Annotated in this window: 46 protein-coding genes and 1 tRNA gene (1 of these 47 only partly in view); 22 read left to right on the top strand and 25 right to left on the bottom strand. The window is 63.9% G+C overall.

All coding sequences use genetic code 11. From position 1 onward, the window contains the following. Positions 1-100 precede the first annotated feature (100 nt). Entirely contained in the window at positions 101-1627 is a 1527-nt protein-coding gene (locus ACX0GZ_RS13055) for an MFS transporter (RefSeq protein WP_458817124.1), read from the bottom strand. Between the two features lie 286 nt (positions 1628-1913). Between ACX0GZ_RS13055 and ACX0GZ_RS13050 the strand changes: the two genes are divergently transcribed. The 5 genes from ACX0GZ_RS13050 (at position 1914) to ACX0GZ_RS13030 (ending at position 6507) form a co-directional block, all read left to right on the top strand. Beyond that, entirely contained in the window at positions 1914-3431 is a 1518-nt protein-coding gene (locus ACX0GZ_RS13050; RefSeq protein ID WP_458817137.1) for an AMP-binding protein, read from the top strand. Next, entirely contained in the window at positions 3415-3954 is a 540-nt protein-coding gene (locus ACX0GZ_RS13045; protein ID WP_458817123.1) for a flavin reductase family protein, read from the top strand. The genes ACX0GZ_RS13050 and ACX0GZ_RS13045 overlap by 17 nt, the downstream gene beginning before the upstream one ends. Positions 3955-3999: 45 nt before the next feature. Then, positions 4000-4392 carry a VOC family protein gene (locus tag ACX0GZ_RS13040; protein ID WP_458817121.1) on the top strand — a complete coding sequence of 131 codons (393 nt, stop codon included), beginning with the start codon at positions 4000-4002 and terminating at the stop codon, positions 4390-4392. A gap of 132 nt (positions 4393-4524) precedes the next feature. Then, the gene (locus tag ACX0GZ_RS13035; RefSeq protein WP_458817119.1) at positions 4525-5709 is read left to right on the top strand and encodes an amidohydrolase family protein; all 1185 of its coding nucleotides are present in this window, start codon (positions 4525-4527) and stop codon (positions 5707-5709) included. Between the two features lie 177 nt (positions 5710-5886). Next, the gene (locus ACX0GZ_RS13030) at positions 5887-6507 is read left to right on the top strand and encodes a TetR/AcrR family transcriptional regulator (protein ID WP_458817117.1); all 621 of its coding nucleotides are present in this window, start codon (positions 5887-5889) and stop codon (positions 6505-6507) included. Here the strand turns inward: ACX0GZ_RS13030 and ACX0GZ_RS13025 are convergent. Further along, complete coding sequence (locus ACX0GZ_RS13025) at positions 6501-7088, bottom strand: TetR/AcrR family transcriptional regulator (protein WP_458817115.1); 588 nt, start codon at positions 7086-7088, stop codon at positions 6501-6503. The genes ACX0GZ_RS13030 and ACX0GZ_RS13025 overlap by 7 nt on opposite strands. Before the next feature lie 611 nt (positions 7089-7699). Between ACX0GZ_RS13025 and ACX0GZ_RS13020 the strand changes: the two genes are divergently transcribed. After that, a complete protein-coding gene (locus tag ACX0GZ_RS13020; protein ID WP_458817113.1) occupies positions 7700-10207 on the top strand; it encodes a TonB-dependent receptor in 2508 nt (835 codons plus the stop codon). A 127-nt stretch (positions 10208-10334) separates the two neighbouring features. Here ACX0GZ_RS13020 and ACX0GZ_RS13015 read toward each other — a convergent pair whose 3' ends face one another. The 4 genes from ACX0GZ_RS13015 to ACX0GZ_RS13000 form a co-directional block, all read right to left on the bottom strand. Next, positions 10335-12278 carry a site-specific integrase gene (locus ACX0GZ_RS13015; protein WP_458817111.1) on the bottom strand — a complete coding sequence of 648 codons (1944 nt, stop codon included), beginning with the start codon at positions 12276-12278 and terminating at the stop codon, positions 10335-10337. A 318-nt stretch (positions 12279-12596) separates the two neighbouring features. Next, positions 12597-12670, bottom strand: a tRNA-Gly gene (locus ACX0GZ_RS13010). 32 nt (positions 12671-12702) lie between these two features. After that, a complete protein-coding gene (locus ACX0GZ_RS13005; protein WP_458817109.1) occupies positions 12703-13761 on the bottom strand; it encodes a serine hydrolase domain-containing protein in 1059 nt (352 codons plus the stop codon). 142 nt (positions 13762-13903) lie between these two features. Then, the gene (locus tag ACX0GZ_RS13000) at positions 13904-14581 is read right to left on the bottom strand and encodes a type 1 glutamine amidotransferase domain-containing protein (RefSeq protein WP_458817107.1); all 678 of its coding nucleotides are present in this window, start codon (positions 14579-14581) and stop codon (positions 13904-13906) included. A gap of 243 nt (positions 14582-14824) precedes the next feature. Between ACX0GZ_RS13000 and ACX0GZ_RS12995 the strand changes: the two genes are divergently transcribed. The 8 genes from ACX0GZ_RS12995 to ACX0GZ_RS12960 all read left to right on the top strand — a co-directional run bounded on the left by ACX0GZ_RS12995 (position 14825) and on the right by ACX0GZ_RS12960 (position 22449). Next, on the top strand, positions 14825-15163 hold the full coding sequence (locus ACX0GZ_RS12995; RefSeq protein WP_458817105.1) for a P-II family nitrogen regulator: 339 nt from the start codon (positions 14825-14827) through the stop codon (positions 15161-15163). 95 nt (positions 15164-15258) lie between these two features. Further along, positions 15259-16671 (top strand): type I glutamate--ammonia ligase, encoded by a 1413-nt coding sequence (gene glnA, locus ACX0GZ_RS12990; protein ID WP_458817103.1) that lies wholly within the window; start codon positions 15259-15261, stop codon positions 16669-16671. Between the two features lie 225 nt (positions 16672-16896). Then, positions 16897-17505, top strand: coding sequence for a flavodoxin family protein (locus ACX0GZ_RS12985; protein ID WP_458817101.1), 609 nt, complete (start codon positions 16897-16899; stop codon positions 17503-17505). An 85-nt stretch (positions 17506-17590) separates the two neighbouring features. Then, positions 17591-19015, top strand: coding sequence for an aldehyde dehydrogenase family protein (locus ACX0GZ_RS12980; RefSeq protein ID WP_458817099.1), 1425 nt, complete (start codon positions 17591-17593; stop codon positions 19013-19015). A gap of 262 nt (positions 19016-19277) precedes the next feature. Continuing rightward, positions 19278-19763: a 5-(carboxyamino)imidazole ribonucleotide mutase gene (purE, locus tag ACX0GZ_RS12975; RefSeq protein WP_458817097.1), complete on the top strand. Its 486-nt coding sequence runs from the start codon at positions 19278-19280 to the stop codon at positions 19761-19763. After that, a complete protein-coding gene (locus ACX0GZ_RS12970; RefSeq protein WP_458817095.1) occupies positions 19760-20842 on the top strand; it encodes a 5-(carboxyamino)imidazole ribonucleotide synthase in 1083 nt (360 codons plus the stop codon). The genes purE and ACX0GZ_RS12970 overlap by 4 nt, the downstream gene beginning before the upstream one ends. 25 nt (positions 20843-20867) lie before the next feature. Further along, positions 20868-21710 carry an oxygen-dependent coproporphyrinogen oxidase gene (gene hemF, locus ACX0GZ_RS12965; RefSeq protein ID WP_458817093.1) on the top strand — a complete coding sequence of 281 codons (843 nt, stop codon included), beginning with the start codon at positions 20868-20870 and terminating at the stop codon, positions 21708-21710. 139 nt (positions 21711-21849) lie between these two features. Then, complete coding sequence (locus ACX0GZ_RS12960; protein WP_458817091.1) at positions 21850-22449, top strand: GNAT family N-acetyltransferase; 600 nt, start codon at positions 21850-21852, stop codon at positions 22447-22449. Here the strand turns inward: ACX0GZ_RS12960 and ACX0GZ_RS12955 are convergent. Both ACX0GZ_RS12955 and ACX0GZ_RS12950 read right to left on the bottom strand, forming a co-directional pair. Next, entirely contained in the window at positions 22413-23123 is a 711-nt protein-coding gene (locus ACX0GZ_RS12955; RefSeq protein WP_458817089.1) for a hypothetical protein, read from the bottom strand. The two genes, ACX0GZ_RS12960 and ACX0GZ_RS12955, sit on opposite strands and share 37 nt — an antisense overlap. Before the next feature lie 13 nt (positions 23124-23136). Further along, on the bottom strand, positions 23137-23976 hold the full coding sequence (locus ACX0GZ_RS12950; RefSeq protein WP_458817087.1) for a hypothetical protein: 840 nt from the start codon (positions 23974-23976) through the stop codon (positions 23137-23139). A gap of 64 nt (positions 23977-24040) precedes the next feature. Here ACX0GZ_RS12950 and lipB point away from each other — a divergent pair, with 64 nt between their 5' ends. The 3 genes from lipB to ACX0GZ_RS12935 all read left to right on the top strand — a co-directional run bounded on the left by lipB (position 24041) and on the right by ACX0GZ_RS12935 (position 25979). Further along, positions 24041-24712, top strand: coding sequence for a lipoyl(octanoyl) transferase LipB (lipB, locus tag ACX0GZ_RS12945; protein ID WP_458817085.1), 672 nt, complete (start codon positions 24041-24043; stop codon positions 24710-24712). A 99-nt stretch (positions 24713-24811) separates the two neighbouring features. Next, positions 24812-25084: a hypothetical protein gene (locus tag ACX0GZ_RS12940; RefSeq protein WP_458817084.1), complete on the top strand. Its 273-nt coding sequence runs from the start codon at positions 24812-24814 to the stop codon at positions 25082-25084. A gap of 223 nt (positions 25085-25307) precedes the next feature. Further along, positions 25308-25979, top strand: a complete 672-nt coding sequence (locus ACX0GZ_RS12935) for a hypothetical protein (protein WP_458817082.1) — start codon at positions 25308-25310, stop codon at positions 25977-25979. A gap of 191 nt (positions 25980-26170) precedes the next feature. On the opposite strand, the gene queE is transcribed toward ACX0GZ_RS12935, so the two are convergent. From queE to ACX0GZ_RS12900, 7 genes are all read right to left on the bottom strand, one after another. Next, positions 26171-26803, bottom strand: a complete 633-nt coding sequence (gene queE / locus ACX0GZ_RS12930) for a 7-carboxy-7-deazaguanine synthase (protein WP_458817080.1) — start codon at positions 26801-26803, stop codon at positions 26171-26173. Next, positions 26800-27489 carry a 7-cyano-7-deazaguanine synthase QueC gene (gene queC / locus ACX0GZ_RS12925; RefSeq protein ID WP_458817078.1) on the bottom strand — a complete coding sequence of 230 codons (690 nt, stop codon included), beginning with the start codon at positions 27487-27489 and terminating at the stop codon, positions 26800-26802. Before queC ends, queE begins: the two co-directional genes overlap by 4 nt. Before the next feature lie 172 nt (positions 27490-27661). Continuing rightward, positions 27662-28060: a DUF3617 domain-containing protein gene (locus ACX0GZ_RS12920; RefSeq protein ID WP_458817076.1), complete on the bottom strand. Its 399-nt coding sequence runs from the start codon at positions 28058-28060 to the stop codon at positions 27662-27664. A gap of 235 nt (positions 28061-28295) precedes the next feature. Next, positions 28296-29219, bottom strand: coding sequence for an Hsp33 family molecular chaperone HslO (gene hslO, locus ACX0GZ_RS12915; RefSeq protein ID WP_458817074.1), 924 nt, complete (start codon positions 29217-29219; stop codon positions 28296-28298). Positions 29220-29411: 192 nt separating this feature from the next. Then, complete coding sequence (argF, locus tag ACX0GZ_RS12910) at positions 29412-30335, bottom strand: ornithine carbamoyltransferase (RefSeq protein WP_458817072.1); 924 nt, start codon at positions 30333-30335, stop codon at positions 29412-29414. A 158-nt stretch (positions 30336-30493) separates the two neighbouring features. After that, the gene (locus tag ACX0GZ_RS12905) at positions 30494-31690 is read right to left on the bottom strand and encodes an acetylornithine transaminase (protein ID WP_458817070.1); all 1197 of its coding nucleotides are present in this window, start codon (positions 31688-31690) and stop codon (positions 30494-30496) included. A 132-nt stretch (positions 31691-31822) separates the two neighbouring features. Further along, positions 31823-32668: an ABC transporter permease gene (locus ACX0GZ_RS12900; protein WP_458817068.1), complete on the bottom strand. Its 846-nt coding sequence runs from the start codon at positions 32666-32668 to the stop codon at positions 31823-31825. 71 nt (positions 32669-32739) lie between these two features. Here ACX0GZ_RS12900 and ACX0GZ_RS12895 point away from each other — a divergent pair, with 71 nt between their 5' ends. The 3 genes from ACX0GZ_RS12895 (at position 32740) to ACX0GZ_RS12885 (ending at position 35814) form a co-directional block, all read left to right on the top strand. Continuing rightward, the gene (locus ACX0GZ_RS12895) at positions 32740-33462 is read left to right on the top strand and encodes a GcrA family cell cycle regulator (protein WP_458817066.1); all 723 of its coding nucleotides are present in this window, start codon (positions 32740-32742) and stop codon (positions 33460-33462) included. 274 nt (positions 33463-33736) lie between these two features. After that, complete coding sequence (locus ACX0GZ_RS12890; protein ID WP_458817064.1) at positions 33737-34165, top strand: TadE/TadG family type IV pilus assembly protein; 429 nt, start codon at positions 33737-33739, stop codon at positions 34163-34165. Beyond that, a complete protein-coding gene (locus ACX0GZ_RS12885; RefSeq protein ID WP_458817062.1) occupies positions 34162-35814 on the top strand; it encodes a pilus assembly protein TadG-related protein in 1653 nt (550 codons plus the stop codon). Before ACX0GZ_RS12890 ends, ACX0GZ_RS12885 begins: the two co-directional genes overlap by 4 nt. 107 nt (positions 35815-35921) lie before the next feature. On the opposite strand, the gene ACX0GZ_RS12880 is transcribed toward ACX0GZ_RS12885, so the two are convergent. Next, entirely contained in the window at positions 35922-36764 is an 843-nt protein-coding gene (locus ACX0GZ_RS12880; RefSeq protein WP_458817060.1) for an outer membrane protein, read from the bottom strand. Between the two features lie 166 nt (positions 36765-36930). Between ACX0GZ_RS12880 and parE the strand changes: the two genes are divergently transcribed. Both parE and ACX0GZ_RS12870 read left to right on the top strand, forming a co-directional pair. Next, complete coding sequence (gene parE / locus ACX0GZ_RS12875; protein WP_458817058.1) at positions 36931-38910, top strand: DNA topoisomerase IV subunit B; 1980 nt, start codon at positions 36931-36933, stop codon at positions 38908-38910. Positions 38911-38936: 26 nt separating this feature from the next. Then, complete coding sequence (locus ACX0GZ_RS12870) at positions 38937-40220, top strand: serine hydrolase (RefSeq protein ID WP_458817056.1); 1284 nt, start codon at positions 38937-38939, stop codon at positions 40218-40220. A gap of 90 nt (positions 40221-40310) precedes the next feature. Here the strand turns inward: ACX0GZ_RS12870 and ACX0GZ_RS12865 are convergent, their stop codons facing one another. The 9 genes from ACX0GZ_RS12865 to ACX0GZ_RS12825 all read right to left on the bottom strand — a co-directional run. Beyond that, the gene (locus ACX0GZ_RS12865; protein ID WP_458817054.1) at positions 40311-40859 is read right to left on the bottom strand and encodes a GNAT family N-acetyltransferase; all 549 of its coding nucleotides are present in this window, start codon (positions 40857-40859) and stop codon (positions 40311-40313) included. Further along, positions 40856-41650 (bottom strand): LysR family transcriptional regulator, encoded by a 795-nt coding sequence (locus ACX0GZ_RS12860; protein ID WP_458817052.1) that lies wholly within the window; start codon positions 41648-41650, stop codon positions 40856-40858. The genes ACX0GZ_RS12865 and ACX0GZ_RS12860 overlap by 4 nt, the downstream gene beginning before the upstream one ends. Before the next feature lie 121 nt (positions 41651-41771). Beyond that, the gene (apaG, locus tag ACX0GZ_RS12855) at positions 41772-42170 is read right to left on the bottom strand and encodes a Co2+/Mg2+ efflux protein ApaG (RefSeq protein WP_458817050.1); all 399 of its coding nucleotides are present in this window, start codon (positions 42168-42170) and stop codon (positions 41772-41774) included. A gap of 106 nt (positions 42171-42276) precedes the next feature. Further along, on the bottom strand, positions 42277-43485 hold the full coding sequence (locus tag ACX0GZ_RS12850) for a trans-sulfuration enzyme family protein (RefSeq protein WP_458817048.1): 1209 nt from the start codon (positions 43483-43485) through the stop codon (positions 42277-42279). A gap of 55 nt (positions 43486-43540) precedes the next feature. Beyond that, a complete protein-coding gene (gene leuB, locus ACX0GZ_RS12845; RefSeq protein ID WP_458817046.1) occupies positions 43541-44584 on the bottom strand; it encodes a 3-isopropylmalate dehydrogenase in 1044 nt (347 codons plus the stop codon). A gap of 163 nt (positions 44585-44747) precedes the next feature. Continuing rightward, positions 44748-45476 carry a DNA repair protein RecO gene (gene recO, locus ACX0GZ_RS12840; RefSeq protein WP_458817044.1) on the bottom strand — a complete coding sequence of 243 codons (729 nt, stop codon included), beginning with the start codon at positions 45474-45476 and terminating at the stop codon, positions 44748-44750. A 136-nt stretch (positions 45477-45612) separates the two neighbouring features. Then, on the bottom strand, positions 45613-46530 hold the full coding sequence (locus ACX0GZ_RS12835; protein ID WP_458817042.1) for a GNAT family N-acetyltransferase: 918 nt from the start codon (positions 46528-46530) through the stop codon (positions 45613-45615). After that, positions 46527-47480 carry a polysaccharide deacetylase family protein gene (locus tag ACX0GZ_RS12830; RefSeq protein WP_458817040.1) on the bottom strand — a complete coding sequence of 318 codons (954 nt, stop codon included), beginning with the start codon at positions 47478-47480 and terminating at the stop codon, positions 46527-46529. The genes ACX0GZ_RS12835 and ACX0GZ_RS12830 overlap by 4 nt, the downstream gene beginning before the upstream one ends. Positions 47481-47658: 178 nt before the next feature. Continuing rightward, a protein-coding gene (locus ACX0GZ_RS12825; protein ID WP_458817038.1) for a DUF1501 domain-containing protein crosses the window boundary here: on the bottom strand, positions 47659-48030 show its 3' end. The gene runs 783 nt beyond the window's last position; 372 of the gene's 1155 nt are visible here — the last part of the coding sequence; its start codon lies beyond the right edge, outside the window — the gene reads right to left on this strand; the stop codon is at positions 47659-47661.

Here is a 48030-nt window from a genome sequence, read left to right as displayed (position 1 = left end):
GAGCCGTCAGGCCGGTGTCAGCGTGATCGGCCGGTCGGCAAAGCGCCCGAATTGTCGCCATTCGGTTGCTCGGCGGGTGACAACAAAAGCGATCATTCGCTCAACGTGCAGGCGCGCCAGTTGCAGCATTGTCGGCTTCACGCGCCCTTGCCTCTGCTTCGCGTGCCTTCAATCGCGCCACGTTGGCCTCGTGGCTCTGGCGGGTGATCGGATAAAAAAGCAGAATTGCACAGCCGATAAGCCATAAGGAGGCAGAGGTCGGAATATAATGTGCAAGCAAACTTTGCATCATTTCGGGGGTGACCTCACCTTGGGCGGCGCGTGCCGGGAATTCGGCCCAGGTTAGGATCACGCCGCTCATCATCAGCCCGAGCGCTGTCGAGCATTGCTGCATGAAGCTGGCGGCGGCGAAGAAGATGCCGGCTTCGTGCCGTCCGGTGCGGACCGCATTGTCCTCAACCACGTCAGCGAGCATGGACGATGTGTTGATGAGCGAAATCGCGATTAGGGCGCCGTTTAGTGCACCGATTATGAACATCACTGGTAACAGCATGGGATCGCCAGCCGTCAGAAAAAGTCCGAAATAGGAAAGGATGAGCGGGGAAAGACTGACACTGACGCCCGCAATGGCAAAGATCATCGAACTGGCACGCTTGCCAAGCCAGTTGGACACTTTCGGGGCAAGAGGGGCGGCAATGGTCGCTGCCAACAGGCTATCGACCGTCAGCAGCGCAAGTTCCTTTGCACCAAAGCCGAACAGATACGTCTGAAAGAACAGCGCCGTCGCCGCGAACAGCCCGATGGCCGTGAATTTGAGCACGCCGAAGCCGAAGATCGCGAGAAAAGCACGGTTCCGGATCGCGCCAAACATCTCGCGCAGATGCACCCCTGCCGTTGCGCGGGTGGCTCGCTTCTCAGCTTGTCGCAGGTAGGGGATGCGCTTGTGCGTGCCCAGCCCACAGACCAGCATGGACACAAGGATCAGTGCAGACCCGAGCAGTGCGAAGCCGGTATAGCTATCCGGATTGAGCTGGCCTCGCGGATATTCGGGCGTCGCCGCGAAAAAGACCAGCAGGCAGAAAGCGCTGAAGCCATATTGGCCAACGTAGAGGAACCAGTAGCGCAGCGAAAACAGCTTTGTACGCTCGGTATAGTCATCCGTCAGTTCGGCAGTCATTGCCTGCGTCGTGATCTCGAACGTGCTGATCGCCACCCGCGTCAACATCGCGGTCACGAAAATCCAGATGCCCGATTGCATATCGCTGAAACCGGAAGGGGGGAACCAGACTAGCGCGAAGAACACGGCGGTCGGTAGAATCGATCCGTAGATGAAAGGGTGACGACGCCCCCAGCGGCTGCGGAAATGGTCGGACCAGCGGCCAAGAAAGGGATCGAATACGGCGTCGATCAGCAAGGTCAACGCAATGGCAGTTGACACGACCGCAGCTGATACTCCCAGCACCTGATTGAAATAGAACATCAAATAAGCAGAAAAAGCGACATTCTTGACCCCGTTCGCAACCGCACCGGTGCCATAGGCTAGGCGCGTCGCGCGCGTGAGCGGCGGTAACGCCGATGACCGTGCGGCAGCGACGGCGGAAACAACTGCGTCTTCGGGTTGCTTCACGTTCTTCCCTCTCTCGCTTCGGACACCTGATCCGGCATGACTAAATCGCGACCCGTTGACCGGTCCTGCGCTGCCTAATCCACGTGACCGAAGCCGGTCACCGCCGATTTGCAAAGTGGACGCTAGACATTAATGGTGCGTATATCAACACGGTTCCGACACGGAACCATCAGGGTGAGGGTATGGGACGGTGACCGAAGCCAGCACGGCCGATAAGCGCGTAAATGATCCGGCGATCGATCCCGAATCGGTGAGTGTGGACTATGGCGCGCTTGCCGCCCAGGGCATGTTGTTTTCCCATTGGGCAGGCCGACATCCCCACCGTCCGGCGATACTATCACGTCGTGGAAACCGCAGTTTTTCTGAACTAAATGCCAATGCGAACCGCCTATTGAGGCGACTGCGCCACGCTGGTCTGGCGCCGGGATCGGCTGTCGCGGTTGTGCTTGGCAATGTACCACAATTTATCGAAGCCTATCTTGCCTGCCAACGCGGCGGGCTTCGTTTTACGCCGGTAAACTGGCATTTGTCGCCGGCCGAAGTCGCCTATATTCTGACGGATTGCAAAGCCGATGCCTGGATCGTTCAGCATGATCTTGGTGCGCTTGTAGGTGAATGCGATTCGACCAATGTCGGTTGCAGGCTGGCCGTCGGCGGCACGATCGACGGGTTCGAGGATTATGCGGACGCCATCGGGCAAGGAGATGGCAGCGATCCGCATGCGCCGGTGCTGGGGCGCACTATGTTGTATACATCGGGCACGACGGGGCAGCCAAAGGGCGTACTGCGCACGACAAGCTGGAAGATGCTCCCCCAGCGCGAAGGGACGATCAGCGGCTATCGCGATGGCGACGTGGTGCTGTTGTGCGGCCCAGCCTATCATGCTGGGCCGTTGAGTTTCGACATCGCTTTTCCGCTGGCATCGGGCGTGACCATCCTGATGATGGAGAAATTCAATCCCGCGCAGGCGCTGGCGCTGATCGAACAGCATCGCGTGACCCATAGCCATATGGTCGCGACGATGTTCCAGCGACTGCTTGCCCTGCCGAACGACGTGCGTGCGCGCGCCGATACATCCAGCGTGCGACTGATCACCCACGGCGCTGCGCCGACGCCCGTCGAGGTGAAGCGCGCAATGATCGAATGGTGGGGGCCGGTCCTGTTCGAATATTACGGCGCGACCGAAGCCAGCCCGAATATTGGAATCCGGTCGCAGGACTGGCTGGAAAAGCCGGGAAGCGTCGGTCGCGTGCCGCCGGGGGGCGGCACCGTAATACTTGATGATACGGACACCCCATGCGGTCCAGGCGAGGTGGGCCGAATATGCTTTCGCGTTCCGGCCGGGCAGAGCGTCGAGTATTTCAACGCGCCCGAGAAGAATGCCGATGTTTTCGCGCGCGAATATTTCACCGTTGGCGATCTGGGATATGTCGATAGCGACGGGTTCCTGTTTTTGACCGGACGATCGGCGGAAACGATCATCTCCGGCGGCGTGAACATCTATCCGCAGGAAATCGACCATATATTCCTGGTTCATCCTGCCGTGCGGCAAAGTGCGACCATCGGTGTGCCGAATGAGGAATGGGGCGAGGAGGTGCGCGGTGTGATCGCGCTTTCCGCCGGTTATCGACCGTCGGACACGTTGGCCGCCGAGCTGATCGATTTCGCGAGCCGGTCGCTGGCCCGATACAAATTGCCGCGCCGCATCGACTTTGTGAACGAGGTGCCGGTTTCCGAAGCCGGCAAGGTCCTTCGTGGGCAGGTACGCGCGGGTTACTGGAGCGGACATGACCGGGCGATCTGAGGGACAGGCCATCGCCGATGCGATCGTCCCGGTGCATGATCCTGCATTTCGCGAGGCGATGGCCCGGCTCGCGGCGACGGTGCATATCGTCACCACCGCCTATGCAGGCCAGCGTCACGGCATGACAATGACGGCCATTTGCTCGCTCAGCCTCGATCCTTTGTCGATCGTGCTGTGCGTCAACCGCTCGGCAGCGTCGCATGATGCGTTGCGCGCTGCCGGGGCGCTGTCGGTTAACATGCTTGGCAAGGGTCAGGCGGGAATGGCGGCGCGCTTTTCAGGCGCACTCGGTTATCGCCGGGAGGCGCGGTTCGATGGCGCGGAGTGGCAGGACAATCCCGGATATGGGCCGATGCTGACCAGCGCACTTGCGCGGCTCGATTGCCGGATCGCTCTTGTCGAGCCCTTTGGCACGCACAGCATTCTGGCCTGCCACGTCGATCGCGTCGTTCTGGGCCTTGCACGACCGGCATTGATCTATGCCGATCGTCGATACGCTACCGTCGCCACGGAGGACGCCTGACGTCCGTCGCGGCCCCGTAAGATCCACTGATACCGGAGAGATGTTATGCCTGGTTCCGCCTTGTCCTTCGTTAAGATATTCGTCGCCGATCTCGATCGATCCTCGGCATTCTATTCGCGCGCTTTCGGCCTGTTTACGGGGCAACATGTGGCGACACCTGAGTTCGACGAATGTATTCTCCGTCCCGCGGATGGAAATGGCGGCAGCCTGGTCCTGTGTCAGAGGAAAGATGGACGCGACCTGTCCCACGGCAATGCCAACGGCCCGATCGGGTTCATCGTCGATGCGGTCGATGGCGTTCATGACGCGGTGATCCACGCTGGCGGGGTCAGTCGCATGAAGCCTGTCGATTTCGGAGCGGCCCGTGTCGCCTTTGTCCGCGATCCCGACGGGCACGCCATTGAACTGCTCGCGCCACAGGGTGCCAACAGAACCTGACCAACAAACCATCATGTTTCCATTATGTGCCCTTCGATGCCGCACACTAGGTTTTAAGAAATTGACTCCACGTAGTCCTGTTACGTATATGTCTATCTGACAAACGCACCATATAAACTGAGGAGCTTGGATATGACCTATGCCAATGGCCGCATCATCCACGATGCCGACAGTCACACGATGGAAACCGGCGAGTGGCTGGCACCCTATCTTGACGACGACATGCGTGAATCGCTGGGCGCTCTGTACGGCGATGCGGAGGTCGGCAAGCGCATCCTGTCGATCATCGACAAGTCAAAGGCCCGCAAGGCGGATCCTACGCTGGACGCCGAGGCGCGCGAAAACATCATTTCCGGGGCCAAGGGCTGGGCCGGTTATGGTGCGTTCGATACCGAAGAGCGTGTGAATGCTCTCGACTGGCTGGGCTTTGGGTCGCAACTCGTGTTTCCGACATTCGGCCTAGGCCTAGTCCGTCGCGCGAAGGACGAAGACACGCTGTACAAGGCGGCGGAGGCGCTCAACAATGCGCAGGCCGATTTCTGCGATGCCGACCCACGACTAATTTTTGTGGCGTTTATCCCGCTCGACAATCCGGATCGTGCAATGGAGGCGCTCGACAAGGCGCTGGAGCGCGGTGCAGGCGCCGTATTGCTGCCCTCGAACGCGCCCGCTAATGTGCGGTCGCCCGGGCATAACGTTTATGACGCATTCTGGGGGCGGCTGGTCGAACGGGATATCCCATTCACGCTTCACATCGGACCCGGCACCCTGTCGCAGCCCAAAGCCTATCATGACAATGGTCGCGAGCGTGCGCCCGACCTGCACGGCGGTGGGGAAAACCTGCGCTTCGCCGATTATCCCTGCCTGGGCTATGCGCCACAGATGTTCCTGACCGCGCTGGTCTATGACGGGGTGTTTCAGCGGTTCCCGACGCTTCGCGGCGCGGTGGTCGAATGCGGGGCGGGGTGGGTGCCGGAATGGCTGCGCCAGCTCGATGGTGGATACCGGTCGTTCAAGAAAACCGATCCCTATCTGCAGGCGATGGACATGCGCCCGTCGGAATATATTCGCCGTGCGGTGAAGTTTACGCCGTTCCCATCGGAAGATGTCGGGCGGATGATCCGTGACGCGGGCGCAGAGCTGTTCCTTTTTTCCAGTGACTATCCCCATCCCGAGGGCACTAAGGACCCGATCGGTAAGTTCGAGGCGACGATGGAAGATATTGATGAGGGCGCCAAGGACGCTTTTTATCGCCGCAACTACGAGCAGTTGATGAACATCAACGACAATGGCGCACTGGTTGTTGCCGCCGAATAGCGACGGCGCGAACGGGCTGGCTTGCTTGCTCAGCAAGGGAGCAGGCTAGCCCGTTCGACCCGGTCAAACGAACCTCCTCTCCGAGGCATCTGCGGTTCCGGTTCGTCCGGAGCCGCTTTTTTTGTTTGCTGATTGTGCGGTTGCCAGCTGAGATGCGCTTGCCTAGCAAGTTCGACGATGGCGGACGGACAAGAGGCGGATGGCGCACAGCGCCGCAAACGGTCGAAAGACCGGATTGCCCAGATCATCGATCTGGCAGAGCGACAGATTGTCGAGACGGGCGCGCTGCCGCTGTCCATCAATCTAATTGCCGAGGAAATGGGAGCCAGCCGGGCGCTGGTCTATGCCTATTTCTCCGACCAAAACGCGCTGGTCGACGCCGTGGTCGATCGCGCGATCGATCGTCTGCGGGATGCGGGGTTGGACAAAGCGATTTCTGCAGGTAGCGGGACCGACCGTGCGCTGGCCGCAGCCGCGATCTATTACGATCACATCGTCGCCATTGGCCCGGTGCTGCATCACGTGTTTCGCGATGCGCCGCGATCGGTGCGTTTGTCAGCGAAGACATCGCGTTATCGTGGGCGGCTGCTCCACGCGCTCGCCGGGGCGCTGAGGCGTGAACTGGATTTGCCGGTGCGCGAGGCGATCCTGATGGTCGAGATGTTGTTGGCGATACCCGAAGAGCTGGCGCGGCTGGTGCGGCGTGGTGAGTTGTCAGATTCAGACGGTGCGGTGACGTGCCGACGGCTTTTGCTGGCCGGTATCGATTCGCTGCGTCCCGCGGCCCAGCTTCAATAGGCGCGATTGGGGGCATCACCCTCGTTACTTCTGGCGCCTGCCAGCACTACCGAGAGACACAGCCGCTCGATGGTCGCAAGGTCGCCCCGTCCCGATGCGATCAGGCCGCCTGCGCGAAAGCATATCGCGGTCAGCGCAGCTGTCGATGCATTGGCAACGGACCGTTCCATTGCGAACCGGTCCGATAGTGAGCGCAGGATCGGTTCGCGTGCGCTGACCGCTGCCTGAGCACGCTCGGCACGAAGGCCGTCGCGGATTTCCGGTGTGCGGAGGAGTAGTTGGACCAACGGTCCGCGCTGGGCTGCCTGATGTAGATAATGGGCAGTAGAAATAGCGATGCTGGCGATCCGGTCAGTGCCGCGAGTGACGATCGATTGCCGCTTGTTCTCGACCGCCGAGATTTCTCGGCGCGCCAGATCTAGCAACAGGTCTATGCGACCGGGAAAGCAATTATGGGCCTGCGCCTCGCTGATCCCGACATCGCGGGCCAACCGCTTTAACGTAACCTCGCCCACGCCTGCGGCGAGTGCCACCTGGGCCGCCCGATCAAGCAACTGGGTCCGCCGATCTGCGATCGACATACGCGACCGCGGCCTGCGTGCCGCAGTTCGGTCGCCACCGAAAACAATGCGGTCGTCCGCGCCAGGTGGCAGCGGTGGCAGTGGAGCGGTTTCGACACGCTGAGTGGTTGGGCGCGTCCAATGACCGCGCGGCGGGCGGGGAATGGCCAGCCGGTCGCAAATCTTCGCGATACCATTCGCGCTCAGCCCGAATCGTTCGGCGACGGCGGCCAGCGGCTCGTTCCATACCAGCGAATGGAGATCACGTCGCGATATGTCGGTGGAGGACGGCATAGAGTGAGTGGATAGCCCTAGCGATGAAGAAGCGCACCCTAGCGCCTCGCAAGATTACATACACCCACCAATGGCCCCTTGGGGGGCATTAATGCTCAAGCGGCATACCAGATAATCAAAACACTAATAGTTCGTATGAAAATTGTCTTGACCCTGGCGTCGAAAACGTCATCCTAAGATTGAAGCATCGCACAAGATCGGTGACTGGGAGGATGACAATGCGGGCAATTCGCGACGCGCTGCGTGCAGGGACGGCTTGCGCCATGATTATGGCTGCACCCCAAGTGATGGCCCAGGTTGGCATCGAAAATTCCGATGTTGCGGAAGATGAGCCAACGATGCGTGAGGCGACTGGGCCGCAAGAAATCATTGTGACGGCGACCCGCCGGGCCGAATCCCTTAGCGACGTGCCGATCGCCATTTCTGCAGTGGACGATACCATGTTGCGCAACTCCGGCGCGAATGACATTCGTCAGCTAAATCAGCTTGCGCCCTCGCTACTAGTTTCCTCTACTGGTTCTGAAGCCAACACCTCTGCCCGTATCCGTGGGGTCGGAACGGTCGGCGACAATGCAGGCCTCGAAAGCTCGGTCGCGATATTCGTGGACGGCGTTTATCGCTCGCGCACGGGCGTCGGCATGAACGAACTGGGCGAGGTCGAACGGGTTGAGGTACTGCGCGGTCCGCAGGGCACGTTGTTCGGTCGCAACGCTTCGGCAGGCCTGATCCATGTGATTACTAAAGCACCAGAATTCAGTTTCCGTGGCTATGGTTATGCGACCTATGGCAATTACGATTATGTCCGCGCCGAAGCCGGTGTCACGGGTCCAATCAGCGACACGATCGCCGCCAAATTGGAAGGCGTGTATGAACGCCGCGACGGTTTCTACACCGACCTGACCTCTGGAGACCGGGTCAATACGCGGGATCGGTTTTTGGTGCGCGGCCAGTTGCTGTTGGAGCCGTCGAGCGATTTGTCGCTACGCTTGATCGGGGACTATTCGGAGCGCGACGAATCCTGTTGTGCAGCGGTCTATGCCACCGATGCGGTCGCACCGGGAAATTCTGCATCGCTGAACCCTGCGAATAATTCGCTGGTCGGCATTCTCGCCCAACTCGCGCCGGGTGGTTATAATGCGCTCTACCCTTCGATCGACGATCCTTTCGAACGCCGGATTTCGATATCTCCTGGGCGCGGCTATGGCGGCAAGACCAAGGATTATGGCGGATCGCTTGAGGTGAATTGGACACCCGGCGATATCAGCCTGACATCGCTGACGGCTTACCGCGAATATTCCAATGCCCAAGGCGCCGACGCTGATTATAGTCTTATCGACCTGCTGGAGATTTCGCCGGGCGGGCCAGGTCGCCTGTTTTATACATTCTCGCAGGAACTGCGCGCGCAAGGATCGGCGTTCGGCGACCGTGTGGATTGGCTGGTCGGTGGATATTTCTCGCGCGAAATTCTCAATACGGGGTCAGGGCTGAAATTCGGCAGCCAATATGGCCAGTTTTCGGCCTGCCGCGTCGTATCTGCGATCAACGCCGGGCTGGTTTCGGCGGGGGCGCCCGGATGTCTTACGGCGGGCGGGCGCGCAGCATTGGGCGGAAACGCGGCCCCGACCGTGCAGGCCCTGGATCTGCTCAGTCAGGTGAACAATGTCGGCGATGAGGGGACCCGATATCGTCAAGAAAGCGAAAGCCTGGCCGCGTTCACGCACAACATCGTTCATATGACAGATACGGTCGATCTGACGGTTGGATTGCGCTACACACGCGAGCGTAAGGATTTGAGCGCCGATTTCGAAAATTCCAACATCTTCTGCCCGCAAATCCGAGCACTGGTACCAGCAAGCTCCGGGATACTGACGCTAGGCTGTCTAGGTAATTCGTCGACCGAACTCAACGGCCTAAACATCGCCAATGATTTTTCGGAAAGCGAACTGACGGGAACTGCGGTGCTTTCGTGGAAGCCGACGCCCGACCTCCTCGTCTATGGCAGCTATTCGCGCGGTTATAAGGCGGGCGGCTACAACCTCGATCGGGGTGCGCTCGGTTCACCAAATACCACTAGGCAGGAAAGCGATGTTTCCCGGCTGCGGTTCGATTCAGAACAAGTCAACGCGTACGAACTGGGGATCAAATATTCGATTCCGGAATTTACCCTGTCGGTTGCCGGGTTCCGGTCGGAATTCAGCAATTTTCAGCTCAATACCTTTGACGGCACCACCTATATCGTGGCGACGATCAATGGCTGTGGCACCGATCTGGGTGGTGCCGACCGCGATACCGACCCCGCTACCGGTGCCTGTGCACCAGGCGATGTGCGCGCAGGAGTCATCGCGCAAGGGATCGAAATCGAAAGCGCGCTGCGCCCCGCCCGCAATCTCAGCATTGGTCTGGGGCTGACCTATGCGGATACCCGCTATGCCGACAATTTGGTAGGCGATGGCGAGGGCAGTGCGCTAAGTCCGTCGCTTCGCCGACTCCCGGGCGAACGGCTGTCCAACGCGCCTGAATTCGCAGTGACGAGTTCACTAAGCTGGACGCCGCCGATCGGATCGAGCGGGCTGTCGGGATTGTTCTTCGTCAATGCGCGGACCACCGGCGATTACAACACTGGATCGACGCTGGGCGACAACAAGATTCAGGACGGATACACGGTGGTCAATGCCCGTGTCGGAGTACGTGGACCCGATCAGCGCTGGGCGGTCGAATTGTGGGCGCAGAACCTGCTCGACACCGATTATGCACAGGTGATTTTCGACAGCGCGTTTCAAAACACCTTCTCGGCCTATCTGGCCGAACCGCGCACCTACGGCGTGACGTTGCGGAGCAGGTTTTGAGGGCAAGTTAAGCGATAGCAGGAACAGGTCTCTCGCTTCGGCTGTCCGACCGTCCGCTTTGTTCACGCCCGCGCATAGAACCTGCCGTTCAGCAACCGGCCCATAACCCGTCGCTGGCGGACAGGGCCTAAGCACAAAACTTGTGCTTGGCATTCCTACCGGGTGCTGAGCCGACACGAGACCGATCTTTCAATGGCAAAAGACGAAGGGTATCGGTCCCTCGAATGTGAGCAGTCACGTTGGGCATCTGCTTCACCATGATGTCCAACCGCTCCTGAAGTTCGACCACCTCCCCTAAGGCCAACGACCGCCGATCGTAATTTCGACGTCCGGTGCCTTTCTGTGCGTGCCCCATATGCTTGTCCAAGATCGATTGACTGACCTCCGGGGATGCCAAAACCGAATTGTTATAGGTCCTCTGTGAGTGAAAATCGGCCTTTTTGCCTGACGCGGTTTCTGGCAGCGGCATGACCGAATGAGTAGCGTCGACCAGAAAGCACCATGCGATTGCGTAAAAGCGCCTGCCTCCGATTGACGGCGCCTTTTGACCGCGTTCGGTACCAGCTACTGCCCCATCGCAGTAAAGTTCCGGGAAAATCATATCATGACCTTCCGCGGCCATTGCTGCAACATAGTCTTCCAGACCCAGTCGGAGCAGTTCCGGGTGAAGTGGCATTACCCGGTTGCGGGATTTGCGCTTCAAACCCGCCTTGTTGATCCCGTCTTTGCTTCGGGTCATGTTCGCTTGAACAAGCACATACGGAACGCTGCCGTCGAAATTAAAATCGACAATTTCGAATCCAGCACCTTCTTCACGCGCAACCCCCATGTACGTGCCGAATAACGGAAGCCAATAAGCAGCATCCTGATAGACCGCGGACCGATGGTTCGGCTTCAGCCGAGCAAGAGGGCCTCCCCCACCCTGCCACAGCGGCAATGAATACATCGCTCGAAGATGATCGGGGGTCCACGGGACACGACTTGGATTTTGATCGTCGACCTCGATCTTGATCCACTCGGACAGGAAATCCATAACCAGTCCGTTGTTATATCGCGATCTCCAATGGCCTTTGGATAAGGTCGTCGATACCTTTCCGAAAAAACTCAGATCCCTATTGATGGTTCTGTCACTGCGTTTCGTTTCTGCGGTAAACGCAGGAATGATTGCATCGGCGTACGGGGTGGCCATGGCTCCAAACTTGTGGAGCTTACCGAACCTAAAATCTTTCGGAATGTTCGCCATAGCAGTAACGTAGGCTTGAATGTCGCTTGGTTCGTAGTCACTCATCGCTTTGTCACCCGTAATCCAAGCGAACGTTTCGAGCATACGGCGTCGTTGGCCATTGTCCGGCTTGTATCGATTCTTCAGAACCGTCTGCGCCAGTACGTTATCAATTTGCTCGCTGAAACGGACGGGGGTAGATACCGCAAATAGTTCTTGCGACCGTTCATTCGAAATGGACGGCTGCCCGGCAAAATTCGCCGATATAGCCCCCGCTGAATTCTGTTCCACGGGACGCGTCGTGAAAGCATCATTTGCTTCGATCGGAACAATGCGGCGTGCCTGTTGCACCAAATCATCGTCTAGCAGGAAGTGCGCAGGAACATCGCGGTCTGCGAACAGCGGATGACTCAGCAAGCCAGCACGACGCTGAGCCTCAATGCGCCCGTCCAACGATATCTTACGCGCTTCGGAAAGCGTGCCGGCGTTGACTGGTGCCTTCAACTCCTCGAGCAACGCCTTTGCATCGCCACGACTGACCGTCATCGGCGTTACATAAAGCGTGATCGTCTTGATCAGCAACGCTCTATCTGCGGCGCTCCAACTGCTGTCCATGACAGCTTCAATATCGCCCCGGCACAAAACTGCGGCATTGTGCTCAAGACTTGCCGCCACGGAGTAGGCTGCAATCAAAATTTTGCGATGGCGCCTATCGACAGCCAAATCTGCCGACGTACTTAAACCTCCCCGCGTTGCATGGGTCAGCTCATCGACTAGCGAATGACGAGATAACGCTCGCTGCTCATCAATCGTAAGCGTGCCTCGCTCGAAAGTGTGTTCAACTTTCACAACCAAATCATCCCACCTGGAAGCCAAGCGGCGAGTGAGGCACTTTGCCTTCTCTGGATCCGCGGTACCCAAGGCGACCGTTATAGGATGGCTGTTGCCGCAAACTGGCGAGAATCGACGCCGAAAATGATATCGCGCACCTTTTCGCAAAAGATAGGTCTGTCGACGCATGCTCACGACCACCGCGCGGATTGCGTGGATGGTGCGGACGTCTGTCGATTTGGGAGTCTGGCGTGACCCGCTATGTGTCCCACCGTGTAATCAGATGTCTGCATTTCCGCCTCTAAATGGCGGTTTTCTGCGGCTTTAGCGTAAAAGTGGAGCGGGTAGCGGGAATCGAACCCGCGCGTTCAGCATGGGAAGCTGACAGGCTACCATTACATCATACCCGCCTGGTGCGCGCCGGATTAGCCGCCGCGCGGCTTTAGTCAAGCGCCCCTGCCCCCGCAATCGCCGCGGGCACGATTCCCTGGTCGAGCAGCGCGTGAAGTTCGGGCAAATGGCTTTCGGCGCGCGGATGCGGATTGGGATCGGAAATCATCACGACGGTCAGCGCCAGATCGGGCACGATGAACAGCATCTGCCCGCCATAGCCCCAGGCGAAATGAACGTCATGACCGCCCGATTGCTTGGTGAACCAGCCATAGCCGTACCCATTGCCGCTCCAGGGCGACGATCCGCGCGATTGCCAGCTAGTCTCGATCCAGTCGGCGGGGACGATGCGCCTGCCGTCGATCGTGCCGCCCTGCCGGATCATTTCGCCAAAGCGCAGCAGCGCCTTGGGCGACATCAGCATGTCGTTGCCACCGAAATACACACCTTGCGGGTCGCGTGGCCATTCGGGGATACGGATGCCCAGCGGCTCGGCCAGCCATTCATTGGCAAGCGCGTGCGTGCTGCGCCCCGATGCGCGGGTCAATACGGCGGACATCAGATGCGAGGTGCCGGTCGAATAGAGCATCCGCCCGCCGGGTTCGTCCACGAACGGACGCGACAATGCGTATCGCACCCAATTTGGGCTCGCGACCCAGGCGCCGTAATTGGCGCCCGATGTGCGATCGAGCCCGGCGCGCATCGACAGCAGGTCGCCGACATCGATGTTCGCCAGCCGCGGATCGGGATTGGAGGGCAGGTCTGCGCGGAGCACCGGCGCGATCTTCTGGTCCGCGCCGGTCAGCACCCCGCGTTCGATGGCAATGCCGGTCAGGGTTGCGAGGATCGTCTTCGACGCAGACTTGATGTTGACCGGGGTGTCGAGGCTCGGCCCGCGAAACCGGTGTTCGGCGATCGTCCGGCCATGTCGCGCGATCACCATCGAATGAAGCCGCGGCAGGCGTTCCGCAGCGGCAACGGTGCTCGCCATCGTCGCGGGATCGAGACCCCGAGTCTCCACACGCGCGACTTCGGCGCGCGGGGTGTCGGGCGCAGGCTGCGAACAAGCGGGAGCGGCAACGGCGATCAGGGCAAGGGATAAGCGGTACATCAGCGTTAAGTAGGAACGCCAACCCCAATGTCACCCCGCCGCCGTGCCGGGGTCCACCAAGCCCTTACGCAACGCAGACGCCTTGACGGTCCGCGCGCCGCCCGGTGAACCCCGGCACGATGGCCGGGGTAACGGAAGGGAATTACCCGATCGCCTCCAGCAGCTTGCGCGCCGTCTCCGCTGACGACGCGGGGTTCTGCCCGGTAATCAGCAATCCGTCGCGCAGGACATGGACGCCCCAATCGTCGGTCTTGGAATAGATACCGCCGCGCTCCTTCAGCATGTCCTCGACCAGGAACGGCACGACATCGGTCAGCCCGACCGCATCCTCCTCGCTGTTGGTAAATCCGGTGACCTGGCGGCCTTTGACCAAAGGCTGGCCGTCCTCGGTCTCCGCGTGACGAAAAACCGCTGGCGCATGGCAGACCGCCGCGACCGGCTTGTCATCGCGAATCATCGCCTCGATGATCGCGCGCACCGTCTCGTCCTCGGCCAGATCCCACAAGGGGCCATGCCCGCCGGGGAAGAACAGCGCATCGAACTGCTCGGGATCGATTTCAACGAGCGCGCGGGTATCGGCTAGCGCGGCCTTGGCTTCCGTATCGGCCTCGAAACGCCGCGTATCGTCGGTCTGCGCGTCGGCGTCGGCGCTCTTGGGGTCGAGCGGCGGTTGACCGCCCTCGGGCGACGCCAGCGTAATCTCTGCCCCGGCATCCTTCAGCACATAATAGGGCGCCGCCAGCTCCTCGAGCCAGAAGCCGGTCTTCTTGCCGGTATCGCCCAGCCGGTCGTGCGAGGTCAGGATCATCAGGACGTTCATTTGGCACTCCATGCGTTTGCAGCCCTTCAGATAGGAACGCGCCGCGCCGCCGCCAGCGCCTTGCCCGGCCAGCGTGCAGATTAATCGCTCATGCTCGAAAAACGGGCAGGCTGGAGACGAAATCGCTGTCGAAACCGCCGCGTCGCCGCGAACCTGCATCTGGCACGCGCTTTGTAAGGGCGGGGTGGCGAAGGACGCATGCGTCGTTATGATCGGCGCAAACGTCCAGGCGGGGAGTTTCGCGTGAAGAAGATCGAGGCCATCATCAAACCCTTCAAGCTCGACGAGGTGAAGGAAGCGCTGCACGAAGTCGGCGTGTCCGGCATCACCGTGACCGAGGCCAAGGGATTTGGTCGCCAGAAAGGGCATACCGAGCTGTATCGCGGCGCCGAATATGTCGTCGATTTCCTGCCCAAGGTGAAGCTGGAAGTCGTCGTCGAGGACGGCCTGGCCGACCGGGCGGTGGAGGCGATCGCCGCTTCCGCCCAGACGGGCCGCATCGGTGACGGCAAGATCTTCGTCATTCCGGTCGAAACCGCGCTCCGCATCCGCACCGGCGAACGTAACGACGACGCCATTTGACGCACCGCAGCAATATGTGAAACACAAGCGGCGACGCGACAGCAAATTACGCGATTCGCGATTGCCGCTTTCGATAACGAAAAGGAATGCCTTTCATGGCCAAAGACGCCGGCGCCATCCTGAAGCAGATCAAGGACGATGAAATCGAGTGGGTCGACCTGCGATTCACCGATCCCAAGGGCAAATGGCAGCATCTGACGATGGTCGCATCGGGCCTGGACGAAGACCAGCTGACCGACGGCCTGATGTTCGACGGTTCGTCGATCGAGGGGTGGAAGGCGATCAATGAATCGGACATGGTGCTGAAACCCGATCTCGACGCCGTTTACATCGACCCCTTCTCGGCCACGCCGATGATGATCCTGTTCTGCGACGTGGTCGAACCGTCGACCGGCGAGCTTTACGCGCGCGATCCGCGATCGACCGCGAAGCGTGCAGAGGCCTATCTGAAGACCACCGGCATCGGCGACACCATTTATGTCGGGCCGGAAGCCGAATTCTTCATGTTCGACGATGTGCGATTCGAAACCGGCTACAACACCAGCTATTTCCAGATCGACGATGTCGAACTCCCGACCAATTCGGGCAAGGAATATGAAGGCGGCAATCTGGGCCACCGTCCGCGCGCCAAGGGCGGCTATTTCCCGGTTGCGCCGGTCGACAGCGCCGTCGATATCCGCGCCGAAATGGTCTCGACCATGCTGGAAATGGGTCTGCCGTGCGACAAGCACCACCACGAAGTCGCCGCCGCCCAGCACGAACTGGGCCTGACCTTCGGCACGCTCGTGGAAACCGCCGACCGGATGCAGATCTACAAATATGTCGTGCATCAGGTCGCGCACGCCTACGGCAAGTCGGCAACCTTCATGCCCAAACCGATCAAGGACGATAACGGATCGGGGATGCACACGCATATGTCGATCTGGGACGGCAAGAAGCCGCTGTTCGCGGGCGACGGCTATGCGGGTCTGTCGGACATGTGCCTCTATTTCATCGGCGGCGTCATCAAGCATGCCCGCGCGCTGAATGCCTTCACCAACCCGTCGACCAACAGCTACAAGCGGCTGGTTCCGGGGTTCGAGGCGCCGGTGCTGCTCGCCTATTCGAGCCGCAACCGTTCGGCATCCTGCCGGATTCCCTACGGCTCGGGCACCAAAGCGAAGCGCGTCGAGTTCCGTTTCCCCGATGCGCTCGCCAACCCCTATCTCGCTTATGCGGCGCTGCTGATGGCGGGCCTGGACGGCATCCAGAACAAGATCCATCCGGGCGAGGCGATGGACAAGAACCTCTACGACCTGCCGCCCGCCGAGCTGGTCAACGTGCCGACCGTCTGTGGATCGTTGCGCGAAGCACTGGTCGCGCTTCAGGACGATCACGACTTCCTGTTGAAAGGCGACGTGTTCACCAAGGACCAGATCGAGGCCTATGCCGACATCAAATGGCAGGACGTGATCAATTTCGAAACCACGCCCAGCCCGGTCGAATACGACATGTATTATTCTTCGTAAGGTTCACACTGTGTTTATCCCCGCGCGGCCATAGCGGCCGCTCGGACAGCGGGACGCCCGGGCAGCAATGCCCGGGCGTTTCGCGTTTGGGGGGGGGCGACCAACCATCGCCTCATTCACACCGTCATTGGTTCAGCCTGACGCCCACCAATCTCGACCAACCGATACCGGAACGGGATCACACCCCGTTCGTCTCTCCAGGGCTGAACCAGCCGGAGAGAGATCATGCCCGTCACCGCCATCGCCCTGAATTGCACGCTGAAATCCGACACGAGCGCGGAGTCCTCCACCGACGCGATGATCGCGGTGCTAGGCAAGGCATTCGGCCAACATGACGTGAAGATCGCCGAAACCATCCGCATCGCCGCGCACAACGTAAAGCCAGGCGTAACGTCGGACGAAGGCGAAGGCGACGACTGGCCGTCGATCCGCGCGAAAATCCTTGCGCAAGATATCGTCATTCTCGGCACGCCGATCTGGATGGGACAGATTTCCAGCGTCGCCAAGCGCGTGCTCGAACGTCTCGACGCCTTCCTCTCGGAAACCGATGATGCGGGCCGGATGCCAAGCTATGGCAAAGTCGCGGTGGCGGCGATCGTCGGTAACGAGGACGGCGCGCACTGGTCGTCGTCGCAAATCTTCCAGTCGCTGAACGATGTGGGCTTCACCATTCCGGCGGTCGCCGCCTGTTACTGGGTCGGCGAGGCGATGGGATCAACCGATTTCAAGGATCTCGACAAGACGCCCAAGAAAGTGACCGAAACCGCGAACATGGTCGCTTCGAACGCCGCGCATCTCGCCGGATTGCTCAAGGCCAAGCCCTATCCGGGCTGAACCGCGCGCCTTTCGTCTTGCAACGATGCGGGCACGGGGCGATGATGCATTCCATACCCAATATTCAAACCACCGGAGCGCGGCCATGAAAAGCTATCTGAAGCATTATATCGACGGCGCATGGGTCGATAGCGAGAGCGGCACCCGGCACGAGGTGATCAACCCGGCAACCGAGACGGCATGCACCGAAATCACCCTCGGTTCCGCCGCGGATGTGGATCGCGCGGTGGCCGCCGCGCGCGCCGCGTTCGATGGCTTTTCGCAGACGTCGGTGGACGAGCGCGTCGCGCTGCTCGAAGCAATCCTCGCCGAATACAAGAACCGCGCCGACGATCTCGCCACCGCGATCGCGACCGAGATGGGCTGCCCGATCGCGATTGCGAAAATGGCGCAGGTGGGGGCCGGAATCGGTCATTTCACCGCGGCCATCGATGCGCTCAAGAATTTCGAATTCACCGAGAAGGTGGGACGCAGCACCGTCGTCCATGAGGCGATCGGCGTCGTCGCGCTGATTACCCCGTGGAACTGGCCGATGAACCAGATCGTCGCCAAGGTCGCGCCCGCGCTGGCTGCAGGGAACACGATGATCCTGAAGCCCAGCGAGGAATGCCCCGGATCGGCCGCGATCTTTGCCGAAATTCTCGACAAGGCGGGCGTGCCCAAGGGCGTGTTCAATCTGGTCCAGGGCGATGGCCCCGGCGTCGGCGCGGCGCTGACCGCGCACCCTGACGTGGACATGGTCAGCTTCACCGGGTCGACGCGCGCCGGGATCATGGTCGCCAAATCCGCTGCCGACACGGTCAAGCGCGTGCACCAGGAACTGGGCGGCAAGTCGCCATCGGTCGTGCTGGAAAGCGCCGATATCGGCAAGGCGGTACAGGGCACGCTGATGAGCGTGCTCGTCAATTCGGGGCAAAGCTGTATCGCGCCGACGCGCATGCTGGTTCCCGCCTCCAAACAGGCCGAAGCGATCGAGGCGGCAAAGGCGATGATGGCCGCGACCCGGACCGGCGATCCGATGGAGGAAGGCCGCCATATCGGGCCGCTGGTCAACAAGGCGCAGTTCGACAAGGTACAGGGCCTGATCCGCAAGGGCATGGAGGAAGGCGCGAAACTGGAAATTGGCGGCCCCGGCCGTCCCGACGGCGTGGAAACCGGCTATTTCGTCAAGCCGACGCTGTTTTCGGGCGTCACCAACGACATGACCATCGCCCGCGAGGAAATCTTCGGCCCTGTCGTCACCATCATCCCCTACAAGGACGAGGAAGAGGCGATCCGCGTCGCCAACGACACCGAATACGGCCTGTCGGCGGTGGTGTTCGGCGATGCCGAGGGCGTCCGCCGCGTCGCGCCGCGATTACGCGCAGGCATGGTCTATGTGAATGGCGGCCAGCCCGATCCTTCCGCACCGTTCGGCGGTTACAAGCAATCGGGCAATGGCCGCGAATACGGAAAATTCGGGCTGGCCGAGTTCATGGAGGTCAAGTCGGTGGTGGGCGATTATGGATGAAGGCGACCCAGAGCATAGTCACCAACTCCGTTCGTCCTGAGTAGCCGCTGAACGAAGTCGGAGTGGCGTATCGAAGGATCGTTGCTTTGGGCGATCCTTCGATACGGGCTTTCGCCATGCTCAGTCCCTTCTCAGGACAAACGGAATGCGCAAAATTGGGGGCTTCATGCCCCCGCCCCGGCAGACTTCCCGGTTGCGCCGCTCCGCACGCGGCCTTAACACCCGCCTTCCCTTTCCGCGCAACCACGGAAAAAACCTGCGAATGACCCAGCCTCCCATCGTCGGCATCATCATGGGCAGCACGTCCGATTGGGAGACGATGAGCAACGCCGCCGACGTGCTGACCGCATTCGGCGTGGCGCATGAGACCAAGGTCGTCTCCGCGCACCGCACCCCGCGTCGCCTGGTCGATTATGCCGAAAGCGCGGTCGAACGGGGGTTGAAGGTCATCATCGCGGGCGCAGGCGGCGCGGCGCACCTGCCCGGCATGGCCGCGAGCATGACGCGGCTTCCAGTGCTGGGCGTGCCGGTGGAATCGAAAGCGCTGAAGGGCATGGACAGCCTGCTCTCCATCGCCCAGATGCCCGGCGGCGTTCCCGTCGGCACGCTGGCGATCGGCAAGGCGGGCGCGATCAACGCCGGGCTGCTCGCGGTTTCGATCCTCGCAACCCACGACGCTGCGCTCGCCGCCAAGCTCGACGAATGGCGCGCCAACCAGACCGCCAGCGTGGCGACCGAGCCGCAATGAAGACACCCGATCACCGGATGCTCCCCCCCGGATCGACGATCGGCATCATCGGCGCGGGCCAATTGGGCCGCATGATGGCGGTCGCCGCGGTCCAACTCGGCTATCGCACCCATATCTACGCCCCCGCCTCCGGCCCCGCCAACGATGCGAGCGGCGCCTTCACCCAGGCCGATTATGACGATCCGCAAGCGCTCGCGCGGTTCGCGGCTGAGGTCGATGTCGTCACCTATGAATTCGAAAACCTGCCTGCCGACCCGATCGCGGCGATCACGGGCGCGCCGGTTCGTCCCTCCGCCGCGTCGCTGCGCGTTGCGCAGGACCGGATCGAGGAAAAGCGCTTCGTCGAAGGGCTTGGCGGTCGCCCCGCGCGCTGGGCGCCGGTGTCGAGCCGCGCGGAACTCGACGCCGCGATCCAGAGCATCGGCTGCCCGGCGATCCTGAAGACCACCCGCTTTGGGTATGACGGCAGGGGGCAATCACGCCTCAAATCCCTCGCCGACGCCGACGCCGCCTGGGAAGCGCTGAACGGCGCGCCCGCGGTGCTTGAGGCGTTCGTCGAGTTCAGCCATGAATTTTCGATCGTGCTGGCACGCGGCGGGGACGGGACGATCACGCATTATCCGCCGCCGCACAATGTCCATGTCGGCGGCATCCTCGCGACATCGACCGTGCCCGCGCCTGCCGAGATCGCCAGCCAGTGGACCGAGGCGGCGGCGCTGGCCGGGCGGATTGCCGACGCGCTGGGCCATGTCGGGGTGCTGACCTGCGAATTCTTTGCCGGGAGTGAGGGTCCGGTGTTCAACGAAATGGCGCCGCGCGTCCATAATTCGGGCCATTGGACCATCGAGGGCGCAGCGACCTCGCAGTTCGAAAACCATATCCGCGCGATTTGCGGCCTGCCGCTCGGCCCGACCACGATCACCGGGCAAAAGGTGGAGATGACCAATCTGATCGGCAGCGACGCCGACGACTGGGCGGCGATCCTGGCCGATCCGGCGGCGCACCTGCACCTCTATGGCAAGCGCGAGGTGCGCGACGGCCGCAAGATGGGGCATGTGACGCGCGTCTGGCGCGACTGAACCGGCGCGGCTAAAGCCTGCGTCCATGCAGCCCCTCGACCCCCAGCAAACCGCCGCCCGCACCTGGTTCGAAACCCTGCGCGACCTGATCTGCGCCGAGTTCGAGGCAATCGAACGCGAGGCGGGATCGGACGCGGCGTTCGAATACACCGCGTGGGACCGCACCGATCCGTCCGGCGAGCCGGGCGGTGGCGGCGTGCGCGGGGTGATGAAGGGGCGCGTGTTCGAAAAGGTCGGCGTCAACGTGTCCACCGTCGGCGGTACGTTCGAAGGCGAGTTCGCCAAATCGATCCACGGCGCTGGCGACGATCCGCGCTTCTTTGCGACCGGCATCAGCCTGGTCGCGCACATGGCCAATCCGCACGTTCCCGCGGTCCATATGAACACGCGGTTTCTGGTCACGACCAAGCGCTGGTTCGGCGGCGGCGCGGACCTCAACCCGCCGCTTCCCTATGCCGAGGACACCGAGGATTTCCACGCGCGGATGAAGGCGGCGTGCGATGCCCACGACCCCGCGCACTATCCGCGGTTCAAGCAATGGGCGGACGATTATTTCTACATCCCGCACCGCCAGGTGCACCGGGGCGTCGGCGGAATCTTCTACGATCATCTCGATGGCGACTGGGCTGCCGATTTCGCCTTCACCCAGGATGTCGGGCGGGCCTTTCTCGACATCTACCCAGCGCTGGTGCGGCGGCGGATGGGCATGGCGTTCACCGATGCCGACAAGGCACAGCAGCTCGAATGGCGCGGGCGTTATGCCGAATTCAACCTGGTCTATGACCGGGGCACGCTGTTCGGTCTGAAGACCGGCGGCAACATCGACGCGATCCTGATGAGCCTGCCGCCGGTCGCGACATGGGGGTGAGGGCAATCCCCTGCACCTCTTCACCCCGGACGCGTTCCGGGGTCCATTCAGCCGCTTGCGCAATGCTCTCCTCTTTGGCCGCATCATTTACCGCCCGGTGGACCCCGGAGCGCGTCCGGGGTGACGGATGGTGGGTGCGATGACCCTGACCCCCGTCCCCGACGATCATGTCGCCACCATCGTCACCGCGCTGGAAATGACCCAACGTCCGCCCGCGCGACCGCTGCCCCCCAGCCCCTATATGCTCAAACGCTGGCACACACCCGACAGCGAGCGGTATCGCACGCTGTTTCGCCGCGTCGGCGCCCCTTGGCTGTGGTTCTCACGGCTGGTGATGCCCGATGCGGAACTGCGCGCGATCCTCGATGATCCGGCGGTCGAGGTCTATGCGATGATCGACCGGTCGGGCGTCGAACTGGGGATGCTCGAACTGGATTTCCGTGAAGAGCGCGCGTGCGAGCTATCCTATCTGGCGGTCGTCCCCGAACTGGCGGGCAAGGGGCATGGCGGCTGGCTGATGGCGAACGCGCTTGCCCTCGGCTGGCGGCGCGGCGTTACGCGGATGTGGGTGCACACCTGCACGCTCGACCATCCGCGTGCGCTCGGTTTCTATATCCGCCACGGCTTCGTGCCGTTCGCGCGTCGCGTCGAGACGTTCGCCGACCCACGGCTGACCGGGCATCTGCCGCCCGATTCGGCGCCTCACGTCCCGCGCTTCGACCCCGCCGTGCGGCGATAGACGACGATTTTCACCAGCAGGATCAGCAGCGTCACCGCCGCCCCAGCGACCGCTGCGATGCCATCGACCAGCACGGTTCCCGCGATCCCCAGCGGCGCCTCCAACGGGCGCAACAGCAGATTGGGGAATTGCCCGGTCAGCCAGATCGCCGCGGCGATCACGAACAGCATCCAGCCCATGCCCTGCGTCCGGCGGATCGATTCCTCGAACGCCTTGATCGCCGTCGTTCCCGGCTCGGCGATCAGGATCGGCGCGACCAGAAAGGTGCGCCCGATCACGTAGAAGCCGGGCGCGAGGAAGAACAGCAATCCCGCAAAAGTGAGCAGCCCGACCAGCACCGATGCGACCAGAAACATCGGCAGCAACGCGATCGCGCGACCCAGCGACTGGCCGAGCGACGGCTTGTCGCGCCCGAGCAGCCAGGCATAAAGCCACGCCGACCCGAACAGTTCGAGCAGCTGGACGCCCAGCAGCGACGGCCAATTGTCGGCCATCATCGCCCGCAGCGCGTCGGTCACCGACTGGCCGTCGGTCGCGGGCGCGGTCTCGACGAAGAACAACAGCGCCAACGCAGGCACGAAGAAGAACAGCCCCGCGACTGCATGCAGCGCGGGGCGTTCGGACTTATACCGCTGCACGGCTTCGGCGAGCAGGCCCGCCGGTTCGAGTCTCATTGGGTCATGGACCTTATTCGAACACCGCGGCGGGCTCGGCTTCCTCGATCAGGCTCTTGTAGAGCTTGGTCAGGAATATGGTGTAGATCACGGTGAAGACCACCGTCAGCAACGCGCTGATGATCGCCAGCAGCACCGCGCCGACGGTCATCCCCTGAATACCGCCCGCCGCGATCGCGAAGATTGCGCCGAACACGCCGACCACCGCCATGCTGGCGACGCTGAAGACGATCAGGAACAGGATGAAGATGCCGACGATCTTGAGCGCATGGCCCTTGGTCAGTCGAAAGGTGCGGGCGATCGCGCCGACGCCCCGCCGTTCCCACACCACCACCGGCATCACGACCGACAGCCGCGCCGCCAGCCAGAAGAGGATCGGGATCAGCACCAGCGTGTAGAGCCCCAGGAACAGGGCGGTGCCGCCGCCCAGTTCGGGCATCGCCGAGGTGTCGCCCGCCTGCAGCGCCGCGAAATCGACGCCCGATCCGAACAGGACGAACACGAACGGCAGGAACAGCAGGAAAAAGATCAGCGCGACGAGGATCGACACGCCGATCACCGGCAACAGCCGCCGTCCGGCAACCGAAAAGGCGCCGCCGGTGCCAAGCGTCGCGTCGATCGCCAGCGCAACCAGCGCGACCTGACCGAAAATCGTCACGATCGTCGTAATCAGGCCGATAATCACCCCGACCCCGCTCATTTGCGTGGGATCGTCGCCCGCCAGTGCCAGTTGGGCGATCTGGCTGACCACAGTGGGCAGGAAAATCGCCAAAGCGGCGATCGTCATCACCGCGCCGCTATTGGCGCGCAGGAATTTCGTCGTGCGGTCCCAGACCGCCCCCATCTTGACCACATGCCCCTCCATGCTCAGTTGGACCCAAGTTCGTCACTCGTAGCCATGAGCCCCCCGCTTGCCAATGCCCGCTTCCCCCCCGACCGTTCCCGACGCCATCGAATGGCGCACCGCGCCCGCCCCGGTCGATTATCCGACCGCGATGGAGGCGATGGAGGCGCGCGCCGCCGCGATCCGCGACGCGGACGCGCGCGAACTGATCTGGCTGCTCGAACACCCCGCGCTCTACACCGCGGGCACTTCGGCTGATCCCATTGAGTTGATCGATCCGCGCTTTCCGGTGTTCAAGACCGGGCGCGGCGGGCGCTACACCTATCACGGACCGGGCCAGCGGATCGGCTATGTCATGCTCGACCTCGCCCAGCGGGGGCGCGACGTGCGCTGCTATGTCCACGCGCTCGAACGCTGGGTGATCGCGGCACTGGGCGAACTCGGCATCCACGCCTATGCCGTGCCCGAGCGGATCGGCATCTGGACCAAAGATGGCGGCGCGGAGGCGAAAATCGGCGCGATCGGCGTCCGGGTGAAACGCTGGGTGACGATGCACGGCTTTTCCGTCAATCTGTCGCCCGATCTCGACCATTTCGGCGGAATCGTGCCGTGCGGGCTGCCCGAATTTCCGGTGACGAGCGCCGCTGCGCTGGGCAAAATCGTAACACCTGCAACCTTTGACGCCGCTCTGGCGTTGAGCCTTCCGACGTTCCTCGAATATGTCGAGAAACCGGCGCGGTTTTGACCACTTGAGGGCGAGGCCGTTAGCGATTACTGTCCACGCCGATTTGGGTCACCGGGCCACCAGGCCATTTTCCAGATCGAATTATCTAGGGAGCTTTCAATGCGCGCATTCATTTCCAAGGCTGTTACCGGTTCGATGATCGCCGGTGCGGCACTGCTCGTCGCAGCATGCGGCGACACCACCGAAGTCACCACCGAAAACACCACGGTCGTCGATCTGAACACCACCGATCCGATGCTCGACGGCACGATGACCGACAACATGACCATCGTCGACGGCGCGATGGGCAACGACATGATGATGATGAACGACACGATGTCGAACGACATGATGATGATGAACGACACGATGACCACCACCAACGCGATGTAATTCGCGTCGGCCCCGCCACTGCGGCAGGGCCGGTCACCGTCGATCGAACGATCGTCACGAAGAGGCCGTCCGGGCGACCGGGCGGCCCTTTTTGTTACCCGGTGAGGCGACGGCGAGGGGATCGTTTCGCGGGCATGCGAAAAAGGGGCTTGGGGGCGGAGTCAAAAGCGCTTAACCATGCTCGCACAAGCTGAACATTACGCGCTTTGTGGCGAGGGGAATTATGAACGTGTTGCGTCTGATGGCGGCGGGGCTGGCCGCTGTCGTGTTCTTGGGGGCGGCACCCGCCCAGGCCCAGTTCTTCTTCAAATCCGCCGACCTGACCGGTCCGCGCGTCACGGGTGCCGAACCTGGGATGGTCAGCGCCGAAATGCCTGGCGCAACGCCGGAGGAATTGAGCGCGGCGCTGGTGTGGAACCTGCGCGCGGCGATCAATGTCGCGGCACTGCAATGCGATTTCGCGCCGACGCTGCGGCTGGTCAGCAATTACAACGCCCTGCTCAAGAATCACGATCCCGAACTCGATCGCACCCAGGCGACGCTCCACAATTATTTCAACCGCACGCTAGGTAAGGGACGTCCCGGCCAGACCGGGCTTGACCAGTATTTCTCGCGCGTTTGGTCGGGCTTTTCGGTGGTGTCGGCGCAATATCCGTTCTGCGAGACGGCGGGCAAGGTCGGCTATGCCGCCCTGTTCGCACCGCCGGGCGGGCTGGCCGACGTCGCCCACAACCATATGCGCGAGCTGCGCAACAGCCTGGTGCCGTGGGGCGAACAGCAATTCCTGTTCCGCTACCCTGCGCCGATGCCGGTGCTGAAGGAGTTCTCCAACCAGCGCTGCTGGCGGCGGAACGTGTGGCAGGAACGCCGCTGCGGGAAATTCTACGCGGGTTAGGTCGCCCCACGCCTGCACCGTCACCCCGGACTGGTTCCGGGGTCCACCGGTCGGCGCGGGATACCGCCAGAATTCGGGCGGAAACCCGCCCCGTCATTGCGAGCGTACCGACGCAATCCAGAAAGCCGCGCGCCAGACTGGGTTGCTTCGCTACGCTCGCAACGACGGCTGAAACGTTGCCGCCCGGTTCCTCAGCGCAGTCCCAGCATCTTGTGCGTTTGAAGCGTCAGCCGCCATTTCGGCCGCGCCATCGCGAAGTCGATCGCGGCGCGGACATTGGCCTCGCCGCGCACATCGTCCATCGGCTGGATCAGGAAATTGGCGAAGTCCCAGCCCTCGATCGCATCGATATCGCTGCCCGGCTGCGGCCACACCAGTTTCAGTTCGTCGCCGCGGGTCTGGACCACATCGCTCCCCGCCTTGGGGCTGACGCATATCCAGTCGATGCCGGGTTCGACGGGCAGCGTGCCGTTGGTCTCGATCGCGATGCGGAAACCGCGCGCGTGGAGCGCATCGACCAAAGCCGCATCGACCTGAAGCATCGGCTCGCCCCCGGTCAGCACCACGAAGCGCTTGTCCGCTCCCTCGCCCCATTCCGCCGCCACCGCATCGGCCAGCGCGTCGGCGTCGGCGAAACGCCCGCCGCCGGTGCCGTCCATCCCGACGAAATCGGTGTCGCAGAATTTGCACACCGCGCTCGCCCGATCCGCCTCGCGCCCGGTCCACAAATTGCACCCGGCAAAGCGAACGAACACCGCGCGCGCGCCCGCATTCGCACCTTCGCCTTGCAGCGTCAGAAAGACTTCCTTGACCGCGTAGCTCATACGATCACGGCATAGCGGGTCGGATCGGGCAGCCCGGCTTCCTCGAACCCCTTGTGGCGCAGGCGGCAGCTGTCGCACAGCCCGCAATGCACCCCGCCGGGCGCCGGGTCGTAGCAGGACCAGGACATCGCCGCGTCGAGCCCCAGCCGCGCGGCTTCCTTGGCGATATCCGCCTTGGTCATATGCTGAAGCGGCGCGTGAATCTTGAACGGCTCGCCCTCTACGCCTGCCTTGGTCGCGAGGTCGGCAAGATGCTCGAACCCGGCAATGAATTCGGGTCGGCAATCGGGATAGCCCGAATAATCGAGCGCGTTGACGCCGATGAACAGGTCGCGCGCGCCCGCGGCTTCGGCCCAGCCGAGCGCCAGGCTCAGGAAAATGGTGTTGCGCGCCGGAACATAGGTCACCGGAATGCCGGGCTCGACGCCGCCCTTTGGCACATCGATATCGGCGGTCAGCGCCGATCCGCCGAATGCGGACAGGTCCATCGGCATGACGATATGGCGTTCCGCGCCCAGTTCGGCGGCGATGCGGCGCGCGGCGGCGAGTTCGACCTGATGGCGCTGATTGTAATCGACCGACAGCGCGAGCAGGCGGAAACCGGCTTCCTTGGCGAGCGCGGCGGACACCATCGAATCGAGGCCGCCCGAGACGAGGACGACGGCGTAAGGCTGGGGGGAAGTCATCGGCGCGCGCCTAAGCCCATCGGCGGGCAAAGAAAAGGGCCGCTCTGGGAGCGGCCCTGAAAAGGCTTGGGAAAAACCCTGTCAGACAGGGGAGCTGTCGCACCCACCGGGTGAGAAACACGCTCTTTCCCTAAGGCATCGGGGGTAAAGATCGGATTAACGTGCATGGTCGTCATCCGCACGCGCCGACGCGCCGCCCGGCATAATTCTGCTGGAACGGGAGGCCGCCCGTAATCCCCTGCGTTTCCAGCTTGATCGAGCGCGGGGTGACGATGCCGATGGTGGTGCGGCCATGCCCGGCGCCGGGACAGGTATAGTGGACGGTCAGCTCGCGCGGCGATTGCGACACCACGAAGCGCGAACATTGGGCCGTGCCGGGATGGCCGAGTTGGAGCAGCACCCGCGGATCGCGCACGCACAGGCTGCGGCTCGCATCGCTGTCGGTATCGGTCAACTGCCACTGGCCGGGTTCGATCATCGCCAGAACGGAGGTTTGCGGCGCATCGGCGCGCGCCGTGGTTCCGACCAGCAATCCCAACCCCAGCACGACAGCCGCGCCCGCGCGCGTCATCCGCCCGCTCGTCATCGCCCTTGTCTCCCAAGCATGCACGCACGCCCGGACCGCCCCATCGTCCGGCCAACGCCCGATCCGTCATGTGGGAAGACGGTTCGGGCTGTGCAATCCCGGAAGGACACGAATATCCCCGTTCGTCATTGCGAGCGCAGCGAAGCAATCCAGCGGGCCAAGCGCAGGTGCTGGATTGCTTCGCTGCGCTCGCAATGACGGGGGACGAATCGTGCCTCAATCAGGCGTCGGCGCTTTCCACCGGCACCGGGAATTTCTTCGAACAAAAGGCGCAGTCGACGTGAATCAGCCCGTCGGCCTCGGCCATTTCGCGGCGTTCCTCGACCGGGAATTTGGCCAGCACCTGGCGGATGTAATCGGCGTCGCAGCGGCATCCCCGCGACAGGGCGACGCCGGTTTGCACGCGCACCTCGCGCTCTTCGTTGAACAGCCGCCACACGATCGTCTCCAGCGGCAAGGCCGGATCAGCGAGTTCGTCGGCACCCATCGTCGCGCCCAGCGCCTCGACATGCTCCCATTCGGGATGGTGATCGCGCGTGTGGAGCCGCTCGCGCCCTTCCTCGCCTTCGGGCATGTGCTGGAGGAACAGACCGCCCGCGATCAGCGCGCCGTCGGCATCGCGATGGGCGCCCAGCCGGATCAGCGTCGGGATCTGTTCGGACTGGTCGAAATAATTCTCCGCCGCCTCCGCGATGGTCGCGCCGTCCAGTGCAACCACGCCCTGATAGCGTTCGCCGCCGGTGCCGAGGTCGAAGGTGATCGCCAGGTGGCCGGTGCCGAACAGCGCATAGAGGCTCGGTTCCTCCGGTCCCTCGCTCAACCGCTCGGCGTCATATTGCAGGTAACCGCGCAACGCTCCGTCCTGATAGTCGCAGACCATCAGCGACACGATCCCGCCACTGGTCTGCGCCTGAAGCGTCAGCTGGCCCTTATTGTCCTTGAGCGTCGCGCCGAGCAGTGCGGTCAGCGTCAGCGATTCGGCCAGCAGCCGTTCGATCGCGGGCGGATAGGCGTGCGCGGCAAGGATTTCGCCCAGCGCCGGGCCAAGCCGCGCGACACGGCCCCGCGCGTGGCGATCGGGAATGGTGAAGGCAGTGACCCGGTCGAGATCGGGGGGGGTGATGGCCTTGATTTGGTCGGTCATATTCTCTCTTTCGTCACCCGCGTCCCTGTTCCGGCGTCAACCATCCGTTCGTTTCGAGCGAAGTCGAGAAACGTGTCGCACGCGCTTGAACCACGTTTCTCGACTTCGCTCGAAACGAACGGGGGCTAAATCAAACCGAAATCGGGTCGACGGGAATGACGGAAGATAGGGGGCAGAGCGCGCCTTACAATCTCATCCGATCTGGCCCAGGCACCAGCGCAGGATCGATTTTTGCGCGTGCAGCCGGTTTTTGGCTTCCGCCCAGATCAGCGACTGCGGTCCGTCGATCACGCTGTCCACCACTTCCTCGCCGCGATGCGCGGGCAGGCAATGGAGGAACACCGCGTCGGGCTTGGCGTGCGCCATCAGCGCTTCCGTGACCTGATAAGGCATCATCGCCGCGAGCTTGGCATCGGCATGGTCCTGACCCATCGAAATCCAGGTGTCGGTGACGATCACATCGGCGTCGCGCACGGCTTCGACGGGATCGCGGGTCAGCACCGCGCGGTTGCCGCCCTTCGCCATGAAGGCGGGATCGGGATCATAGCCCTCGGGACAGGCGGCGAAGACGTCGAACTGCATCAGCCCGCCCGCCTCGACAATCGAATGCAGCACGTTGTTGCCATCGCCCAGCCACGCCCATTTCAGGCCGGGGAGCGCCTTGCCGCTTTCGATGACGGTCAGCAGATCGGCGACAATCTGGCACGGATGGCTGTCGTCGGTCAGCCCGTTGATGACGGGGACGGAGGCATAGTCCGCCATCTCCACGACCTTTGCGTGATCGTCGGTACGGATCATGATTGCATCGGCATAGCCCGACAGCACGCGCGCGGTGTCGGCGACGGTCTCTCCGCGCCCGAGTTGCATGGTTCCTGCGTCGAGCACGATCGATGCGCCGCCAAGCTGGCGGATCGCCATGTCGAAGCTGACTCGGGTGCGGGTCGAGTTCTTCTCGAACACCATCGCCAGCGCGTGCCCGGCGAGCGGCGCGTCCGTGTCGGACTTGCCCTTGGGGAAGCCCTTGCGCGCGGCCTTGCGCTCGATCGCATCGTGCAGGATCGCGGCGATGCCGTCGGGTCCGGCGTCGGACAGGTTCAGGAAATGGCGGAGGGTCATGGGCAATCCCCAGAAAATTCCGTTTGTCCCGAATAGCCTTCGAGCTTGTCGAGAAGGCGTATCGAGGGATGGCTAGGCTGTCTCGATACGGCTTCTCGACTTCGCTCGAAGTCTACTCGACACAGACGGATTGGTGGATGGTACAAACCACGGAGAGCTTAATCATCGCTCGCAGGCACATAGAGCCGTGCGGCGTCGCTCAGTTTTTCGATCGCCTCGGCGATGTGACTTTCCTCGATCACCAAGGGCGGCAGGATACGGACGACATTGTCGCCTGCGGCCACCAGCAACAGCCCGTGATGATCGCGGCAATGCGCGACGAAATCGCGCGAGACGGCCGGATCCTTCAGCTTCAGCCCGAGCATCAGGCCCATGCCGCGAACGCTGTCGAACAGATGATCGTGATTGGGGATCATCTGTTCGAGGCCCGCGCGCAGCCGTTCGCCGCTCGTCTTGACCTGATCCAGGAAACCGTCCTCCAGCATCACGTCGAGCACCGCCTGGCCCGCCGCGCAGGCGAGTGGTCCACCCCCGTAAGTGGAGCCGTGGGTGCCCGCGACCATGCCCTTCGCCGCTTCCTCGGTCGCCAGACACGCGCCGAGCGGGAAGCCGCCGCCGATGCCCTTGGCCGCCGCGACGATGTCCGGCTTGATGCCATATTGCTCGTGCGCGAACAAAGTCCCCGTGCGGCCATAGCCGCATTGCACTTCGTCGAGGACCAGCAGCAGGCCATGCTCGTCGCACGCCTTGCGCAAGCCTTGCAGAAACGCCTGCGACGCCGCGCGGATGCCGCCTTCGCCCTGCACCGGCTCGACCAGGAAGCCCGCGGTTTCGTCGTCGATCAGCGCCAGCGCCGCGTCCAGATCGTCGAACGGCGCATAGCCGAAACCGGGCAGCAGCGGCTCGAACCCGTCGCGCAATTTGTCCTGATTGGTCGCCGAGATCGTACCGATCGTGCGACCATGAAAGGCATTGTTGAAGGTAATCAGCTTGTGCCGTTGCGGATTGCCGTTCGCATGATGATAACGCCGCGCGGTCTTGATCGCGCATTCGACGGCCTCGGCGCCCGAATTGGTCAGGAACACGGTGTCGGCGAACGAATTGTCGACCAGCCGCTGCGTGAACGCCTCGCCCTGCGGGCTGCCATAGAGGTTGGAGACGTGCATCAGAGTCGCGGCCTGATCCGCGATCGCCTTGGTCAGATGCGGGTGGCCGTGGCCCAGGCAATTGACCGCAATCCCGCTGGCGAAATCCAGATAGCGCTCGCCGCGCTCGCCGATCAGATAACATCCCTCGCCGCGCACCGGCCGCACATCGCACCGCGGGTAAACGGGCATGAGGGCGGTGATGGTCATCGGGGTCACTCCTGAACGAAGATGGGTGCGGGAAAAACTCTGCTGAAAACGCGAAAAGGCGGCCCAGCGGACCGCCCGGATCGCATCTCTACCGGGGGCGGCGGGCGCGCGTCAACACCGCCCCCCGCGTGCTCAATTCTTGATGTTCCAGCCGCGCTTGAGCAGCGTGTAACAGGCCAGGCCGAGCGCGATATTGACGCCCAGGATCACTACGCTGCCGACCAGGATCGGAGAGTCCGCCGCACCCAGAAAGCCGTAGCGGAAGCCCGAGATGACATAGAAGAACGGGTTGGCGTGGCTGATCGACTGGAACAGCGGCGACAGCCGCTCGACCGAATAGAAGGTGCCCGACAGCAGCGCGAGCGGCGCGACGACGAAATTGGTGACGGCCGCGGCATGGTCGAACTTTTCCGCCCAGATCGACGTCATCACGCCGAGCAGCGCGAGGAACAGCGATCCCAGCAGCCCGAACCACAGGATTGCCCACAGATGCACCGGGGTCACGTCGACGCCGGGCCACAACGCCATTGCCAGCCAGACCGCACCGCCGACCAGGAACGCGCGCGTCACCGCGCCGCCGACGAGCCCTGCCAGCAATTCGCCGGTGGAGAGGGGCGGCATCAGATAATCGACGATCGTCCCCTGGATCTTGCCGACCAGCAACGAAAAGCTCGCATTGGCGAACGCATTCTGGAGCATCCCCATTACGATCAGGCCGGGGGCGAGGAAGTCCGCAAACCGAAACACCTGGCCTTCAAGGCTGACGGTCCGCCCGCCGCCGCCCAATGCGACCGAAAAGATGACCAGAAAAAGCAGCGTCGTGACGGCAGGTGCCCAGACGGTCTGGAGCTGCACCTTGAAGAAGCGCCGCACCTCCTTGATATAGAGAGTCTTGAGGCCACCCCAATTGACGTTCCGAATCACCGGATCGCCGGGTTGGCCAAATCTGATTTCGCCGTGTTTGGGCTGTTCGGTCATGGGTTCGTCGCGTAGTGCGACCTTTGCCCCGCCGCAACCCGGCACGGGCATGGCTGGACTTGAGGAACATTATGAGCTGGACCGACGAGCGGATCGAGACGCTGCGCAAGATGTGGGAATCGGGCAATACCGCCAGCCAGATTGCCGAGGAACTGGGCGGCATCAGCCGCAACGCGGTGATCGGCAAGGCCCACCGCCTTGGCCTCCAGTCGCGCCCCTCGCCCGTCAAGGCCAACGACACCAAGGCAAAGGCCGCGCCGAAGACCGCCAAGCCCGCTGCGACCGCATCCGCCGCAGCGCCGCCGCCCGCGCCCAAGGCTGCGGCCCCGGCCCCCGCCGAGCGCGCACCCGCGCCTGCCCCCACGCGCGCGCCCGCCGCACCGCCCCAGCCTGCCCCCGAACCGTTCGATGCGAGCGACGACGCGGATGACACGCCGCCCGTCCGCAAGCCCGACGGCCCGGTGCTGCGCTCGGTCGGCCCCGGCGGTTTCGTGCGCCAGAACCCCGGCGATCAGGCTCCGCCTGCGACCCCCGCGCCGCCGCGGCGCCTCGTCCCCGCAAAGCCGTCGGCGGAGATTGCGGGCAAGACCAGCCTGCTCGACCTGAACGACCGCATCTGCAAATGGCCGCTGGGCCATCCGGGCGAGCCCGATTTCCATTTCTGCGGCGAAGCGGTGAACCCCGGCTTTCCCTATTGCGTCGAACATTGCGGCCACGCCTATCAGGCGCAGCTCCCCCGACGCGATCGCCGCCCGCCGCCGCCGCTCCCCTATGGCGGCCCGCGGGTCCGGTAAGTCGGCTTCGACCTTCCGGCGAACACGCCCCGTCCTTGCGAGCGAAGCGAAGCAATCCAGCAGCGGTTCGCGCTCAGGCTGGATTGCTTCGCTTCGCTCGCAATGAAGCCCGGCCGGGAAGCACGGGCTAAGCCAAACCCCGCGGATCACATAAAATCCGGTCCATTCCGGTTGTGTGAACCGCCATCGGGCCTGTCTCCTTACGTAAATCCCGCATTTCCACTGCCCAGCACGCTACCGCTCCGCTAACCCGCACCGCGCGATGATCGGCGGCATGGCAAAGCGCATTCCCCATTGGCCCGATGCCCCGTTTCGCGACCGTCGTGGTGCGGCGCTGGTGGAATTCGCGCTCGCCTTGCCGCTGCTGCTGGTGCTCGTCATCGGTATCCTCGCCTACGGCCAGTATTTCCTGGTCGCGCATGAGGTTCAGCAAGCCGCCAACGACGCCGCCCGCGCGGCGATCGGTGGGCTGAACAGCGCCGAACGCGCCGCGATCGCCCGCGACAGCGTGGCGGCATCGGCCAGCGCCGGGTCGCTCGATCCCGTCATCACTCAAAGCGAAGTCGCCGAATCGGGCACGCTCCTGACGGTGACGGTGCGCCACGACGCCAGCGGCATCCCGCTGCTCGACACCCGGCTGTTGCCCGTTCCCGACACCCTGATCGAACGCCGCGCCGTGGTGCGGATCGGCGGTGGCCTTTGACCATCGCCCGCCGCCGGATTCTGTGCGACCGCCGGGCCGGGATCGGACCGCTGGTAGCGCTCGCCATGCCGGTGCTGATCGGCGCGGGGGCGCTTGCCGTCGATGTCGGGTCGGTGCAGCTGGAGACGCGCCGGCTGCAGGGGCTGGCCGATTCCGCCGCGCTCGCCGCCGCGACCGACCTGCCGACCGCCCAGTCGCGCGCCGATGCGCTGGTCGCCGATGCCGGGTGGGGTCGCGATTTCGCCGTCATCGCCACGCCGGGCCGCTACGTCGCCGATCCGGCGATTGCGAGCGCCGAGCGCTTCACGCCGGGCGCGACCCCGGCCAATGCGGTGCAGGTTGCGCTGGAGACCCGGTCGCCGACCTTCCTCGCGCGGATTTTCGGAACGCGCGATGTGGCGATCGGCCGCCGCGCCCGCGCCGCGCGCATCGATCTGGCGGCGATTTCGGTCGGCAGCCGCCTTGCCGCGCTCGATGGCGGGCTGGTCAACGCGTATCTCTCTGCGCTGACGGGGTCGAACGTGTCGCTGTCGGTCGCCGATTACAACGCGCTGGCCGGGGCGGACATCGACCTGCTCGGGTTCGTCGATGCGCTGAATACCACCGCCGACCTTGAACTCGGCAGCTACGACCGCATCCTCGACAGCGATGTGGCGCTGCCGCAGATCGTCGAGGCGATCGGGATGGCATCCGCCGACGATGCGCTGGCGAAGGCGCTGCTCGCACGGATCGCGGCTGGGATGAACGTGGGGGACACCGTCAATCTGTCGACGCTGATCGATCTCGGCCCGGTCGGCGCGCAGGACCGCGCGGCGGCGGGGATGGTCAAGGTCAATGCGCTGGCGATGCTGACCAGCGTGCTGCAACTGGCGAATGGCGAGCGCCAGGTCGCGCTCGATCTGGGCGCGGGCATTCCCGGACTGGCTCAGACGCGGGTGTGGCTGGCGGTGGGCCAGCGGCCGGAGGGTAGCCCGTGGATCGCCATCGGCGATGGCGGCCACCCGATCGTCCGCACCGCGCAGGTCCGCGTCTATGTGGAAACCCGGCTCGCCAATGTATCGCTTCCGGGTCTCGGCTCGCTGGTCGGCATCAATGTACCGCTGTTCGTCGAGCTGGCCGAGGCGGAGGCGCGGATCGACGCCATCGCCTGCCCCACCCCCGCCACCGCCCGCGTCGATGTCGGCGCGCGACCGGGTCTGGGAACGATCGCGCTGGGCGAAGTCGATACCCGGCGGCTGGACGATTTCCCGCGCGCCATGGCCGTTCAGCGCACGAAACTGGTCGATACGCTACTGGTCGATGTCGAAGCGCGCGGCGTGATTGCGCTGGGCAGCGCGGAGCCGTGGCAGCGCGTCAGCTTTTCGAGCGCGCAAATCGGATCGGGCGAACCGCAGACCGTATCGAGCGGGGCCGCCGTGCAGGGCCTGACCGCCAGCCTGATCCAGTCGACGACGCTGACGCCGCGCGTGCTGGGATTGCCGATTCCAACGGGTCCGCTGATTTCGGGTGTCGGTCAGGCGCTGAACGTCGCCGCGCCCGCGCTCGACGGAGTGATCAATCTCGCGACCGGAACGCTGGGCGTTCGATACGGCCAGGCCGATGTGTGGGTGAATGGCATCCGCTGCGGACAGCCGGTGCTGGTGGGTTGAATGTGGAGGCGGCACCGGGCCGCCTGTCCGCGGGAGCGGATCAAAAAAAGGCCGGCGGGAAATACGCCCCGCCGGCCTTCCATACGCTCACATCGTGACGGGACGCTTTAGAAGCGCAGACCCGCCGTCATGCGAATGCCGTGATAGTCGAACCTCGTGTCCGAGCGCTGCATGTTCGTGCCATTGGCGTTGACCAGCAGGAAGGGGTTGGTCACAGGCGCCGTGCCGCGACCGACCGCAATGCCGCTATCGTCGTCATAATAGCGCGAGTACATGTACTCGAGGCCGAAGGTCAGGTTGCTGGTCACCTTCACTTCGACGCCGCCACCGCCGGTCACGCCCCAGGCGTGGTTGTCGCCATATGCGGTGAACGAGTTGGCCGTGTTGGTGCTGGTGAATTCACGATCGATCTTGGCATAGGCCGGACCGCCCGCGACGTAGAAGAGCGCGCCGTTGGTGGCATAGCCTGCACGACCGCGGATGCTGGCCTGCCAGTCGAGTTCGCGGTTGAACACATAGTTTGCGGGCGTGGTCGAAAATGCCGTCTGGCTGTCGCGGATTTCCGCACGGCCGAATTCGCCCATGATGCCGACGACGATGTTGCCCATCTGCTGGTCGTAACCGACGCGTGCGAAATATTCGAGGCCGTCCTTGTCCTTCACGCACCCTGCGGCGCGGGTCGAACCCTGAGACTGGCCATTGCAGAAGCCGGTCGAAAAGGCGTTGGCGCCTGCGGCGGTGCGAACCGTGTCGTTGAATTCGCCGTCCAGATTGGTGTCGAATACGACGAACGAGCCCGCATCGTTGCTCTGCGCGGCATAACCGAACGAGCCGCCGACATGGAAACCGGTCCAGTTGTCGTTATAGTCCGACGACTGCGCGGCGGCCGGAAGGGCTGCACCAAGGGCCAGGGCGCCGATACCGGCGCCCATCAGGGAACGTAGCTTCATGGGGGGTAGTCTCCGTACTTGTTGTTACGCGGGTGAAGATTCGGAAGCACAACGACGATGGATGCAGATTCGATCCCTTGACGGTGTTGATGCGGATCAGTCGTGTTATTTTTGCCACAGCATTGCCGATTTGCGAGGCGCGGGCGGCGGGATATAGCTGGCGGCGATGTCCGACCTTTTCGCCGCAGCGCCCCCCTCGCCCTCCAGTGATTACGACGCTTCGTCGATCGAGGTGCTCGAAGGGCTGGAGCCCGTTCGCCGCCGTCCCGGCATGTATATCGGCGGCACCGACGAGCGCGCGCTGCACCACCTCGCCGCCGAAGTGCTCGACAATGCGATGGACGAGGCGGTCGCGGGCCACGCGACCCGGATCGAGGTGACGCTGGAACCCGGCAACCGGCTGACCATTACCGACAATGGCCGCGGCATCCCGGTCGATCCGCATCCCAAATTCCCCGACAAGTCGGCGCTGGAGGTGATTCTCTCCACGCTCCATTCGGGGGGCAAGTTCACCGGCAAGGCCTATGCGACCTCGGGCGGCCTGCACGGCGTCGGGGTCAGCGTCGTCAACGCGTTGTCGGTCGATACCGTGGTCGAGGTCGCGCGCGACCGGAAACTCTATCGCCAGCGGTTCAGCCAGGGGCAGACGCTGGGACCGCTTGAACCTCTGGGCGGCACCCCCAACCGGCGCGGCACCAGCGTCGCCTTCACCCCCGACCCGGAGATTTTCGGGCCGGAAATGCATTTCAAGCCCGCGCGGCTCTACAAATTGGCGCGGTCGAAGGCCTATCTGTTCGCCGGCGTCGAAATCCGCTGGAAATGCTCGCCCGAACTGATTTCGGACGAAACGCCCGCCGAAGCCGTGTTCCAGTTCCCCGGCGGGCTTGCCGATCATTTGCGCGAGCAGCTGGGCGGGCGCGAATGCGCGAGCGCGGAGTTCTTCGCCGGGCGTCAGGATTTCCCCGACGGCCAGGGCCGCGTCGAATGGGCCGTAGCTTGGCCGCTATGGAGCGACGGCAGCTATAGCTGGTATTGCAACACCATTCCCACCCCCGATGGCGGCACCCACGAAGCGGGTCTGCGTCAGGCGCTGGTCCGGGGCTTGCGCGCCTTCGGCGAGTTGACGGGGCAGAAAAAGGCGAAGGACCTGACCGCCGACGATGTGATGGTCGGCAGCGAATTGATGCTGTCGGTGTTCATCCGCGATCCGCAATTCCAGAGCCAGACCAAGGACCGCCTGACCTCCCCCGAGGCGACCGGCCTGATCGAGCGCGCGGTGCGCGACCATTTCGACCATTTCCTGTCCGACCATATGGACCGGGGCAAGGCGCTGCTCGGCTATGTGCTCGAACGCATGGACGAACGCCTGCGCCGCAAACAGGAACGCGAGGTCAAGCGCAAGACCGCGACCAGCGCGCGCAAGCTGCGCCTGCCCGGCAAGCTGACCGATTGTTCCGCCGACGCCACCGAGGGCACCGAACTCTTCATCGTCGAAGGCGACAGCGCCGGAGGTTCGGCCAAACAGGCGCGCGACCGCAAGACCCAGGCGATCCTGCCCATCCGCGGCAAGATCCTGAACGTCGCTTCGGCCACCGCCGCCAAGATCCTCGCCAATCAGGAAATCGCCGACCTGACGCTGGCGATGGGCTGCGGCACCCGCAAGGACTGCGACCCCACGGCGCTACGCTACGACCGCATCATCATCATGACCGACGCCGATGTCGACGGCGCGCATATCGCGACGCTGCTGATGACATTCTTCTTTCAGGAAATGCCCGATCTGGTGCGGCGCGGGCACCTCTATCTCGCCCAGCCACCGCTCTACCGGCTGACCGTCGGCGCGAAATCGCTCTACGCTCGCGACGACGCGCACCGTGCGGAGATCGAGGCGGGACCGTTCAAGGGCAAGAAGGTCGATGTCGCGCGGTTCAAGGGCCTGGGCGAAATGAACCCCGGCCAGCTTCGCGAAACGACGATGGACCCCAAGACTCGCAACCTGATCCGCATCACCCTGCCCCAGGAATATGAGGAACGTGCAGGCGTAAAGGATCTGGTCGACCGCCTGATGGGCACCAACCCGGCGCACCGGTTCCAGTTCATCCAGGAAAACGCCGCGCGGCTGGACGAGGACGTAATCGACGCGTGAGACGAGCAAAAAGGGGGGAGTTATCGATGATCCGCAACATGATCCTGCCGCTGGCACTGCTGGGCGCATTGCCCGCCGTCGCCCATGCTCAGACGCCCCCGACCACGACCGCACCGTCGCCAGTCCTCCAGCAGCGGCTCGACCAATTGCCCGCGATATTGAACGGCGAAGGCGATTTTAACGCCTTTTTCGCTGCCGGCTTTCGGGATCAGGTGCCCGAGGCGAAGTTTCGCGAATTGGGCAGGCAGCTCGCCACCGCGATGGGCAAGGCGACCGGGGTCGAACAGGTGACGCCGATCGGCGCGACCGACGCGACCATCGTCGTCGCGTTCGAACGCGGGATCGCGCGCGGTCGGATCAGCGTCGATCCCAATGCGCCGCACAGCGTCGTCGGACTGTTGTTCACCGGCACCGAGATGCGCGACGACAGTGCGGCAAAGCTGGACGCCGATTTCCGGGCGCTGCCGGGCAATGCCGGATATGGCGTCTACCGCCTGGGCGGCGCCGCGCCGGTTGCGATCAACGCGCTGAACGGCGACCGCGCCGCGCCGCTCGGTTCGGGCTTCAAGCTGTGGGTACTGGCCGAAGCCGCGCGGCAGGTAAAGGCGGGCAAACGCCGCTGGTCCGACGTGGTGCCCATCGGCGAACGATCGCTGCCGGGCGGGGTGATGCAGACCTGGCCCGAAGGCGCGCCGGTGACGCTGCATACGCTGGCCACGCAGATGATGTCGATCAGCGACAATACCGCCACCGACACGCTGATGATCGCGCTTGGCCGGGCGCAGGTCGATGCGATGGTGCGCGCCAGCGGCATCGCCGACGCCGACGCGACGCTGCCGCTGCTGACGACGATGGAGGCGTTCCGGCTGAAGCATCCGTCGAACGCCGCGCTCGCCGCCGACTGGGCGACGCTCAGCCCCGATGCGCGGGCGAAGCGGCTGGCCGATCCGAAGCTCGCGGCGACGTCGGTCAGCGCGGGGATGTTCGGCGACAAGCCGCTCGCGCTTCAGATCGAATGGTTCGCCTCTCCCGCCGACATGGCGCGACTGCTCGACACGATCCGCAAGACCGGCGACGAACAGGCGCTGGCGATCCTGGCGGTCAATCCGGGCGGCGACGCGTCGCGCTATGCCTATCAGGGGTATAAGGGCGGGTCGGAGCCGGGGGTGATCTCGGCCAGCTATCTGGTGCGGACAAAGGCGGGCGAATGGCGCGCGGTGACGGGTAACTGGCACCGCGCGGATGCGGTTGTCGATCAGGCACAGTTCTTCGGCCTGATGAACCGCGCGCTGACCCTGGCGGCGGAATAGGCGCGCTGACGACCATCATTTGAACCAATCGTCATTGCGAGTCCTAATACGCTTCCCGCGCGCAGACCTTGCATGTGCGAGGAGACATATTTACCCCCGCCGAGCCGCCCACTCATCCTTGAGCAACCCATAGATCACGCTGTCGCGCACGCCGATATGCGTTTCCCATTCGCCGCGCAGCACGCCTTCCTGCTTGAAGCCCAGTTTTTCGAGCAGGGTGCGCGAATGGAAATTGTCCGGATCTGTATCGGCGAACACCCGGCGATGCCCCTGATCGACGAACAGATATTCGATCACGCGGTTGACGGCCTCGACCGCGATGTCGCGGCCCCAATGCGACCGGGCGAGCATATAGCCGACTTCGGACACGCCTGAGCGACGCGCGCCCGCCGACACGAAACCCACCGCGGCATCGCCTTCGTCGCGCACGGTGATCGCCCAGCTTTGCCACTGATCGGCGTCCGCACGCCCCTCGAACGCGAGATAGGCGCGGGTTTCCGCCACGTCCCGGTGAGCGGCGGACGACCACCAGGTCATCAGGCTTTCGTCCGCGAGCGTAGGATGCAAGGTCTCGGCATCGTCGGGCGACAGCGCGCGCAGCACCAGCCGCGCACTTTCCAGCCGCGGCGTCTCCCTCACTCGCCTAGCGCCTCGACCAGTGCCTGAACCTTTTTCTGACGCCATTGCGGGAGCGGCGCGACCAGCCAGTATCCGAGCCGCGACGCCGCGGGTTCGCCGATGACGACCACGCGCCCCGACTCGATGTCCGCACGCGCCAGCAGTTCGGGGACGCTCGCGCAGCCCAGCCCTGCCGCCGCCGCATCGATCGCGAGGCCCGCATCGGCGACGCGCACCAGCGCCTGACCCTCGGTCACGTCGCAGCCGGGCCAGGCGATCACCTGATCCAACCCGCCGTCGGGTGCGGCAACCTTCACCATGCCGTCGGATTCGAGCGCCTCGCCCTCATGCTCGCCCGGCCCCTCGCCCCAGCGGATGGCGAGATCGAGATTGGCTTCGGTAAAATCGACCGTGGCATCGTCGGCGGCGATCAACTGGAAACGCAGTTCGCCGTCGCCCGCCGCGATCTTCGACAGGCGCGGCATCAGCCATTTGTTGGTCAGATCGCGCGGCGCGGCGATGGTCAGCGATTTGGACGATTGTCCCGCCTGCATCGCGCGCACGGCTTCCTCGAATTGCAGGAAGCCGGTGCGCAGCGCGACCAGCCCGGCCTCGCCTTCGGGCGTCAGTTCCAGCCCCTTGGTGGTGCGGCGGAACAGGACGACGCCCAGCGTATCCTCCAGCGCGCGGACCTGTTGGCCGACCGCGGCTGGCGTCACCGCGAGTTCGTCCGCGGCACGGGTGAAGGACAAATGGCGCGCGGCGGCATCAAGCACGCGCAGGCCGTTCAAGGGGAGGTGCGTGCGCTTCATTCTTTTCGCCCCGCGCTCCGCAACCCGTTCGTTTCGAGCGAAGTCGAGAAACGCTTGCGTGCGCCCAGCCCACGTTTCTCGATTTCGCTCGAAACGAACGGATTTGGGTGGCAGAAATAAGTCATTCCGCCACCGCCGGTGCCACAAGCTGGAACTTGGGAATATCCACAGCGAACACCTCGCCATCTTCGGCCAGCATCTGATAGCTGCCCTGCATGGATCCCGCCGGGGTCGAGAGCGGACAGCCGGAGACGTAGTCGAAGCTGCCATCGGGCATGATCATCGGCTGTTCGCCAACCACGCCTTCGCCCTCGACCGAATGCCGCGATCCGCGTCCATCGGTAATGATCCAGTGACGAGTCAGCAGTTGCACCGCCTGATCGCCCGCATTCTCGATGCGGATGTGATAGGCCCAGAACCAGCGCCCGCGCCCCGGCTCCGACTGTTCGGGCAGATAGCTGACCGACACGCGGACGGTGATGCCGCGCGTCGTCGCCACTTCGGAGAACAGCGATTTCATGCGGTCTGTCCCCCAACCGCGCTCAGGCTGAGCCTGTCGAAGCCGAGTGAGTCCCGACACCCTTCGACAAGCTCAGGGTGAGCGCGGCGGGCGTTCGTGACGATCATCACAGCCCCGCCGCCGTCAATGCCTGTTCGAGGTCCTCGATCAGGTCGGCGGGGTCTTCCAGCCCGACGTTCAGCCGCAGCATCCCCTCGGTCACGCCCATCTCCAGCCGCTTTTCCTCGGCGACGCTCGAATGGGTGGTGGAGGCGGGGTGAGTCATCAGCGATCGAGAGTCGCCGATATTGTTCGAAATGTCGATGAGCGCGAGCGCATCGAGCAGCCCGTGCGCCTGCGCGCGCCCGCCATCGACCTCGAACGAGAAGATCGGGCCGGTCATGTCCATCTGGGCCATTGCCAGCGCGTGCTGCGGGTGGCTTGGCAAACCGGGATGGTTGATCCGCGGCACGCGCGCTTCGAGGAAACGCCCGACCTCCAGCGCATTTTCCGATTGTTTGCGGATGCGCAAGGAGAGCGTCTCCAGCCCCTTCAACACCACCCAGGCGTTGAATGCGCTGAGTGTCGGCCCGGTGTTGCGGGTGAAGGGCAGCAGCGTGTTGGTGATGAACTCCTCGGTCCCGCACACCGCGCCCGCCAGGACGCGGCCCTGCCCGTCCATCATCTTGGTCGCGCTGTAGGCTACCACGTCCGCGCCATATTCCATCGGTCGCTGGAGCGCGGGCGTGGCAAACGCATTGTCGACGACGCTGACGATTCCGCGATCGCGGGCCAGTCCGCACACGGCTTTTAGATCGACCACGTCCATCGTCGGATTGGCGGGGGTTTCGAAGAACCAGACCTTTGTGTTCGGCGTCGATGCATCCGCGAACCGGTCGGCATCGCGCGCATCGACGATGGTCGTCTCGATCCCGAATTTGGGAAGCAGCGTGTCGGTCAGCCAGCGGCACGATCCGAACAGAGCCCGGCCCGCCACCACATGATCGCCCGCCTGCAACTGGCATAACAGCGCCGCAGTCATCGCCGCCATGCCGGACGCGGTGGCGCGGCAAGCCTCCGCGCCCTCCAGCAAGGCGATACGCTGTTCGAGCATCTCGACCGTCGGGTTCTGCAACCGCGAATAGGTCATGCCCGCCTGCTCGCCCGCAAAGCGCGCCGCCGCGTCGCCCGCGCAATCATAGGCATAGCCCGAGGTGAGGAACAACGCCTCCGACGTTTCCCCGAACTCCGACCGCGCCGTGCCGCCGCGCACGGCTTGCGTCGCGGGACGCCATTTCGACGTGATCGAGCGGTCTTGGCCAGTGAACCTTTTCATGCCCGCCGCTTTGCCGGTGAAGGCGGGGTGCGGTCAACAAGAGAGAGGCGCCGGCTCACAACCGCGCAAGCACCGCGTCGGTCATCGCCTGAGTCGACAGCGTCCCGCCAAGATCCGCAGTTCGCGCCCCGCCCGCGATCGCAGCCGCGACTGCGCGCTCGATTCCGGATGCCGCCGCTTCCTCGCCCAACGAATGGCGCAGCAGCATCGCCGCCGACAGGATCGCCGCGCACGGATTGGCCTTGCCCTGCCCGGCAATATCGGGGGCGGAGCCGTGGATCGGCTCGTACATGCCGAACGGCCCCTCGCCCATCGCGGCGGACGGCAGCATCCCGATCGACCCTGCGCACATGCTCGCCTGATCGGACAGGATATCGCCGAACAGATTGCCGGTGACGATGACGTCGAACTGGCCGGGCGCGCGCACGAGTTGCATCGCGGCATTGTCGACATAGAGATGGTCGAGCGTCACGTCGGGATAATCGGCGGAGACCGCGATCACCGTTTCGCGCCACAGGCGGGACGTTTCCAGCACATTGGCCTTGTCCACCGAGGTCAGCTTGCCGCGCCGTTTGCGCGCGGTCTGGAACGCGACGCGGGCGATGCGCGCGACTTCGTTGGCGTCATAGATCATCAGGTCGGAGGCGCAGGGCACGCCGCCCCGTTCGCCACGCTTCTTTTCCCCGAAGTAGATATCGCCCGTCAGCTCGCGAACGATGACCATGTCGATTTCCGCCGCGATCTCTCGCTTTAGGGCGGAGGCGTCCTCCAGCCCCGCAAACAACTTGGCGGGGCGCAGATTGGCGAACAGCCCCAGTTCCTTGCGCAGTCCGAGGATCGCCGCTTCGGGACGCAGTCGCCGATCCTCCAGCGCATCGTAGCGCGGATCGCCGACCGCGCCGAACAGCACCGCGTCCGATGCACGGGCGAGGTCGAGCGTGCTGGCGGGCAACGGATCGCCGAGTTGCGCATAGGCGGTGCCGCCGACCGGTGCCTCGACAAAAGTCAGATCGAGATCGATCGCCTCCAGCACCGAACGCGCGGCGGCAGTCACCTCCGGTCCGATCCCGTCCCCTGGCAGAATGGCGATTTGCGGCATCGACTAGTCCCCTTCAACTCCCCAACCCGTTCGTTTCGAGCGAAGTCGAGAAACGCTCACACGCGCCTCGCCCACGTTTCTCGACTTCGCTCGAAACGAACGGTGGTTGATGTTGCTCTAATTGACGAGGCCCCTCGATCAACCGCTTCTCCGCTTACCCCCCTCAAGCTGCCCTTTTCAGCCGTTCGACCAAACGTTCGCGCGCCGCGAGTGCCTCGCCCGTGCGCCCGATCAACAGATCGCGCGCCAGGAAATGTCCGGTCAGCGCCAACCCGTCGAGAATATCCGCCCATTCCGCCGCCCCGCCCGCGACCAGAAACGCGGGCAAGCGCAGCAATTTCGTCTCATGGCCGACCGCCGCCCCGGCACCGACCGCGCCTCCGCTCTTGGGGCTGACATAGCGTAAATCACCGCGCGCGCCGGTCACCACACACTCGTCCAGCGCCAGGCCGAAGCCCAATTCCGCCAGCAGCAGCAGTTCGTAGCGCACCAGCGCCACCGCCCAGCCCCGCGCGGCCGGCGCCGCCTCGATCGCGCCGAGCAGCCCGTCCAGCCCTGCATGGATCTGGCGATAGCCCTGCCCCTCCGGCAAAGTCGCCGCGGTCAGCGCGCTCGCCCAATCGAGCGCGGCGGCGGCCAGCGGTTCGGAATAGAGCGGCGCACGGCTGGCGATCAGTTCGACCGTAAGCCCGGCCAGTTGCTCGTCCGTCCGCGCCCGCCACTCCCCGCGCACGACATTGGCAGGTTGCAGGATCGGGCGAAGCTTGCGCGAATGCCCGCCGCGGACATAGCCGGGCTGGACGCCATCCTCGGGCGTCAACGCCCGCACCACCGCCCCATGCTCGCCATGCGCGCGAACGGACAGGATGATGGCAGGCGCGATCAGGTGCATGGGACGCTTTTATTGGCACGCCGGGATCGTCATTGCGAGCGCCGCGAAGCAATCCAGCGGCCCCTTGCGACACATTCTGGATTGCTTCGCTTCGCTCGCAATGACGGGCTTATAGGCAGCCCGCATTTCTCAACAACTACCCCCGCCGCAAGCGCTTCGCGACGGCCTCCAGCCCGAGCCATCCCACCGCGCGCTTCGCCAGCGCGACGCCGCCGTCGAACCCCGCCAGCCCCGCCGCCGCCGCACGATTGCCCAGCGTCGGGGCGAGCAGCAACAGGTCGCACGCCGCCACCCCGCCGGTCGAAAGCGCCCGCTTGTGCTGGCCTTCGCCTTCGGTGAAGTCGAAGCGGATCAGATCGTCCTCGCCGAGCAGGTCGCGCATCGCCTCGACATGCAGCACGGCGCCGGGCGACAGGTCGGCGAATTGCGGATCATGGCCGACATATTCGTAGATCACCGTGCCCGCATCGATCGGGCAGTAGAGATAAGCGGCGGGCTGATCGGCGACGTAGAGCAACCACGCCCGTGCCGTGCCGCCTGCGCCGCGCTCCGCCATTTCGCGGAGGAACGGTGCGTCGGTGGGCAGGCCGCAGTCGAGCAGCTTTTCCTGATAGGTCTTGGCCGAAACCCCCCTGGCAATCGCATGGAAGGCGGCGAGTTCATCGGCGCTGCGATAGCGTTCGATCCGCAACTGCCCGCCGCTGGCGCTCGCCAGCTTTTTGGCCTTGCGCTTCATCTGGCTGCGGGTGTTGGCCGACAATTGCGCCCAATAGGCATCGAACCCGCCCGACAGATCGGCGAAATAGCGGGTGTAGCGTTGCCGCACGCGCGGGATCATGCCGCCCGCCGCCCACGCAAGCGCGCCTGCCCGCTCGGCAGGAAGCGAGGTTACCACATAGCCGTCCGCGCCCGCAGGCAGCGGCGGCAGCACCGGCAACCGCCCGTCGAGCGCCTGATCGAGCGTCAGCGGCACCCGCACCAATGCCTTGTCGAGCGTGAACAAGGTCCGCGCGCCGATGCGGAAGTTGAGGCCGTCGGACATCGCCAGCGTCATGCTGCGCGCTCCTCGACCCAGTTCGACCAGAGCTGTTCGGCCTGCCGCCAGCGCGTGCGCAACTGGCTGGGACCGAGTGGCTGGTCGTCCTGCCCCAGCCGCAGCACCGGGCGGTCGGCGAAATGCATCGTCGGCAGGGTTTCGCGGCGCTCGGCGAGTATCTTACACAGCCGCTCGAACCGCGAACGGTGGACGCCATTGGCTCGCGTCCCCGCGCGATTGGCGAGTTCGAAGCCGTGGCCGACAATGGTGACAGCGGCATGGGCTTCGCGTGCGGCATGGTCCAGCGCGGCGCGCATCTCGCCTGCCGACAGTGCACAGATCTGGAAATGGCGCAGATGGCCGGGCGTGTCCTCGATCAGCGTCACCGGCACCTCGACGATCCCGCGATGCGCGACTGGCGCGATCTGGCGCACCGGTAGACCGATATTGCTGGGCCAGGGATGTTCGGAGCCATTATGGCTGCTGTCATAGGCAAAGCCGAGTTCGACCAGCGCGTCGATCGTCGCGTCGTTCGCCGAATAGCTACCGCTGCGGAACGCCACCGGTTCGGGTGCGCCGCACGCCGTGAGCAGGTCACGCGCGCGGGCGATCAGATCGCGTTGCGCGATACGATCGAAGTCGATCAGTTCGAAGCTGCCGTGTTTCGCCCGGTCCTGCGCGCTCGCCCCGGCCCAGTTGGGATGGAGGTGAAGCTGCACTTCCTGCCCCGCCGCCTGAATCGCATCGACGACCCGCGCGATCGGGTCTGGACCGAACACCATCGCCGGCATCGGATCGACGAAGAAGGTGGCTTTGAGCCCTGCCCGCCCCAATTGCGCCAGTTGCCAGCCCACACCCACCCCCGCAGGCTCCAGCGACCGCGCCGCGATTTCCGCGACCGGCAAGCCCGCAGCGTGGTGTCGCCACATCAATTCGGTATCGATGGTGATGAAGACAGGCGTCGGCATGCTGCCCGGTTAGCGGCAAGCCGTGAAGATTCGGCAAATTCGCGCGACTGAAACGACCAGCCGTCATTGCGAGCGTAGCGAAGCAATCCAGGGCATCGAATACGGCATTGGATTGCTTCGCTACGCTCGCAATGACGTAAGTGGGCAATGGCGCCCGCCCCTCCCCGTTCGTTTGGAGCTAGGCCAGCCCCTCGATCGCCTGCACCTTCGCACTGTCCGGGAACAGCGCCGTCATCGCCCGCGCCGGGTCCAGCCCATAATGCGCCGCCACCGCGCTGGCGATGAACGCGTCCAGCCCCATCGTCGGCTTCAAATCGCGGCCTTCATAAAGCGCCGCCTGACCCAGCCCCGGCCAGTCGGACAGGACACGCCCGCCCTTCACCGCGCCGCCAACCAGCATTGCGCTGGCTCCCGTGCCGTGATCGGTGCCGCCGGTGCCGTTGACCGCAACGGTGCGCCCGAATTCGGTCGCGACCAGCACCATTGTCTGCCCCCAGGCATCGCCCAGCCCCGATTGCAGCGCGCCGATCATTGCATCCAGTCCGCGCAA

It is taken from the genome of Sphingomonas aestuarii, assembly GCF_054457155.1.
This window is presented reverse-complemented; position numbering and strand designations above follow the sequence as displayed.

What these genes read in the sequence shown, in the direction of transcription:
- ACX0GZ_RS13030 (WP_458817117.1), top strand. Translation starts at nt 5,887, where the DNA reads ATGGCGGACGGACAAGAGGCGGATGGCGCACAGCGCCGCAAACGGTCG.
- ACX0GZ_RS12940 (WP_458817084.1), top strand. Translation starts at nt 24,812, where the DNA reads ATGCGCGCATTCATTTCCAAGGCTGTTACCGGTTCGATGATCGCCGGT.
- ACX0GZ_RS13050 (WP_458817137.1), top strand. Translation starts at nt 1,914, where the DNA reads ATGTTGTTTTCCCATTGGGCAGGCCGACATCCCCACCGTCCGGCGATA.
- queE (WP_458817080.1), bottom strand. Translation starts at nt 26,803, where the DNA reads ATGAGCTACGCGGTCAAGGAAGTCTTTCTGACGCTGCAAGGCGAAGGT.
- recO (WP_458817044.1), bottom strand. Translation starts at nt 45,476, where the DNA reads ATGCACCTGATCGCGCCTGCCATCATCCTGTCCGTTCGCGCGCATGGC.
- ACX0GZ_RS12900 (WP_458817068.1), bottom strand. Translation starts at nt 32,668, where the DNA reads ATGACCGAACAGCCCAAACACGGCGAAATCAGATTTGGCCAACCCGGC.
- ACX0GZ_RS13025 (WP_458817115.1), bottom strand. Translation starts at nt 7,088, where the DNA reads ATGTCGATCGCAGATCGGCGGACCCAGTTGCTTGATCGGGCGGCCCAG.
- ACX0GZ_RS12935 (WP_458817082.1), top strand. Translation starts at nt 25,308, where the DNA reads ATGAACGTGTTGCGTCTGATGGCGGCGGGGCTGGCCGCTGTCGTGTTC.
- queC (WP_458817078.1), bottom strand. Translation starts at nt 27,489, where the DNA reads ATGACTTCCCCCCAGCCTTACGCCGTCGTCCTCGTCTCGGGCGGCCTC.
- ACX0GZ_RS12980 (WP_458817099.1), top strand. Translation starts at nt 17,591, where the DNA reads ATGAAAAGCTATCTGAAGCATTATATCGACGGCGCATGGGTCGATAGC.
- ACX0GZ_RS12920 (WP_458817076.1), bottom strand. Translation starts at nt 28,060, where the DNA reads ATGACGCGCGCGGGCGCGGCTGTCGTGCTGGGGTTGGGATTGCTGGTC.
- ACX0GZ_RS12830 (WP_458817040.1), bottom strand. Translation starts at nt 47,480, where the DNA reads ATGCCGACGCCTGTCTTCATCACCATCGATACCGAATTGATGTGGCGA.
- leuB (WP_458817046.1), bottom strand. Translation starts at nt 44,584, where the DNA reads ATGCCGCAAATCGCCATTCTGCCAGGGGACGGGATCGGACCGGAGGTG.
- ACX0GZ_RS12985 (WP_458817101.1), top strand. Translation starts at nt 16,897, where the DNA reads ATGCCCGTCACCGCCATCGCCCTGAATTGCACGCTGAAATCCGACACG.
- ACX0GZ_RS12955 (WP_458817089.1), bottom strand. Translation starts at nt 23,123, where the DNA reads ATGAGACTCGAACCGGCGGGCCTGCTCGCCGAAGCCGTGCAGCGGTAT.
- ACX0GZ_RS12890 (WP_458817064.1), top strand. Translation starts at nt 33,737, where the DNA reads ATGGCAAAGCGCATTCCCCATTGGCCCGATGCCCCGTTTCGCGACCGT.
- ACX0GZ_RS13005 (WP_458817109.1), bottom strand. Translation starts at nt 13,761, where the DNA reads ATGTACCGCTTATCCCTTGCCCTGATCGCCGTTGCCGCTCCCGCTTGT.
- ACX0GZ_RS13045 (WP_458817123.1), top strand. Translation starts at nt 3,415, where the DNA reads ATGACCGGGCGATCTGAGGGACAGGCCATCGCCGATGCGATCGTCCCG.
- ACX0GZ_RS12850 (WP_458817048.1), bottom strand. Translation starts at nt 43,485, where the DNA reads ATGAAAAGGTTCACTGGCCAAGACCGCTCGATCACGTCGAAATGGCGT.
- ACX0GZ_RS12895 (WP_458817066.1), top strand. Translation starts at nt 32,740, where the DNA reads ATGAGCTGGACCGACGAGCGGATCGAGACGCTGCGCAAGATGTGGGAA.
- ACX0GZ_RS12880 (WP_458817060.1), bottom strand. Translation starts at nt 36,764, where the DNA reads ATGAAGCTACGTTCCCTGATGGGCGCCGGTATCGGCGCCCTGGCCCTT.
- glnA (WP_458817103.1), top strand. Translation starts at nt 15,259, where the DNA reads ATGGCCAAAGACGCCGGCGCCATCCTGAAGCAGATCAAGGACGATGAA.
- hemF (WP_458817093.1), top strand. Translation starts at nt 20,868, where the DNA reads ATGCAGCCCCTCGACCCCCAGCAAACCGCCGCCCGCACCTGGTTCGAA.
- purE (WP_458817097.1), top strand. Translation starts at nt 19,278, where the DNA reads ATGACCCAGCCTCCCATCGTCGGCATCATCATGGGCAGCACGTCCGAT.
- ACX0GZ_RS13000 (WP_458817107.1), bottom strand. Translation starts at nt 14,581, where the DNA reads ATGAACGTCCTGATGATCCTGACCTCGCACGACCGGCTGGGCGATACC.
- ACX0GZ_RS13020 (WP_458817113.1), top strand. Translation starts at nt 7,700, where the DNA reads ATGCGTGAGGCGACTGGGCCGCAAGAAATCATTGTGACGGCGACCCGC.
- ACX0GZ_RS12970 (WP_458817095.1), top strand. Translation starts at nt 19,760, where the DNA reads ATGAAGACACCCGATCACCGGATGCTCCCCCCCGGATCGACGATCGGC.
- ACX0GZ_RS12860 (WP_458817052.1), bottom strand. Translation starts at nt 41,650, where the DNA reads ATGAAGCGCACGCACCTCCCCTTGAACGGCCTGCGCGTGCTTGATGCC.
- apaG (WP_458817050.1), bottom strand. Translation starts at nt 42,170, where the DNA reads ATGAAATCGCTGTTCTCCGAAGTGGCGACGACGCGCGGCATCACCGTC.
- parE (WP_458817058.1), top strand. Translation starts at nt 36,931, where the DNA reads ATGTCCGACCTTTTCGCCGCAGCGCCCCCCTCGCCCTCCAGTGATTAC.
- hslO (WP_458817074.1), bottom strand. Translation starts at nt 29,219, where the DNA reads ATGACCGACCAAATCAAGGCCATCACCCCCCCCGATCTCGACCGGGTC.
- ACX0GZ_RS13035 (WP_458817119.1), top strand. Translation starts at nt 4,525, where the DNA reads ATGACCTATGCCAATGGCCGCATCATCCACGATGCCGACAGTCACACG.
- argF (WP_458817072.1), bottom strand. Translation starts at nt 30,335, where the DNA reads ATGACCCTCCGCCATTTCCTGAACCTGTCCGACGCCGGACCCGACGGC.
- ACX0GZ_RS12835 (WP_458817042.1), bottom strand. Translation starts at nt 46,530, where the DNA reads ATGACGCTGGCGATGTCCGACGGCCTCAACTTCCGCATCGGCGCGCGG.
- ACX0GZ_RS12960 (WP_458817091.1), top strand. Translation starts at nt 21,850, where the DNA reads ATGACCCTGACCCCCGTCCCCGACGATCATGTCGCCACCATCGTCACC.
- ACX0GZ_RS13040 (WP_458817121.1), top strand. Translation starts at nt 4,000, where the DNA reads ATGCCTGGTTCCGCCTTGTCCTTCGTTAAGATATTCGTCGCCGATCTC.
- lipB (WP_458817085.1), top strand. Translation starts at nt 24,041, where the DNA reads ATGCCCGCTTCCCCCCCGACCGTTCCCGACGCCATCGAATGGCGCACC.
- ACX0GZ_RS12905 (WP_458817070.1), bottom strand. Translation starts at nt 31,690, where the DNA reads ATGACCATCACCGCCCTCATGCCCGTTTACCCGCGGTGCGATGTGCGG.
- ACX0GZ_RS12870 (WP_458817056.1), top strand. Translation starts at nt 38,937, where the DNA reads ATGATCCGCAACATGATCCTGCCGCTGGCACTGCTGGGCGCATTGCCC.